This window comes from Planctomycetota bacterium, assembly GCA_039182125.1.
Lineage (GTDB): Bacteria > Planctomycetota > Phycisphaerae > Tepidisphaerales > Tepidisphaeraceae > JBCDCH01.
In genome coordinates, this window is record JBCDCH010000028.1 from 1 (window position 1) to 46,341 (window position 46,341).

The 46,341-nt window shown below is 63.9% G+C and carries 38 protein-coding genes; 23 read left to right on the forward strand and 15 right to left on the reverse strand.

Going from position 1 to position 46,341, the window contains the following annotated elements; translation table 11 throughout:
• Positions 1-1,046, reverse strand: a 1,046-nt coding sequence (locus tag AAGD32_09190; protein ID MEM8874421.1) for a pentapeptide repeat-containing protein, incomplete at its 3' end; no start/stop codon positions are given.
• A gap of 297 nt (positions 1,047-1,343) precedes the next feature.
• On the reverse strand, positions 1,344-2,642 hold the full coding sequence (locus AAGD32_09195; protein ID MEM8874422.1) for a class II aldolase/adducin family protein: 1,299 nt from the start codon (positions 2,640-2,642) through the stop codon (positions 1,344-1,346).
• Positions 2,643-2,917: 275 nt separating this feature from the next.
• Between AAGD32_09195 and AAGD32_09200 the strand changes: the two genes are divergently transcribed.
• Positions 2,918-3,442 (forward strand): PEP-CTERM sorting domain-containing protein, encoded by a 525-nt coding sequence (locus tag AAGD32_09200; GenBank protein ID MEM8874423.1) that lies wholly within the window; start codon positions 2,918-2,920, stop codon positions 3,440-3,442.
• 129 nt (positions 3,443-3,571) lie between these two features.
• On the opposite strand, the gene AAGD32_09205 is transcribed toward AAGD32_09200, so the two are convergent.
• Positions 3,572-4,612, reverse strand: a complete 1,041-nt coding sequence (locus AAGD32_09205) for a redoxin family protein (GenBank protein ID MEM8874424.1) — start codon at positions 4,610-4,612, stop codon at positions 3,572-3,574.
• Between the two features lie 180 nt (positions 4,613-4,792).
• On the opposite strand from AAGD32_09205, the gene AAGD32_09210 reads away from it, so the two are divergent.
• From AAGD32_09210 to AAGD32_09225, 4 genes are all read left to right on the forward strand, one after another.
• Positions 4,793-5,239, forward strand: coding sequence for a hypothetical protein (locus AAGD32_09210; protein ID MEM8874425.1), 447 nt, complete (start codon positions 4,793-4,795; stop codon positions 5,237-5,239).
• An 18-nt stretch (positions 5,240-5,257) separates the two neighbouring features.
• Positions 5,258-5,656: a hypothetical protein gene (locus tag AAGD32_09215; protein MEM8874426.1), complete on the forward strand. Its 399-nt coding sequence runs from the start codon at positions 5,258-5,260 to the stop codon at positions 5,654-5,656.
• The gene (locus AAGD32_09220; GenBank protein ID MEM8874427.1) at positions 5,629-6,012 is read left to right on the forward strand and encodes a hypothetical protein; all 384 of its coding nucleotides are present in this window, start codon (positions 5,629-5,631) and stop codon (positions 6,010-6,012) included. Before AAGD32_09215 ends, AAGD32_09220 begins: the two co-directional genes overlap by 28 nt.
• 67 nt (positions 6,013-6,079) lie before the next feature.
• Positions 6,080-6,673: a hypothetical protein gene (locus AAGD32_09225; GenBank protein ID MEM8874428.1), complete on the forward strand. Its 594-nt coding sequence runs from the start codon at positions 6,080-6,082 to the stop codon at positions 6,671-6,673.
• Between the two features lie 47 nt (positions 6,674-6,720).
• Here the strand turns inward: AAGD32_09225 and pdxH are convergent, their stop codons facing one another.
• Positions 6,721-7,317, reverse strand: coding sequence for a pyridoxamine 5'-phosphate oxidase (gene pdxH / locus AAGD32_09230; protein MEM8874429.1), 597 nt, complete (start codon positions 7,315-7,317; stop codon positions 6,721-6,723).
• Positions 7,318-7,384: 67 nt separating this feature from the next.
• Between pdxH and AAGD32_09235 the strand changes: the two genes are divergently transcribed.
• Both AAGD32_09235 and AAGD32_09240 read left to right on the forward strand, forming a co-directional pair.
• Complete coding sequence (locus AAGD32_09235) at positions 7,385-8,989, forward strand: glycosyl hydrolase (GenBank protein MEM8874430.1); 1,605 nt, start codon at positions 7,385-7,387, stop codon at positions 8,987-8,989.
• Positions 8,990-9,089: 100 nt separating this feature from the next.
• Positions 9,090-9,686, forward strand: coding sequence for a transposase (locus AAGD32_09240; protein ID MEM8874431.1), 597 nt, complete (start codon positions 9,090-9,092; stop codon positions 9,684-9,686).
• A 96-nt stretch (positions 9,687-9,782) separates the two neighbouring features.
• Here AAGD32_09240 and glyA read toward each other — a convergent pair whose 3' ends face one another.
• Positions 9,783-11,087: a serine hydroxymethyltransferase gene (gene glyA, locus AAGD32_09245; protein MEM8874432.1), complete on the reverse strand. Its 1,305-nt coding sequence runs from the start codon at positions 11,085-11,087 to the stop codon at positions 9,783-9,785.
• Positions 11,088-11,154: 67 nt separating this feature from the next.
• Between glyA and AAGD32_09250 the strand changes: the two genes are divergently transcribed.
• From AAGD32_09250 to AAGD32_09275, 6 genes are all read left to right on the forward strand, one after another.
• Positions 11,155-11,814: a hypothetical protein gene (locus tag AAGD32_09250; protein ID MEM8874433.1), complete on the forward strand. Its 660-nt coding sequence runs from the start codon at positions 11,155-11,157 to the stop codon at positions 11,812-11,814.
• Between the two features lie 42 nt (positions 11,815-11,856).
• Entirely contained in the window at positions 11,857-12,597 is a 741-nt protein-coding gene (locus tag AAGD32_09255) for a prepilin-type N-terminal cleavage/methylation domain-containing protein (protein MEM8874434.1), read from the forward strand.
• Positions 12,598-13,140: 543 nt separating this feature from the next.
• On the forward strand, positions 13,141-14,010 hold the full coding sequence (locus tag AAGD32_09260) for a PEP-CTERM sorting domain-containing protein (protein ID MEM8874435.1): 870 nt from the start codon (positions 13,141-13,143) through the stop codon (positions 14,008-14,010).
• 176 nt (positions 14,011-14,186) lie between these two features.
• Positions 14,187-14,636, forward strand: coding sequence for a hypothetical protein (locus tag AAGD32_09265; protein MEM8874436.1), 450 nt, complete (start codon positions 14,187-14,189; stop codon positions 14,634-14,636).
• A 291-nt stretch (positions 14,637-14,927) separates the two neighbouring features.
• Positions 14,928-17,303 carry a polysaccharide biosynthesis tyrosine autokinase gene (locus AAGD32_09270; protein ID MEM8874437.1) on the forward strand — a complete coding sequence of 792 codons (2,376 nt, stop codon included), beginning with the start codon at positions 14,928-14,930 and terminating at the stop codon, positions 17,301-17,303.
• A 28-nt stretch (positions 17,304-17,331) separates the two neighbouring features.
• Positions 17,332-19,911 (forward strand): O-antigen ligase family protein, encoded by a 2,580-nt coding sequence (locus tag AAGD32_09275; GenBank protein MEM8874438.1) that lies wholly within the window; start codon positions 17,332-17,334, stop codon positions 19,909-19,911.
• On the opposite strand, the gene AAGD32_09280 is transcribed toward AAGD32_09275, so the two are convergent.
• Positions 19,912-21,327, reverse strand: coding sequence for a hypothetical protein (locus tag AAGD32_09280; protein MEM8874439.1), 1,416 nt, complete (start codon positions 21,325-21,327; stop codon positions 19,912-19,914).
• A 173-nt stretch (positions 21,328-21,500) separates the two neighbouring features.
• Here AAGD32_09280 and AAGD32_09285 point away from each other — a divergent pair, with 173 nt between their 5' ends.
• Positions 21,501-22,097 carry a hypothetical protein gene (locus tag AAGD32_09285; GenBank protein MEM8874440.1) on the forward strand — a complete coding sequence of 199 codons (597 nt, stop codon included), beginning with the start codon at positions 21,501-21,503 and terminating at the stop codon, positions 22,095-22,097.
• Positions 22,098-22,116: 19 nt separating this feature from the next.
• Here AAGD32_09285 and AAGD32_09290 read toward each other — a convergent pair whose 3' ends face one another.
• The 5 genes from AAGD32_09290 to AAGD32_09310 all read right to left on the reverse strand — a co-directional run bounded on the left by AAGD32_09290 (position 22,117) and on the right by AAGD32_09310 (position 28,019).
• A complete protein-coding gene (locus AAGD32_09290) occupies positions 22,117-22,770 on the reverse strand; it encodes an HD domain-containing protein (protein MEM8874441.1) in 654 nt (217 codons plus the stop codon).
• A gap of 141 nt (positions 22,771-22,911) precedes the next feature.
• Complete coding sequence (locus AAGD32_09295; GenBank protein ID MEM8874442.1) at positions 22,912-25,419, reverse strand: glycoside hydrolase family 2 protein; 2,508 nt, start codon at positions 25,417-25,419, stop codon at positions 22,912-22,914.
• A 47-nt stretch (positions 25,420-25,466) separates the two neighbouring features.
• Positions 25,467-26,390 carry a hypothetical protein gene (locus AAGD32_09300; protein ID MEM8874443.1) on the reverse strand — a complete coding sequence of 308 codons (924 nt, stop codon included), beginning with the start codon at positions 26,388-26,390 and terminating at the stop codon, positions 25,467-25,469.
• Between the two features lie 32 nt (positions 26,391-26,422).
• The gene (locus AAGD32_09305) at positions 26,423-27,259 is read right to left on the reverse strand and encodes an alpha/beta hydrolase (protein ID MEM8874444.1); all 837 of its coding nucleotides are present in this window, start codon (positions 27,257-27,259) and stop codon (positions 26,423-26,425) included.
• 7 nt (positions 27,260-27,266) lie between these two features.
• Positions 27,267-28,019, reverse strand: coding sequence for an alpha/beta hydrolase family protein (locus AAGD32_09310; GenBank protein ID MEM8874445.1), 753 nt, complete (start codon positions 28,017-28,019; stop codon positions 27,267-27,269).
• A gap of 40 nt (positions 28,020-28,059) precedes the next feature.
• Between AAGD32_09310 and AAGD32_09315 the strand changes: the two genes are divergently transcribed.
• The 5 genes from AAGD32_09315 (at position 28,060) to AAGD32_09335 (ending at position 34,216) form a co-directional block, all read left to right on the forward strand.
• Positions 28,060-29,037: an NAD-dependent epimerase/dehydratase family protein gene (locus AAGD32_09315; protein ID MEM8874446.1), complete on the forward strand. Its 978-nt coding sequence runs from the start codon at positions 28,060-28,062 to the stop codon at positions 29,035-29,037.
• 148 nt (positions 29,038-29,185) lie between these two features.
• Complete coding sequence (locus AAGD32_09320) at positions 29,186-30,484, forward strand: MraY family glycosyltransferase (protein MEM8874447.1); 1,299 nt, start codon at positions 29,186-29,188, stop codon at positions 30,482-30,484.
• A gap of 284 nt (positions 30,485-30,768) precedes the next feature.
• The gene (locus AAGD32_09325) at positions 30,769-32,142 is read left to right on the forward strand and encodes a UDP-glucose/GDP-mannose dehydrogenase family protein (protein MEM8874448.1); all 1,374 of its coding nucleotides are present in this window, start codon (positions 30,769-30,771) and stop codon (positions 32,140-32,142) included.
• 40 nt (positions 32,143-32,182) lie between these two features.
• Complete coding sequence (locus tag AAGD32_09330) at positions 32,183-33,091, forward strand: serine hydrolase domain-containing protein (protein ID MEM8874449.1); 909 nt, start codon at positions 32,183-32,185, stop codon at positions 33,089-33,091.
• 108 nt (positions 33,092-33,199) lie between these two features.
• Entirely contained in the window at positions 33,200-34,216 is a 1,017-nt protein-coding gene (locus AAGD32_09335; GenBank protein MEM8874450.1) for an endonuclease/exonuclease/phosphatase family protein, read from the forward strand.
• Between the two features lie 4 nt (positions 34,217-34,220).
• On the opposite strand, the gene AAGD32_09340 is transcribed toward AAGD32_09335, so the two are convergent.
• Complete coding sequence (locus AAGD32_09340) at positions 34,221-34,607, reverse strand: PEGA domain-containing protein (protein ID MEM8874451.1); 387 nt, start codon at positions 34,605-34,607, stop codon at positions 34,221-34,223.
• A gap of 23 nt (positions 34,608-34,630) precedes the next feature.
• Positions 34,631-35,605 carry a phosphotransferase gene (locus AAGD32_09345; protein ID MEM8874452.1) on the reverse strand — a complete coding sequence of 325 codons (975 nt, stop codon included), beginning with the start codon at positions 35,603-35,605 and terminating at the stop codon, positions 34,631-34,633.
• A 55-nt stretch (positions 35,606-35,660) separates the two neighbouring features.
• Between AAGD32_09345 and AAGD32_09350 the strand changes: the two genes are divergently transcribed.
• A complete protein-coding gene (locus tag AAGD32_09350) occupies positions 35,661-36,848 on the forward strand; it encodes a metallophosphoesterase (protein ID MEM8874453.1) in 1,188 nt (395 codons plus the stop codon).
• Between the two features lie 57 nt (positions 36,849-36,905).
• Here the strand turns inward: AAGD32_09350 and AAGD32_09355 are convergent, their stop codons facing one another.
• Positions 36,906-39,428 carry an alpha-amylase family glycosyl hydrolase gene (locus tag AAGD32_09355; GenBank protein MEM8874454.1) on the reverse strand — a complete coding sequence of 841 codons (2,523 nt, stop codon included), beginning with the start codon at positions 39,426-39,428 and terminating at the stop codon, positions 36,906-36,908.
• A 77-nt stretch (positions 39,429-39,505) separates the two neighbouring features.
• The gene (locus tag AAGD32_09360; GenBank protein MEM8874455.1) at positions 39,506-40,594 is read right to left on the reverse strand and encodes a LacI family DNA-binding transcriptional regulator; all 1,089 of its coding nucleotides are present in this window, start codon (positions 40,592-40,594) and stop codon (positions 39,506-39,508) included.
• A gap of 429 nt (positions 40,595-41,023) precedes the next feature.
• Between AAGD32_09360 and AAGD32_09365 the strand changes: the two genes are divergently transcribed.
• From AAGD32_09365 to AAGD32_09375, 3 genes are all read left to right on the forward strand, one after another.
• Positions 41,024-41,764, forward strand: a complete 741-nt coding sequence (locus AAGD32_09365; GenBank protein MEM8874456.1) for a PEP-CTERM sorting domain-containing protein — start codon at positions 41,024-41,026, stop codon at positions 41,762-41,764.
• Between the two features lie 176 nt (positions 41,765-41,940).
• Positions 41,941-45,117 carry a hypothetical protein gene (locus tag AAGD32_09370; protein MEM8874457.1) on the forward strand — a complete coding sequence of 1,059 codons (3,177 nt, stop codon included), beginning with the start codon at positions 41,941-41,943 and terminating at the stop codon, positions 45,115-45,117.
• Positions 45,118-45,153: 36 nt separating this feature from the next.
• Positions 45,154-46,191 (forward strand): prepilin-type N-terminal cleavage/methylation domain-containing protein, encoded by a 1,038-nt coding sequence (locus AAGD32_09375; protein ID MEM8874458.1) that lies wholly within the window; start codon positions 45,154-45,156, stop codon positions 46,189-46,191.
• Positions 46,192-46,341 lie beyond the last annotated feature (150 nt).

Consider the following 46,341-nt stretch of genomic DNA (forward strand, 5'->3'; position numbering starts at 1 on the left):
CGGAAGAAGACCGACCCGCTGATGTCGGCGGCGTTCATGTTGACGGCCATCGAGCCTGGCTTGGCAAGGACGGTGGCGTTGTCGAAGGCGACTTGCCCGCCGACCTTGGCCCGCAGGTTAACGTATCCGGTGAGGTGGGTGCCATTGCGGAAGAAGACGGACTTGCCTACGTCGGCGCGGCCCATGTCGACGGCCCTTGATCCCGGCTCGGCGATGACGGTGGCATTGTCGAAGTTGACATGCCCGCCGACCTTGGCCCGCAGGTCGACGTATCCGGTGAGGTGGGTGCCGTTCTGAAAGAATACCGTCCCACCGACGTCGGCGGCGTCCATGTTGACCGCCTTCGAGCCCTTGCCGGCGTCCACAACCGCACCACTAAACGTGACACTCATGCCGACTTTCGCTCGGAAGTCGGCGGATCCGGTCAGCTTGGTCGGGCGGCCGTCGATCTCGAACAGCAGCAGGTCACGGCGGATGTCGGCGCCGCGCATCTGCACCGCGACGCCGATCATGAAGTTGCCGAGGTGTTGCAGCAGGCCCGGGGCGGCATCGGGGGGTAGGTCGATGTCGGACCGTTTCTTGATCGTCGCCGTCGCGTGGAGGCCGTCGAGGCGGACTTCGTCTTCGCACGTCAGGCTGGTCAGGTCGATGCCGACGTGGCTGGTGCTGCAGGCGAGATTGAGGCGGCCGGTGACGTGGAGGCGGCGGAAGTCGAGGAACTTGTACACCTTGTCCTCGAACTCGCAGGACCGCAGGCGGCAGTTGCCGTCGATGCGGGCGTCGCGCAGCACCAGGCCCTGCTCGAACGTGCAGGCGTCGACGTTCAGCGAGGCGTCGAAGCGGCTTTCAGCAAGGTCGACCCGGCCGGTGAACGTGATGTTGGCCAACTCGACCGTGACCGGGAACCGTCGCCCGGCCAGGTCGACTGCGTCGTCCACGGCAAAGCCGCCCGGTTGCAGGGCCACCAGCCGGACGATCGTGCGTCCGGCGTTCTTGGCCTTGTCGGCTTCATCGATGAGAAACTGCCCCCAGTCCGATCCATTCATCCGTCACGTCCCCGGTGTTACCCAGCGTTCTACCCGCGGACGTCGGTGACGACCAACAAAAATCCCGTTTCGCAACGCTTTGAGCGGTTGCAAATTGAAGCCGGCGATTGTCGTGCGTGACGCGTCCACAGTCACCGGGGCTTGCCGGTGTTCGACATCGACGCTTCGACTCGGCCGGCGCGGTACTCGGCAAGCGTGCCCTTCAGTTCCCCGATGAGCATCGGCTCGTCGGCGTGGCTGATCGCTTTCTGCTGCAGTTCGATCGTCTTCTCGACGTTGCCCTTCCCCCGGGTCTGATCAGAAAAACGCCGCCTTCAACTCCTCGATTGCCGTATCGTTCATCGGGCTGACCTCGCCGAGCGGGCGGCTGTTGATGATCGCTTCGGCGGTGGTTTCCAGGACTTCCAGGCAATCGAACGCGCTGAGCATGTCCTTGCCGACCGCGAGGACGCCGTCGTTTTCGAGCAGGGCCACGGGCGCGTCGAGGCCGACCGTTTCGGCGACGGTGTCGTGGTCGTGCGTCGCCTGTGCATAGGTCAGACGTTGCACGTCGCGGAGGAAGACGTAGCTCTCGGGGATGATGCGTGAGTCGAGGTGCTCGCCCGCGATGGCGAAGGCGGTGGCGTTGACGCTGTTGGCGTTGATGATCGCGCGGACGCCCGGGTGTTTGCGGTAGATCGCCGCGTGGAGTTTCGTAGCGCGGCTGGGGGTCTTGCCGGCTTCGGCCTTGTCGCCGTCGATGAGCACCGGGTCGGCCACGTTCATCGTGAGCCGGTCGGCGTTGCTCGGCGTGATGACGAACCGGTCGTGGTTGCCGTCGCCGTCGAGCCGGGCCGAGAGCGAGCCTTCGGTGCTGATGAGCAGGCGTTGCTGGTAGCCGCGATGGCAGAAGTCCACGACCTGTTGGCGGGCGTCCTTTTCGTGGACCGTCGCCGGGCCGGGGTCGAACTCGGCCAGCGGCTGCGGGGCGGTCGCACGCTCGGCGATCTGGGCGTCGGTCAGGTAGGTCACCGGCCCGAGATGCCCGGCCTTGATGAGCGTCTTGGCGGTGAACTCGAACGTTTCGAACCGGCCGAACGCCTCAGCAAGCGAGGTGCCGCCGACGACCACGCCATGGTTTTCGAGGACGACCGCGTCGTGGCCGTCGGCGAAGGTGTTGGCGATCACGTCGCCGAGCGCCTTGGAGCCGGGCAGTGCGTACGGCGCGAAGCCCGGCTTGCCGCAAGTGTACCAGCTCTTCGCGAACAGCCGCGTGTCCGGCACCTGTTTGCTCACGCTGAAGGCGACGAGCGCGACGGGGTGCGCGTGGACGATCGCCCGCAGGTCGGGCCGGGCCTGGTAGATCGCCTTGTGGAACGGCAGCTCGCTCGACGGTGGGTGCGGGCCGTGGGCCTGACCATCGCTATCGACGCGGATCATGTCGTCGCGGCGGAGGTTGCCCTTGTCGACGCGGGCCGGGGTGATCCAGATGTCGCCGTTGGTGTCGCGGACGCTGATGTTGCCGCCGGACGTGGTGGTCATGCGGTAGCGGTAGATGCGTTGCATGGTGCGCATCAGCGCGTCGCGCGGGTGGAGCAGTTCGCGTGCGAAAGTCATATAGGCAACATAGCCGCCGCCAAAAGTGAGGCGTTTGGCGACGTGCGACAGTTGGACATGGCTGAGCTTCCGTCGTGAAAACCGACTCGAGCGCTCGCGGTTTCTTCGTGCGCCATGTGAAGGTAAGTCGCATTTAAATAGATACTTATGTCAATGTTGTCGTCGAACTTAATCAAATTCAAACCGTTATGCGCGCGTTCGTTCGCTAGCTTCAAAGCGGAGGTCGAGGGACGTCCTCGGCACACGTTTGTACGAGTTTTGGAGAAACGAGAAACATGAAGAAGAACGCGATTTTCTGCGCGGCGGCCATGCTCGCCTGCGCCGGGGTGTCTTACGGCCAAACGATCCTGACAGTTAACGTGAGCGATCCCTCGGCGGTCGTGTTTGCCGCCACGGGCGAACCTGCCGCACTGGATGTGACTGATGCGGTCGTGTCGCTGACGTTGCTGGACTTTGAGACTGGCGCCGGCTTCGATTCACTGGGCGGTCCCGGGCTCTCGGCTGACGGTGCTGACCCGTTCGCCTTCGGAATCAATGGTGGCACGATGTCTTATGTGCTTGGCAGTAGCGCACCGCCGACGGCTAACTACTCCACCACGTCTCCCGCGTTGACCGGGTCGGCTATCGCCGATTTGTCTGACACGGGTTTCCCTGCGGTCGGTACGGTTGCCGACATTCAGATCGCCGTGAGTGGTGAAGGTTTTGTCGTCGATCAGTACGCGGTTGTCGTTCCAGAGCCGACCAGCGCGTTGGCGCTGTTTGGTACCGCAGGCCTGCTCGGAATCCGACGTCGGCGTTAGCCGAGCCGGACGAAACTCACACAATGCACAGAAGCAATATCCCCCGTCGCATGATTCATGCGACGGGGGATATGTTCGTTACTCAGCCTGCATCCGCTAAGCCGCTTGATGCGGACCGGAGCGCGTTGTTTACTGGCCTGCACGGTACTCGTCGAGCGACTTCTTCAGTTCGGCCATCAGGGCGGGTTCGTCGTTGACCTCGATGGCTTTCTGCTGAAACTCGATCGCTTTGTCGGTGTGGCCCATGCGGTAGTGAACGCGGGCGACGTTGTCGAGAATGCCGGCGTCGCCGTGGTTGGTCAACTCGTTGGCCTTCTCGGCAGCGGTCAGGGCGACGTCGAAGTCCGGGTTCTTGAACAGGCTGTCGGGCGCGACCATGGTCCACGCGACTTCGTTGAGCACCTGCGGATCGTCGGAGCTGTCGGCCAAACCGGCGGCGATGACGTTGGCCTCGGCTTCGCGATTGTTCTCGGCGAGCAGCGCCATCTTGAACACGCCGATCCGCGGTGCCATGTCGGGCGAGAGCACTTCGAGTTCGGCGAAGTGGGCGAGGGCGCCGTCGATGTCACCGGCCTGCAATGCCTGGCCGATCTCTTGGTTCAGAGCGTCCAACTGCTCGGCCTTGGCGGCTTCGGCGGCGGCGTCGAAGTTGCCGGCGACGATCTTTTCCAGCGGGCCGTCCATCGCCATCGGGTGACCGATCCACGCGACGATGCCTTGCTGGTCGATGATGATCGAGCAGGGGATGCCGTTCTGACCGGCGGCGCGGAGCCAGGTCGTGGCCATCGCGCCCTCCGGGTCGGCCGACTTGTCGTCGAGCGCAACGCGGTAATCCATCTCGTCGCCCATGCGTTGCACGAACGGTGCCGGTGCGCTGTCGTCCTGTTCCCAGACGTTCTGGCCGATCATGACGACATCGTCGCCGTAGTGCTGCTGAAGTTTGGTCACATGCGGAATGGCCTGGATGCACGGCCCGCACCACGTCGCCCAGAACTCTAGGACGTACACGGTGCCTTCCTCGAACTCGGTGACGGGCTCGCCCTTGAGATACTCACCCTGCTGCAACGGCGGCGCGGGATCGCCGACTTTGAGGGTGACTGCTTGAGCGAATGCCGTGATCGCCAACGCGAACGTAAGAAGGACCGCGAGAAAGGTGATGTAAGTTTTCATTATGGCTCCGGTGTGGGTCGGTGTGACGCTACCAGATAGCGTGTCGGTGCACGACCGAAAATCTCCGGCATCGTCGCCTAACTGCCCGACGTCGGTCAGCGCGGTGTCCTCGGCATCAACCCTGCAACGAGCTCGCGGAAGCTAACCGTGTCCGTTTTTCCAGTTAGCCCATGTTCGATTTTGTCCTACCTGTTCGGGGGATTGACGACTGTAAGGCCGGTAAAGATGACTCATGGTATGATGCAAGGACTCGAAGCACTCGAAAATCGCCGTCTTCTCACCGCCGCCGCCATTCTCGTTGAAGCCGCCGATGCGGTTGTCACCGAGGGTGAGGTGATCGAGATCGAAATCACACGCACGGGAGACTTGAACGAAGCCCTCACCCTTGAGGTGGACTTTGACGGCACGGCCACGCCCGGCCAAGATACGCAGATCCCCAGTGGAACTGTGTCATTCGCACCCGGCGAGGATTCGACGACTTACTCGCTCGCCTCATTGCCCGATGACGTCACCGAGGGTGATGGGGAAGGGGAGCAGCTTGTGGCTCGTGTCGGTGAACGCGTGGACGCCGAAACCCTTGTGTATAAAGGCGAAACCACCGTGAAGATCGAGGATTTGGTCGCTTAGCCGGGTGATGATGCGGGTGTGACACCGATTCCCGCAGGGCCGGCTGATGGCGGTCCGATTGATCCGGGCGGAGCAGGCATCGACAATGCCCAAGCGTTCAGAGAGCGCACGCGCCAACGCTTGATCCATGAGGAAGGTTTAGGGCATGAAGCCTACGGGGACACCAAGGGCAATGCGACGATCGGCATTGGTCATCACTTCAATGACAGAAGCCACCAAACCTTGGAAGACGTGACGGGCAATCCTTACACCGATTACCTGCCCCCACTCAAGCGGACGACGACGGAAATCTCATTCTCGATGAAGACGGTGACCCCATTTACGACTGGAGTGTTGACCCGGAACGCACCCTTACACAAGACCAGATCGAGGAGTTATTCTCGCGTGACTTGCAGCTTCACATCGATCGTGCGCTAGCAGCCGTGCCGAACTTGGCTAATCTGCTGGCGGGCGTGCAAGAGGCTGTCGTCGATTTTGTCTTTAACAACGGCAGTATGGCGAACTTCCCGAGCATGGCCGCCGCATTGCGTGACGGAAGACTACGCGATGCGGCTTGGCAGATGAGCCATCGCAACGGTGATCGTGACTCGGAGAAATCAAGGTACTTCCAGTACTTTGAAGGTGAAAAGGATGAGAATGGCAACTGGACCCGCCGTCCGAACGATCGTGCCCGCGATAATGTCGCAGCCTTGAACGAGGCGGCGACCGCCAACGGTGAACCCCCGAAGTGGGGCTACTGGAACGATGTCGATGACCAAGACCCACAGGGTTAGGATCGGCGGGAATTAACATAGCACTTAACGGCCCGGCCGCCATCTGATCCGAGCGAGGAACCATCGCATGATCGCTATCTGCGCGTTTTTGTTGTTCTCGGTGGCACCAGTCGATCACGACGGCAAAGACCAACGCGCCGCGTTGGTCGAAGACGTTTTGGACGATTTCATCATCGACGACGAGCCGATTCACCCGATGGTCATCGAGCCTTTCATGCCCACTATGAAGGGTGGGGCACCGAAGGTGTTGAGCGTATCGCTCGATACGTCACTGCACCTCACATCATGGCTGGACGAGCCCGTGTCTGATTCAATGCGGCCGGCTTACTTGATTTACAGCCAGACGAGCGATTTGGAACGACTAACCATCTGGTACGACCACATTGGAGTGCTTTCAGACAACCGCGTCGTCTTGCGGGCAGCCATCAATCACGGTGGCACAATGACCATCGTCAAGACACTTATCCTGCGCGTTGTGACCGTCGAGGCCATCGTCGAAGGCGATGGTCCCGAGGTGATCGTTGCCTTGGAAAAGGTGCTGCCGCTCGACCATTTCGGTTCCAGTGTCGAGATTGCCGGCGACGTCGTCACGGTCACTCGGCCGAGCGAGGGGGCGGGTTCTGTCACATCGACATACGACCTTTCGCGCAGCGAGAAGTAATGACGGTCGTTTTAACCGGTGTTGAAAAGAACGCAGGCATGTCCCGTTCACGGCTGCAAAAGACCCATTTCCCAGCCCTCGTCGGTCTTGGTGAAGCGTTCGCGGTGGTGGATGCGGTACTCGCCATCGTGCCAGATTTCGACTTCGTCGGCGAGGATGCGGTAGCCGCCCCAGTGCGGGGGGCGGGGGATCTGTTTGACGCCTTCGAACCGCCGGGTCTGTTCGGCGACGGCGTCGAGCAGGGTCTGTCGGTTCTCGAGCGGGCGGGATTGGTCGGAGGCCCACGCACCGATCTGGCTGCCGCGCGGCCGGGTGGCGAAGTACGCATCGTTCTCCGCGTCGAGCAGGGGTTCGACCGGGCCGGCGAGTTGGACCTGCTTGAGCGTGTGGTGCCAGTAGACGCATAACACCGCACGCGGGTTGGCCGCGAGGTCGAGCGACTTGGCCGATTGCTTGTTGGTGAAGAACGTCACCGCGTCGGGCGTGACATCCTTGACCAGGACCGTCCGCGCCCACGGTCGGCCGTCGGCATCGACGGTGCAGAGCGTCACGGCGTTTTCGAGAATGCCGCCGATTTTCGCGGCGTCGGCCATCAACTCGGCGAATCGTTCGAGCGGATTCATGGGCCAAGCGTAACGACTCATCGGTCGATTACCCTGCGACAACCACGACCGCCACGACCATGCGTGGCCGCGCTATCGTCATTGCCGCATGTACACCGACTTCGGCTTTCTTCGCAAAAACGTCGGCGACGTCGACGTGCTGTACCACGACGGCCAGTACCACCTCTTCCATCTGGTCCTGCCCAACCACGACTTCATCGCCCACGCCGTCTCCGAGGATGCGTTCAACTGGCGGCGGGTCGACAACGCGCTGTTCATCGGCAATCCGGGCGCGTGGGACGACGACATGCTCTGGACCATGCACGTGAGCATCGACCCGGTCTGCTTTGGCACCGACACGCTCCGTTGGCGGATGTTCTACACCGGGCTCTCGCGCCGCGACCATGGTTACGTCCAACGCGTCGGGCTTGCGGTGAGCGAGGACCTGCATCACTGGGAAAAGGTGCCGGTGAACTGGCCGCCCGACGAACGCCGCAACGGTGGTAGCGCGGCCGATGCCGACAGTTGCTTTCCGCTGTGCGCGCAAGAGCCGTATTATGAGGATTCGTTGGACGAAGGTCGCCGTTGGGTGAGCTGGCGTGACCCGTTTTTCTTTTCGGATGCGGGCAAGAGCTATTTGCTGACATCGGCGCGGGTGCCGGACGGCCCGGTGATCCGCCGGGGATGCGTGGGGCTGAGCGAGGAGGTCGAGCCGGGCCGGTTCGAGCTTCGACCACCGTTGTACCACCCGCGGATCTACGACGACGTCGAGGTGCCGGGCCTGGTCAAGATCGAGGACCGGTACTACTTGATCGGCAGCATCCGCGAAGACGTGAAAGTGCGTTACTGGTACGCCGACTCGCTCGAAGGTCCGTGGCGGAACTTCTTCGACAACGTGCTGCTGCCGCAGGGCAACTACGCAGCGCGAGTCGGTTACGACGACAAGGGCCCGCTCGTGTGGAACTTCTTCACCGTTGGCAGCGACCGATTGCGGGCCCGCAACCTGATGCCACCGCCCAAGCGGTTGACCGTCGCCGAAGACGGCCGGCTCAAGCTCGCGCCCTACGAGGGGTTCGACAAGCAGGTGCGGCAGACGATGACGTGTCACGAGCTCACGCCGTTCGAACCGCTCGTCGACAATCCACACGCGTGTGCCACCCTCGATGACGGCTACGCGACCTTCGACTCCGACGGTGGTTTCGAGGCGTTCCTGCTGAGCGAAACCGTCGACTGCTTCCGTCTCAAGGCCAAGCTCCATCTTGAAGGTCGCGGCAAGTGTGGGTTCATCTTCCGCACCAACCCCGATACGTCCAATGGCTACCACCTCTCGCTCGACCTGATCAAAGGCGTTGCACAGCTTCGCGCGTGGGGCGCTTACGAGGGGGGGACCGACGAGAACGCGTTTCGCTTCGAAACGTTGCAGGCCGGCTATTGGCTCAGCGACGCCGGCGGGCCGTGGGAGGTCGAGTTGCTCGCGTTCGGGAGCTACATCGAGTTCAGCGTCAACGGGTACGTCCTGCTGACGCTCGCGGATGACACCTACACCCGCGGCCGGGTGGGTTTGTACGTGGAGACGGCGCTACTCCGGGCCGAAGGACTCACCGTCGAAAAGCTCCAAAGCCCGCGCCGCCCGACCGACATGCTCACCAACCAGCACAGCCCCATCCCCGCCCCGGGCACCGGCATCGGCAGCAACGCCGGCGTGTCGGCGTGAGCACGGGCGGCTGCGCCGCACCGCTACACAGTTTCTTCAGCGATGAGAATGTTTGCGTAGCGGTGCGACGAAGTCGCCCGTGTGCGGTACGTTCCGCTGCATGGTCATCGCGTACCACCTGATCCTCACGGCGTACGGCTTCTGGTTGCCGAACGACCCACGCGGATCGTGGTCGACGTTCGTGCGATCGTTTGCGCTGTACCGCGCGGGTGGCCCGGCGACGAAGACCGAGACGCCGCGCTCTGTCGCGAACGTCAAGCATGACCGCGCCGCCCGAGAACTTGCGAAGACCGCGTTGAAATACCCGCCGGTCACTTTCAACGGCGAGCAGGCCCGCGAAGTCATGCGTGGCATCGGCGATTACGTCGAGAAGAACCGTCGCCCCGTCCACGCCGCGGCGGTGATGCCGGATCATGTGCATTTGTTGGCGGGGTGTTGCGAGCACGATGTCGAGACCGTCGCGGATCAACTCAAGGAACGGGCGACGACGTTTCTCAATCGTGCGGGGATCAATCCGATGAAGCCGTTCGCAAATCGCCGCGGTCGTATCCCGACACCATGGGCGCGGGGGCAATGGGTCGTTTATCTGAATGACGTCGACGACATCGACCGAGTCACGGGGTACATCGAATCAAACCCGGTTAAAGCGGGCCACAAACCGCAGCGGTATTCGTGGATCGTGCCCTTCACCGAATGACCCAGGTGCGACTTTGTCGCGTCCGCTAAACGATGATTGCGATATGCAGTCGATCGTTTAGCGGACGCGACGAAGTCGCCCGTGTGCGTGTCCGTGTCAGTGCGGCATCGCGAAGCCGCTTGCGAAGTCGGCGACTTCTTCGCGGATGGTGGCGAGCTTGGCGTCGTCGCCTCCGCTGCGGAGGGCGGCGTCGATGAAGTCGGCGACGGTGGCGAAGTCGTCCTCGACGAGGCCGCGCGTGGTGAGGGCGGGGGTGCCGATGCGGATGCCGCTGGTTTGGAACGGCGATCGCGTTTCGTTGGGCACGGTGTTCATGTTGGCGATGATGCCGGCATCTTCGAGCCAACCGGCCGCGACCTTGCCGGTGAGTTCGGCGTCGGTGGCGCGCAGGTCGATCAGCAGCAGATGGTTGTCGGTGCCACCGCTGGCGAGCTTGTAGCCCTTGCCGACAAGTTCCGTCGCGAGCCGCTTGGCGTTGGCGACGACTTGGGCGGCGTAGTCCTTGAACTCCGGCCGAAGTGCCTCGCCGAACGCGACGGCCTTCGCCGCGATGACGTGCATGAGCGGCCCGCCCTGGCTACCGGGGAACACCGCCCGGTTGAAGCTCTTGGCCAACTCTTCGTCGTTCGTCAGGATCAACCCGCCACGCGCCCCACGCAGCGTCTTGTGCGTCGTCGTCGTCACCACATGGCAATGCGGGAACGGCGACGGATGCGCCCCGCCGGCAACCAGCCCCGCGATGTGTGCGATGTCCGCCCACAGGATCGCCCCGTGCCGATCGGCAATCTCGCGGAACTTCGCGAAGTCGATCACCCGCGGATACGCCGAGTAACCACACATCAGCACCTTCGGCTTGTGCTCGGCGCAGACCGCTTCGACCGTGTCGTAATCGATGTGCCCGAAGTCCGGCTTCGACTCATCCAGCACCAGGTCATAGGTGACCGGGTTGAGCCACTTGCCGGAGATGTTCACCGGCGAGCCGTGCGTGAGGTGCCCGCCCTTGGAGAGGTCGATCGCGGCGAAGGTGTCGTGCGGCTCGAGCAGGGCGAGCTGCACGGCGATGTTGGCCGAGGCCCCCGAGTGCGGTTGGACATTGGCAAAGCCGCAACCGAAGAGCTCCTTTGCCCGCTCGATCGCGAGGTTCTCGACGGTGTCGTAGTGCTCGCAGCCGGAGTAGTACCGTTTGCCGGGGTAGCCCTCGCAGTACTTGTTGGTCAGGCACGACCCCTGTGCGGCCATCACGGCGGGCGAGGCGTGGTTTTCGCTGGCGATCATCTCCAGCGTGGACGCCTGCCGGTCCTGCTCGGCCTCGATCAGGCGGGCGATCTCGGGGTCCGCGGCGGCAACGGTATCGATGCCGGCTTGGAGGGCGGTCGTGAGCGGCGTGTCGGCGAGCGTCATGGTCAATGATCGTATCGCGCGAAATAATCCGGGACAGCCGGGCGTTTCACTTGTTGGAGACCTCGTCATGAATCAATCGGACATCAAGTTTGCCGCCCCGAGCCCGGAAAAGAAGGCCCGCCAACGTCGTAACGCCATCGCCGGAGCCGCGGTGGCGGTGCTGGTCGTGGGGGCGGCGGCGTGGGCGTTTTGGCCGACGCCGGATGTGCCGACCGTGGCCAAGGACCGTGACGAGTTCCGCGAACTGCCCAAGGAAGAACGCCGGGCCGCGATTGAGGAGCTGGGCGAGACCGTTCCCGAGCGGATGGAAAAGATCCGCGAGATCGAGGATCCGCAAGCCCGTCGGGCCGCCGTGCGGAACATGTTTCGCGAGGAGATGCAAAAGCGTCAGGATGCCTACTTCGCCGCCCCGCCCGAGGAGCGGGAATCGGTGCTCGACGCCCAGCTCGACGAGTTTTTGGAGATGCGCGAAGAGCGCCAGCGTCGTCGGGAAGAGGCGCAGGCCAACGGCGAAGCCCGGCCCGAGCGGGGGCCGGGCGAACGCGGTGAGCGGGATCGTGCCCGTGAAGGCGGTCGGCGTGGCGGCGGGGCAAACAACCCGGCGGCTCGCGCCCAACGGGCCGAATACATGGCCGCCATGCGTCAACGGGCTCAGGAACGCGGTATCGAAATGCCCGGCCGGGGCGGTTTCGGCGGGCGCCGCGGCGGCCCGGGCGGTGGCCGGTAGCTTGGCCGCGAGACTCCAGATTCCCTCACCAACGGACACCCCATGTCTTCCTTGACGAAACGCCAACGTGGGTTCTCGCTCGTCGAACTGCTGGTCGTGATCGGCATCATCGCGCTGCTGATCTCGATCTTGCTGCCGACGCTCAGCAATGTTCGTCGGTCCGCACGCCAGGTCGCTTGTGCGGCCCAACTGCGTGACATCGGGCTCGCTTTCGTCATGTATCTCGAAGACGGCGATCAACGCGTGCCTCGGGTCAACCCGTTGCCGAGCTACGGTCGGGAGGCGGGCACACCGATCAATGCCTACCCCAGCATTTACGAGGTGCTAGCCCCGTACACGGCCGGTTATCTGAACCAAGACGACACGCTCCTGCAGTCCGGCGAGGTCTGGCGGTGTCCGGCCGACTTCATCACGGAACAGGTCGATCCCGATCTGATCCCCACCGATGTCGAGACCTATTTCGAGCGTGAGGGTGGCAGTTATGCCTACAACGAGTTTCTCAACGCTTTTTCGCAGGACGACGACGGCACGCACCGACGCTGGCAAATGGCCCTCGCGGACATCGAAAAGCGTCGCAACCGTCCGCCGTCGGAACTGCGGCTGATGAACGATTTCGAGACGTTCCACGCCGATCGGTCGTTCCTGGTCGACCTGATCTCGGGCACCAGCGTGAACGAGAACCCCGAAGCGACCCGGCGGGGGGCCAACATTCTCTTTGCCGACTGGCATGTGGACAACGAACGGCCGCAGCGTCGGTCGGGTCCGGCGGGCAGTTCCGGATGAATTTTCTCGGCTGAGCGAAAAATCACTTTGACGCTGCTCGTAGCAGTCGGTAGGTTTTGGCTGGAGAGCGGCAGGAAAGCCGTTCCGGAGAGAATTTCGGAGAGACGACGCCGGCGATCCAGCCGGGCCCCATGACATCAAACCCGTTTGCTTCTCGGTGATCGTGATTCACGTTTCACATGAGAGACCGCGACCCCGCTTACGGGTCGGCAATCGGGATTCGATGCGTGTGGGCCTGACAGGATCGCCGGCGTTGCGTTGTTACGCAGGTCCGAAGGGCCTGGAAAGTCACGCCGGTAAGGCCGGGGTGGCAACGGAGAGGCGGTGCGGTGCGACGTACGCATCGTTCCGGGGCTAACGGGAATGGTCGGCCGAGAGGCCGTTTCGCTCCCGGGGTCCGAATGAGAAAACGAGTTCGGGCAAGCCGGTGTGTCAAATGTCGGTCCGATGCCCGGGGTGATTCCGCCCCTGAGGGGGGCAACATTCGTTCGACGACGAGTTTCGATGAGGCTTGCCGGGCGAGAGGGTTCGAAAATGATCAACATGACCAAAATCGCCGCCGCAGCGGCCGCAGTGACACTTTCCATAGGTTCCGCCGCCTCCGCCCAAGTCATTTATGACTCCGAGGGTTTCGAGGCACCGGACTTCGTGTTCGGCAACGTCGTCGGTCAGACCGGCGGTTCGCCCGACGCGACCTGGGTCGAATCCGTCGCCGGCGTTCCGCCGACGGCCGTCGTTCAGGGCAGTGTCTTCCGGGAAGGCTCGCAGGCCCTGCAACTCGACCGCAACGGTGATGGCAGCGGTCTTTTCGGCCCCAGCGGCATTTCCGTGCCGATCACCGACCCGTCCAACACCCAACGCTTCGTCGGGATGACTTGGGACATGACCGTCGAGGACGTCGGTGACGGCCTCACCGGCCCGTTCTTCGGTGCCTCGCTCGCCGTGAGCCTTGGCGGCGCGCCCACCACGATCAGCTTCGGCGTCGATGCGTCCGACCCGTTCGGGAGCGGCACGGGCGAAGTCGGTTACTTCTTCGCCGGCGGGAACTTCGTCGCCATCACCGGTAGCGATGGCTTGGCCATCGAAGTGCCGCTGAGCGACAGCGACTGGTTCACCTACACCATCCGCATCGACGCGGATGCCGGTGCGACAGGTACCGTGACGTTTTTGCTGGGCGATGGCGTCGCGACGCCGTTGGCGTCGGGCCCGGTTGCACTGCCGGACGAACTGACCCTGCTGACGACCGGCGTGGTGACCACCAGCGACATCATCGGCGGTCCTGACGGCGACGATCAGATCGGGACGGCGTTCTACGACGCGTTCTCGATCGAAATCGAGGCCATTCCCGAGCCCACCAGCATGGCTTTGCTGGGCACCCTCGGGCTGGGTTTGATCCGCCGTCGTCGCGTTTGAGCGGCGTTTCGTCGCGGGGTCGATCGGTGGAAACGCGAAAAATCTGGATTTTTTCCATATCTCCAGCGTCGACAACGCGATACTCTGCGTATCCACGGAAGGATTTCACAGTCCCATCATCGCCATATCGGCGGAGATGATCGTTGCCGGGGGGAGTCCACGGCAAGGCAACCCGTTTGGAACTTATTGCGGCCCAGGCGTTTGAGGAGGCGACCGGCCGGGAAGAAAACAACATGTACGACGAAACATCTAACTCAACGCGTACTTACGCCAAGTCCACGGCTTGGGTGTGGTTGAGTGCCCCGGCGGTCGCCGTGGTTGCAGGGCTGGGCATCGCCTCGTTCGGTACCACCGATATCGACCGCCCCGCAGACTCCGCGTTCCTCGAAGCGGTCAACGGAGACACCAGTTTTGACCCATACGCCTTGGAGCGTGTGGCCATCGACGTAACGGCCGAAGACAAAGTTGGTTTCGGTGGCGGCTCGGCGACGTCCGGCGGCGATGCCGCAGGCTTGTTCGCACCGGTCGGCGGTGGCGGGATTTTCCTCCCGCCGTTCTCCGAGCGATTCCCGCGCCCGCGAAGCCCGTTCGCTCCGCCGCTCCCCGGGACCGGTCCGTTCGGCTAATGAGTGGGTCCGACCAACGGACGCCATGCAACGAACTCTTCGAACCGGTCGCCCGAGGCGGTCGGTTCGTTTTGTGTTAAGACCGCGTAAGTATTGCGCGTCGCTCATTTGTGCCAGTTTCTATTGCGTCATTGGCGTTTGGCTGTCATGGTGAATGTCGCCAACGCCCGGCCTAAAACTCCGTAGCTCCATGCACCGAGCTTCCGATCTGCCCAGCACCATGCGGTGCGTCGCGATCAAGCTCGGACAACACCTCTGTAACAACCACGTATTGATCTGGAAGTAATGGCGATGACTGAAAATGGTGCTTCCCACCACGACGGTGGCGACGACGTAACGGCCGTCTCCAGCTCGGCGATTCGGCAACTCGGTGGCCGCGCCGAGACGGTGCCCGTCCGCACCCGACGCGGCGGATCGCTCGACGATCCGTCGGCCCGTTACGCGGGTCACGACTTCGTTTACAGCCAGCCGACCGACAACGACGGCGGACCCCAGATCAACATCGTCGCCATGCTCTGGCGTCGTCGCTGGATCATTCTGCTTTGCCTGTTGCTCGGCGTCGGCGGGTCGGTCTGGTACCTGAGCCAAGCGCAGACGATTTACCGTTCCACGGCCACCGTGCAGGTGTCTCCGATCACGCCGCGTCTGGTCGGCGAGGGGATCGGCGGCGCGAGCAGCCGGAACTACCTCAACACCGAGGTGATGGTGATGCAGTCGTCGTCGATGCTGCAGGCCGTGATCCGCAAGCCGGGGCTTCTCGAAGGGCCGTCGATCAAGTCGACCGAGACCCCTGCTGCGACCGTCGCGGGCATGCTGACCGTCGAACCCGACGACAAGTCCGACGCGATCTTCATCATCGCCGAAGGCACCGATAAGAACGACACGCAGGACGTCGCCAACGCGCTGCTCGAAGCCTACCTCCAGGAAAGTCGGGTCGGTGCGCAGAGCAAGTCCGAGGAGTTCCAGAAGATCCTCGGCGATGCCATCGCGGCGAGTGACCAGGAGTTGGAGGAGATTCACCAGCGCAAGATCGAGATGAGCCGAAAGGTCGGCACGCTCGACAGCGAAGCGGGCAACATCCTTGTCAGCCAACTCGCGACGCTCGAAATCGAGATCAACGAAGCGTTCACGCAACTGCTCGATCTCGAAGTGCTGCTCACGCAGATCGAGCAGGCCGGTGAGGATCAGGGGTTGCTGCGGGCACTGCTGCCGATCGCCGACACGCGGAACGATGACCTCTGGGGTTCGCTGCGGACACTCGAACGCGAACGTCAACTGCTTTCGCTACGGCTCGGCGAGAAGAACAAGCAGGTCGAACAACTCGACACCCGAATCGGACTGCTCCGCAACGAACTCGAAGGCATCGATCAGTCGGCGATGGAGAATGCGATCCGCGCGTTGCAAGTTCGGTACGAAGGTGCCAAGGCACGTTACGAGTCGTTGCAAACCGCTTACGACGAACGTCTGACCGACGCGTTCGATGCGAACGAGGAGCGTGCCGAGTACCAACGACTCCTTGCCAAGGAACGCCGCGAGAACGCCGAGCAAGACATCCTTCTTTCGCGCTTGCAGGACATCGATGTCAACGCCGAAGTCAGCGGCATGAACATCAAGCCGATCGAGCTTGCCGGCAAGGGCGTCGCGGTGGCTCCGGTCAAGCCCCAAGTTCTGGCGATGGGCCTGGTGTTGGGCACCATGCTCGGGATGGGTTTGGCGTTCCTGCTCGAATGGGCGGACCCGCGGATTCGGGATGCCGAGGAGATTCAGCAGCTGCTCGATGTCTCGGTCCTCGGTGCGGTGCCGGCGCTCGACAAGCGCAGCGGCCACCACGAGAAAGCCCTGCACGTTTCTCATCAGCCCACCACCGAGGCGTCCGAAGCGTTCCGCGACATTCGCACCGTCGTGTTCTTCGAGCTCGGCCTGAGCAGTCCCGGCACTCGCGTTGAGCGGGCCGACGGGCCGCGTGCGTTGCCGGGCGTCGTCAACGGCCAGGTGATCTTGGTGACCAGCCCGCTCAGCGGTGACGGCAAGACGACGACCGCGTGCAATCTCGCCGCCGCCATCGCCGACAGCGGCCGGAAGACCATCCTCCTTGATGCCGACTGCCGCCGTCCGAGCGTGTGTCGCTACCTCGAGGTGGATGCCAGCCAGGGTTTGACCAACGTCCTCGGCGTCGAGTCGCCCGATCTGTCGCTCGACAAGGCGATCCAGAACACGTCGGTCGCCAACCTTGACGTGTTGCCGTGTGGCCCGGTGCCCGACCGACCGGCGGAAATGCTCAACGGTGCCGACTTCTGCGAAACGATGGAAACGCTCCGCGAGAAGTACGACGTGATCGTCGTTGATTCGCCGCCGGTGTTGCCGGTCACCGATGCACGGGTGCTTTCCGACAAGGCCGACGCGACGATCCTCGTGCTCCGCGCCGGGACCAGCACGCGCCGCTCGGCTCAACACGCGGTTGACTCGCTGTTGCGTGTGAACGCCCGACTCGCCGGCGTGGTCGTCAACGGCGTGCCGGTCAAGAAGAAAGCTTTCGGCGGCTACAGCAAGGGGAACTATGGCTACGACTACCGTCACAGCTACAAGTCCGATCGGCCCGATCGAAACAACGGCTCGGCGAACGGTGCGTCGCGCGGCGGTGACAAGCTCCTCGCCGATGATGCTTAACGGCGATGTCGCTCGCCGCTGATCCGTGATGTTACTGCGATCCCACATCATCGGCGTTCAGCCACGCACCGGGGGCGAACTGACGGCCGAGTCGGCCCTGGCCGCACTTGTGGTGGCCGGGCCGCTGATGTTCGGCGCGACCGAGGCATGGAGCTTTCAGATACTGCTCTCCCTCGCCGGCGTCGCGTTCCTGGGTGCATGCGTTGACCTGGCCTTGCACCGTGACAAGCCGATGCGTTGGTCGTGGTCGTTCGTGCCGATCGTGGCGTTCCTTGCTTTGATCGTGGTGCAACTCGTGCCGCTGCCCGCGGGATTGGTCGGCACGATCGCGCCGCAGGTGGCGACATTCTGGCAGGCGGCCGGCGTTGACGGCGCGATCACGCTGAGCGTCTACCCGTTCGAAACGCAGCGTCAGCTTTGGCTGATGCTGGTCGTCGCCGCCGTGTTCTTCACGGTCGTGCAGACCCACCGCCGGCCCGAGCAGGTGCAGTTGTTGCTCATGGCGATCGTCATCGGCGGCGGGCTCGCGGTGGCACTCGCTCTCGGACAGAACATCGTCGGCAGCCGTGTTGCATGGGGCATCTCGCCCAACGGCACGACGGTCAGCGCGCAATACCTCCACCCGTTCAGCGGGCCTTTCCTCAACCACAGCCACTTCTCGCAGCTCGCGAACCTGACCATCGGTGCGTGTTTCGCGCTGCTGTTGGTCCAGCTCAACGAGATACTGGACGGCGGGTCGCGCCGGGTCTGGACGCGCGTGAGCGACATCGTTCGGCACCCGCAACTGCGCCTGGGACGGGTGGTGACGGTGGTTGCCCTCGCGTCGGCGGTGGCCATCGTTTTGTCGTTGAGCCGGGGCGGCGTGCTGAGCATGGCCGTCGCGCTGGGCGTGACGGTGTGTGCCTTGGCGTTGAGCAGTCGCCGTCGCGGGGCCGGCACGTTCGCGACGCTTTTCGGCATCGTGGTGCTCGTGTTGTTGCTCGGCCTCGGGGTCGATGTCGCGGCCCAACGCCTCAGCACCTTGCGTGATTTTCAGGAAGCCTCGGGCGGCCGGATGCAGATCGTCATGGACGTGATCGCGGCCGTGCGCGGGTTCCCCGTGACCGGGGCCGGACTGGGCAGTTTCGGCGTCGCGTATCCGGCCTTCGACTCCACCGGCTCGGCCGCCGTTGCGACACACGCGGAAAACGAATACGCACAACTGTTGTTCGAGACCGGGCTGATCGGCGTCGGCTGCCTGCTGGCATTCGTGGCGTTTCTCTTGGTTGCCGCGTGGCATTGCGTGTCGTCGGTCGCCAAGTTCCGCGACGCGCCGATCATCCGCTATGCGGCCTACGGGATTGGTTACGGGCTCATCGCGGTGGCCGTTCATTCGCTCAGTGATTTCGGCCAGCACGTCCCGGGCATCGCGGTCGTCACCGCGTCGATGGCCGGCTTGCTCGTGGCGCTGCCCAAAGTCCGCCGCAGTGAAAAGTACGGCGTACGGCGTGACGCGAAGCTGGTTATTCCCGTCCGGTGGGCGGCGTTGCTTGTGGGCGTGGGTGTCGTCGGCTGGATGTGGTGGGGCATCGAACAGGATCGTCGGGCGCGTGCGATCCTGGAAAAGGCCACGATGCTGTACGTCGCGGACCTCGACGCCGAGGAGCCGCTCGTGGCGGACCGCGCATACGCCGCCCTGATTCTCGCCGGCGAGAAAGCCCGGGCGACCACCCCGGGCGACGCGCAGCTTGCGTTCCGGCTCGCGAGGTTGCGGTATGACGCACTCCGCCGAACGGTGACCGACGCGGGTCTGGCGAACCATGCCGACACCCTCGGCCGGATCGCGACGGACCTGCGGGCAGCCCACCGGTTGGCCCCGACGTACGGCCCGCCTTTGGCCGTGGCCGGTGGGATCGAGCGGTTCATCCTGAACGACGAAGCCGGCGGTGACGCGATCCGTCGCGCCCGTGAACTGACCGCCTACGACGCGGAGACGCATTTCGTCGACGCACGACTGACGTTGTTCGAGGGGGACGAACAGGCGGCGCTCGAACGGTTCGACCGGGCCGTGGCGCTCGAGCCGGGACGCCGGCCTGATGTGATCGACGTCATGGTCAGCGCTGGCGAGTTGGAGTTTGCCTATCGCTACGCCGAAGGCGACGGCTCGTTGCTCGAACACCTTGCGCGTCGGCTCGAAGCACAAGACGAAGTCTCGGCCGCATCGCTGGAACTCGTTCGCCGTGCGCGGCTCGAGGCGTTGGCGCTGCTGCGGGCCGAGGTGTCCAGCGGCAACGCGTCGGGCCGAAAGCTGCTGCAGTTGGCCGAGGTGGAATGGACCGCCGGCGATCACTCCGCCGCGCTGGATCTCATGTCACGGGCCGTCTCCCGCGAGCCGACCAACGCCCGTTGGCGCATGCGCTATGCGACGATGCTCTTCGAGCAAGGGCGGTACGACAACGCGGTGGAACAGTTGAAGCTCCTGTTGCGGTTTAAGCCCGACGACCGGCGTGCGGCCGACTTGCTGGAAGAAGCCAATCGTGCCCTGATCCTGCAAAAGGCCGATGCCCGGCGCGAGCGCCGGGAGGCCGAGAACGCACCGTCGACCGGGGACGAACCCGCGAGCGACTGATTACCCTGTGCCCCAGAACCTGCCGGTGACGCCGAAGCCGAACGCGGCGGCCAGCCCCAGCGGCAGGAACACGAAGTCCGCACACGAGAAAATTTCGCCCACGGTCATGCTCGTGGCGGCAAGCTCCTCCACCTTGTTGTTGCGTTGCAGCGACTCGACCTCGGCCTCGATCTCCACGTCGTAAACGGCGCTGCGGTACTTGTCGTACAAGTCGAACTGTTCTTCGCCGGTTAGTGCGGCGAGTTCGACCTTGGCGTCTTCGGTCAGGGCGGTGAGTTGCTCGTAGGTGCTGTTGTCGTACGCCTCGGGATCACCGCCGGCTTCGACGAGTTTGGCTTCGGCGTGCAGGCGCACCAGATCGTCGAAACGTTCCTGCTCACGCTCTTCCCGTGTCGCTTCCAGCACCTGCTCGTCGGTCATCGCGTCGAGCTCTTCCTGGGCGCGCTTCTCGTAAATCTTGATGACGCGGTCGCGGAAGCTGGGCGCTTCCTCTTGCTGCCGGGCCATCGCTGCGTCGAGGATGATTTGCTGGGCGACACGTAAGTCCCGGCGATCTTCGAGCGCTTCAAGCTCCTCGTCGGTGATGTTCATCGCCTGCTTGCGTGAGTGTCGCCGTCGGCCATCGACTTGGTCGGGGCCGGCATACAGGTACTCTTCGAACGAGCCGAACATCTCGATGGTCATTTGTTCGACCACGTCCTCGCGTCGCCAGTCCATTTTCATGTCCTCGACCTTCACCTGTTCGCCGAACTCTTGTTCGACGATGGCCGCCTGACGTTCGTCGGCGTTGGGCAGGATGATGACGGTGGTGATGAGGAACTTGGCGGTGGCCATGCCGACGAGCGCGATGAGGGTCGCGACGAAGGCGGTGTTGTTGTTGCCACGGACCGCGCCGAAGGCCATGCCGAGTCCTGCGAGCAGGCCGACGGCCAGCGCCATCGCGCCCACGGGGATCGGCGACCCCGGCGGCAGGCTCGCCTTGATCGCGTACCACAGGCCAACGGTACCCGCGGTGAGTACCGCGGCGATGAGTGCGCCCTTGGCCAGCGCGGGCGGCTCGTCGTGTTCGACGTGGCGTTTGCCGGTGAGGCCGATGCCGACCGCGCCGGACGCGTCGTAGCCGCCGATCTTGTTGCCGCCACCCTTGCCACCTTTCTTTTTGGCGCGAGGTGCCGCGGCACGAGGCGCGGCGACCGGTGCCGCGGGGGCGACCGGCGGGGGCGGCGGACTCGACAGGGCCGGGATGTCATCGTCGTCCTCGGCGAACGCGTACATGTCGTCATCGTCCGGCGGCGCGGGCAGTTCGAGCTTGAACATCTCGCCGCACGGGCACTTGGCGGATTTGCCCAGTTTGCTCGGCGGGACCTTGAACGATCGGTTGCAGGCCGGGCAGAAGACTTCAACTTTGTCGGACATCGAAAAACCCCTTCGCGGTTGGTTCGGGTACGGGACGTGCAGGATGCGGCAGCCGTTCGCTTTGTGCAAGCGCTCCGGGTATTCCCTGTTTAGGGGATAGTGACCGGGCAGACACATCACCCGTGCGGTACATCTTCGTTGGTGAGGCGCGCGTGAGTCGTTACGATCCGACCATGCTCGCCGAGGCAGGGATGCCCAACTTCATCGACCAAAACACGGCCGTGGCCATCGTCGGGGTCGGGGCCGCCGTCTTCGGTTATCTCTACCTGCGTGGTGCCGCCAAGCGCAAGCCCAAACGCAGCGATCCGCTCGACGATCTGGCCGGCAAAAAGTCGTTGGCCCAGCAGCGCAACCTCGAGCGTGACATGCAGCAGCTTCTGCTCGAGCTGACCGACATGACGCGGCAGATGAACGCTCAGATCGACACCAAGGCGGCCAAACTCGAGACGCTTATTCAGGACGCCGAGCAGGCCGAGCAGCGGCTCCGCGCGGCGCTGGGCGAAAGCGGTCAGATCGACACGCCGGTGCAGCCGCTCACGGCCGATCAGTTCCCTGAGCCCCGCAGGCAGGCTACTGCGGCCAATGGGGCGACCAACGGGGACCGGACGGCGATGAACAACATCGAACTGCCCGACGCGAAGAGTCCGCTTGCTCGTCACGACGAGGTTTACCGGCTCGCCGACGAGGGCGTGAGCGTCGACGACATTGCGCAGCGGACGAGCCGGCCACGCGGAGAGATCGACCTGATCCTCGCGCTTCGCCGGACGTGAGTTGACTTACGTGAGCCATTTACGCGGCCATGGCGAGGCGAGCGGCCAGATGGACCTCGACCTCGATCCGGATGCCAAGCGTGTCACGGAGCAGTGCGAACTTCTTGCGTCCGAGTCCGAGTTTGCGGAGGTGGCGGTTGGGCTCGGTGGCGTACACGTGTACCACGACGGCGGTCCGGCGTTTCTCGAAGATCAGCGTCGGCGGCTCGCACTTGCGGCAATCCAACGCGTCGGCGGCCCGGAGCATGCCCAGCAATAGGCGTGTCGTGCGGCGGCTGGCGCGGTCGTCGAGCAAAGGGTCGTCGGTCGGTACCTTGCCGCGGTGACGGCGGGTGAGATACGCGAGCATCTTCCGCTCGGCGCGGTCGATGGGCAGCGTCGTGTCCTCGGCGATCATGTCGGCACCGTGGACCTCGTGGCCGTCGTCGGCGATGCACCGGCCCACATCGTGCAGCCATGCCGCACGCCGCAACGTCCGGCGGGCGTCGGCGTCCAGCTTGTGCAGCGGGGCGAGTAGTTCGAACAAACGATCCGCATGCGCGGCAACGCGGTCTTCGTGGCCGAGCCTCACGATCCGACGTTCACACCAACCACGAATCACGCGATCGTCCGCCGAGAGAATCGGCGTGGTCGCGTGTTCGAGTTTGAGGTTGGTCGCGTCCGAGCGGGTCATGTCGGTTGTACGTCCGTACTTCTACGTAAGTCGGACAAAAATACATGCGAGTTCGTTAAGGCCGTGCGAAGATTTTGATGCACAGGGATGTATCGGACTTTAACGCAGCTCGAGAGTAGGACGCAAGGTTTGATCGACGGTTCACGCCCAGTCGTTCCAACAGCGGAGCACCGGCTTGCGGATCGCGGCTTCGGTGGCGGGGACGTTGAGCTTGAACCGCATCGACTCGCCCGGCAGCAATGTACCGAGTTGCTGGTCGGCCTCGGCGTTGGGGTCGAGCCGGTCGGCGAAGAGGCATGTTTCGTAGAGCAGCGTCTTGGCTTTGACCGTGACGACGTTGCCGTCGGTCCATGCTTCGAACACGGGCTTGGGGAAGTCGACCTGAGCGGGGCGCTGAAAGAGGAACGTCGCCCGGGCCGCGCCGGCACCGTCGACGACGATGATCTCCTTGGACGGGTCGGCGGGCTTGTCGAGCTTGCCGTCGGCGAGCCGGAGTCGGCCGACGCTTTGCGGCGGAATGGCAATGTTCGCGGTGATGGACACCCACTCGCGACCGTCGAGGCCCAGGCGGCGGATCGTGATCTCGCCGGTCCAGGTTTCGTTGGTGTCATTGCACAGGGCCAGCTGCAACGGCTCGCCCGGCTTCCAGTCGGCGGCGTTGGCCAGGTCGGCCGGCTGGACGGTGAATATCCTCGGCGCGAAGAAGTTGTGGGTCGCGTACCAGAGCAGCTTCTTTCCGCCGGACGAGTCGAGGGCCGCCCAACTAATCACCGGCCAGCAGTCGTTCCACTGCCAATAGACCGCGCCCATGCAGTGTGGTCGGATGGCCCGCCAGTACTCGACGCCCTCGCCGACGCCACGGGCCTGAAAGATCTGCGCGGCGTAGTGCCAGGTATCGAAGTCCACCGTTTGCGGATCGACGCCCCACAGTTCGCGGAGGTGCTTGTTGATGCGGACCGCGGTGCCTTTGCCGGCTTTTTGGTGGTGCTCGAGGATCGGGCTGTTCACGTCGAGCGCGTCGGCCGGCAGGGCGCTGGCGAGGGTGGCGTAGTTCGCCGGGCCCTGCTGGCCGAACTCATTGACGAAGCGTGCGCGGCGGCGTTTGTACTCGACCGGGGAGTAGTCGCCCGTCCAGATATGCACGGTGCCGTGATCGTTGGACTGGGCACGCACGTCGCGTGTCTTGCTGAACGGGCTGCCCGGCGTGTAGCTACGCGTCGGGTCGAGCGCGAGCATGAGCTTGGGCAGCAGGTCGAAGTAATAGCCGGCACCCCAGGTGCGCTTCTCGGCGACGTCCTTCCATTCCATGCCCTGGTTCGTCCACTCCTCGGAACCCCAGATGTTTTCGTTGCAACCGTTCCAGTGGATCAGCGACGCGTGGCGGGCGAGGTCGCGGAGCTGGAAGACGGCTTCGCTCTCGACCTGCGTGCGGTAGGGTTCTTCCTCCGGGTACATCGCACACGCGAACATGAAGTCCTGCGCGACCATGATCCCGAGCTCGTCGCAGAGGTCGTAGAAGTCGTGTGATGCGTAAAGCCCGCCGCCCCAGACGCGGATCATGTTCACATGCGCGTCGACCGCGGCGGTCAGGCTCTGCCGTAGTTGGTCCTTGGTTACGCGGACGGGGAAACAGTCGTCGGGGATCCAGTTGGCACCCTTGCAGAAAATCTCGCGGCCGTTGATGACCCATGCGAACCGCGAGCCGGTCTCGTCTTCGGATTGGTCGAGGCGGACTGAGCGGATGCCGACACGGCAGGCGAAGTCGTCGAGCGGGTCGCCGGCGGCGGTGGTGAGTTCGACGTGCAGGTCGTAGAGCGGCTGATCGCCCTGGCCGGCGGGCCACCAAAGGAGGGGGTTGGTGACTTCGAGCGGGATGCCGATCTGGATGTCGGTGCCGAGCACCTCACGGTCGGCGATGGTGTTGCCGTCCGGGTCGATGAGCGTTGCGCGTGCCATGACCGCGCCGCGGCCGGCCTTGCGGATGTCGCACAGCACGTCGACCTTGGCCGACGTGTCGGACACGTCCATGACCATGGGCCGCACGAACTCGATGCGTGCCTCGTCCCAGGCGAGGATGTCCACCGCTCCCTCGACACCGCAGGTCATCAGCACCGGGCCCCAGTCCCAGCCCATGTTGCACGACATCTTGCGCAGGAAGTTGTGCGGGTGCTGGACCGGGTGACCGCCGTAGCCGGCGTGCGGAAGGGTGCCGTAGGTTTGCTCGTTTTCTTCGGCGGCGGTGAGCGGGCTGCGGAAAGCGATGACCAGTTCGTTACCCGCCGGTCGGACGTGGTCCTTGATGTCGAAGGTGTGCGCGTGGTGTTGGTTGGCGACGTCGCCGAGGTGTTGGCCGTTGAGCGTGACCGACGCGACGGTGTCGAGCATCTCGAAGCGCAGTTCGATCCGCTGCTTGCCAAGCGTCTTCGGGTCGAGATCGAACCGGCACGCATAGGTCCAATCGCAGCGGTTGATCCATTGGACCAGCTTTTCGTTGTCGCCGAAGTACGGATCGGGGATGAGTTCGTGACGGAGCAGGTCGAGGTGAACGCAGCCGGGAACTTCCGCGTCGATCGTCCCGATGGGCGCGGGCGGTTCGCCGGCGGCCAGCGTCAAGGTCCAATCGAATACGGTGAGGTCCGTGGTGAGCATCGGGCGAGGATAGCCGATCGGCCCGCGCTTGCCCGAGGCCGGGCGGTTCAACGGCCGGCGGTATCCCAGCGGACGTCGCTGGTCCGGCGGGCGAAGATTTCGCTCCGGGTATCGCCGAACCGCGGGTCACCGACGTCTTCACCCTCGTACGACTGTTCGAAGATCGACACCTCGCGCCAGGCGGTGCCGCCGTCGAGCGGGACGAACAGCGTGTATCGAATTTCGATCTGGCCCGAGTAGTTTCGTGGCTGGCCACGATGGCGGACGTTGTCGGCCCAGAGCAGCATGCGGACCACGGCGACCTTCTGCCGGGCGTGATCAGGGTCACCGTCGATCTCGGCGAACGTCGCTTCGCCACCGACGTCCTGGAAGCCGACGACGTAGCCGATCTCGGTGAGTCGTTGCCGCCAGGCGACAAGGTTGACCGTCCATCGATCACCCAACTCAGCACCCTCCGGCCAAGCGGCGATGTCGGTCAGTGTCGGTGCGTCCGGCGAGTTGGGTCCGAGCAGCGCGGACAAGTCCATGCGATCCGCCCCCATCAGTATCGCGCCGTTGGGGAGCGTGTAGTGCGGCGCACGCTCTCCCCAAGTGCCGTAAATCTCCGTCTCGGACGGGACCAGTGATTCGACACTCTGCGACTCGAGCAAGCGGTTCGCGTTATCGACGGTCAACTCGAACTGCGCGGGCTGACCGTTGTCGAGCATCAACATCGGCTTGTACATCCCCTCGATCGAAAGCTCGTAGCGATTGGAGCGGGTGGCGACTTGCTCTTCGTTGATGAACCGTGCCCGCCTGAACGCCACCGTGCTGGTCGCCTCGACATGGATCGGGCGATCCAGTTCGAACGGCACCGTCAACCGGTCCGGTGCGAACACCGGAGTATCGGCCTGCGTTGTTGCTGGGGACGCCCCGACTTCCATCGGCTGAGCGATGGCAACCACCCCGGCGAGCATCAGCGCTGCGATCATCGGCGGATCGTATCACAACGCCCTTTCGCCTGTCATTGTTCGCCGGTATCGGCGGTGACCGAATGACACCAATCGGCGATGTCGTCCCACATGGCCGCGCCGCCGACCTGGAACAGGTCGTTGTGCCCGGCGCCGTCGATCGGCACATGCGTCACCACGCCGCCTGCGGCGTCCGCAAGATCCAGGCTCATCGAGTACGGGATCAGCTCGTCGTCGGTGCCATGCACGATGTACATCGGTACTTCGATGTCCGGCAGCCGCGCGAGGTTGTCGTAGTCGTCGAGTACGAGTATCGGCGGGATGATCTTGATCGCTCGCACGGCCATCGACCGCATCGACGTGAACGTGCTCATCGTGACCAGGCCGGCGACCGGATGTTTCTCGGCGACATGCACCGCGCTACCGCCGCCGAGCGAGACCCCCAGCGCGACGATCTTGTTTGGGTCGACGCCCTCGCGACTGGCGACGAGTGTGTAGAGCTGGCTCGCGGCACCGAAGGCGTTGGCTTCGGACATGCTCCCGCTCGACATCCCGTAGCCCGGATACTCCATGACGGCGACGTTCATGCCACGGTCGCGCATGCCTTCGCCGAAGGGCAGAAAGTTCTTCAGCGAGTCGCCGTTGCCGTAGAACATGATCAGTGTCGGCGCGTCGGCTCGGTCGGCGGGCAGAAACGCGGCGACGGCGTCGCCGAGATCGATCAACTCCAGCCCCGCCCGTTCGCTGACGACCGCACGCGGGTCCCCCTGGGTCATGCGGCCCGGGTACATGAGTGTCCGCTGAAACGAGAACAGCAGCACCAACACGACGCCATACGCCAGCAAGATCAATCGGCCCACCTTCCAGACTCGTCGGGTTGCGGTGTTCATGTGATACCTACGACCGCGGATCGACGCCGAGCGCGCGGGCATGGAACGCCAGTGCCGCGGGCAGGTGCGTGTCCCAGTAGGTCCAGCCGTGAGTGCCGGTCGAGGTTTCGTATTCGTGGTCGACGCCGAGCGTTTGCAGGTGGGCGTGGAATGTCTGATTGTGCTTGTAGAGGAAGTCCTCGGTGCCGCAGTCGATGCGCAAGGCGGGCATGGGGTCGGCGTGTCGTGCGAGGTGCTGTAGGTCGTGGTCGGTGCCGCGCGGGTCTTCGCCGAAGATGCGTTGGAACGCGGCGTCGGTGAGGTTGGTCGGTTCCTTGTGTTGGTGACTGCCGATCATCAGTGCGCCCGAGTGTGAGTGTGCCGAGATGTATCGGTCGGGCCGCCCCAAGGCGAGCCGCAGCGCGCCGTACCCACCCATGGACAAGCCGCCGACGCACCGCCCGCAGCGGTCGCTGCGGACCGGCAGGGTGCTTTCGATGAACGCGGGCAACGCGTCGGCGAAGTGCGCGAAGTAGTCTTCGCCCTGAACCTGCGTGGTGTAGAAGCTGTCCTCACCGTCGGGCATCACGATGCAGATCGGCCATCGCTCCGCGTGGTGTAGCGCCCTACCTTTGAGCGCCCATGCGGTGTGGTCGTCGTGCATGCCGTGCAACAGGTACAGGACCGGCCAAGGCTTGGGCGTGTCGTCCGGGAGGATCACCGTCATCGGCACCGACCGCCGCAGGACGGGCGAAGTCCAGTTGATCGTTGCGTGAGCCACGCACCCACCATAGCGGCCGTGACCGGTACCATGCGTTCGGATGTCCAAGCACTATCTCATCACCGGCGGGGCAGGGTTCATCGGTTCGCACCTGGCCGAGCGGCTGCTGGGCGACGGACATCGCGTGACGGTGCTCGACGACTTTTCGACCGGCCGTAGCGAGAACCTCGACGTCGCCCGTGCCACCTACGGCACCGCGCTGCGGATCATCCGCGACACGGTCGAAAACGAGACGACCGTCGCCATGGCGATGAACGGCGTTGATGCGGTGTTTCACCTCGCGTCGGCGGTGGGGGTGCAACTCATCCTCGACGAGCCGGTCCGCACGATCCGCACCATCATCCGCGGCACCGAGGTCGTGCTCGATCACGCCCACCGGTTCGGACTTCCGACGCTCGTGACCAGCTCGTCGGAGGTCTACGGCAAGGGCAGCCAGATCCCGTTCAGCGAGGACGACGACATCGTCATGGGCCCGACCGCGCACGCGCGATGGTGCTACGCCTATGCCAAGGGCATCGACGAGTTTCTGAGCATCGCGTATCACAAACAGTTCGGCTTACCGGCAACAACGGTGCGGTTGTTCAACACGGTCGGCCCGCGGCAGATCGGGCGGTACGGCATGGTGATCCCACGGTTCGTCGAGGCCGCGAAGTCCGGCCGGCCGCTGACCGTCTACGGCGACGGCACACAGACGCGGTGCTTCTGCCACGTGCTCGATGTGGTCGACGCGCTGGTGAAGCTCATCGACCACCCCGACGCCGCCGGCCGCGTGTTCAACCTCGGCTCCGATCAGGAGATCAGCATCGCCGATCTCGCGGCAGCCATCGTCAAGCAACTCGGGTCCGATAGTGCGGTCGAGCATGTGTCGTACGAGAAGGCCTACGGCCAACAGTTCGACGACCTCCCGCGTCGCGTGCCCGACCTGAGCCGGTTGCGTGGGCTGATCGGTTTCGAGCCGACGCGCGATCTCTCGACGATCATCGCGGATGTGGCCATGGCCGGGTCGTCGGTCGGCTGAAAACTCGCTTACGCTGGCCGGACGCCCATCCGATGCAAACGTACGTGCAACTATCGTCCGTGTCGGTCGTCGGGTACGGTCCGGCCCCGGGGAGACGCGCATTGGTCAACGCATTCGAACCTTCATGGCCCCGGTAATCGCGACATCCATGCAGCCGACGTTTGTCGATCCGCCCGCTCAGGACAACCTGACCACCGTGATCGGCGTCGACGGATCGGCCCGCGTCGATCCGCCGTGGGGCACCGGTCCGCTCGATGTCGAACGGGTGCTTTCGCCATACGTGTTCGTCTTCTACGCCGCGTTTCTGCTGGCGTTGTTCTTCACCCCGCTTATGCGGCGGGTGGCGATTCACTTCGGCATCATCGACCAGCCGGACAAGGCCCGGAAGATCCACAAGGCACCGGTGGCGTACCTCGGCGGATTGGCGGTGTTCGTAGGCTGGGTCGGCGGCATGGCGATGAGCCGGCTGACCAATATTCATGATGACCCGGGCATCGGGCCGTACCACTTGGTGGTGCCGCCATCGATCATTCTCGGGGCGGTGCTGGTGGTGGTGCTGGGCTTGTGGGACGACGTGTTCGGCCTTTCGCCGCGGACGAAGATCATCGGTCAGGTCGCGGCGGCGGTCGGACTGGTCCTCAGCGGTACCGGTACTGATATCACGGCCCCGATTGTTGAGAACGTAGCGGTGCGGCTCGACGTGTTTCTCGGCATCGCCTTTTCGGCAGGCACGCTCGAGGCCATCGTCTATGCCACGAGCGTGGCGCTGGTCATCGCGATCATCGTGTTCTGCTGTAACGCTTCGAACCTGATGGACGGCCTCGATGGCCTCTGCGGCGGGGTGACGGCGATCATCGCACTGGGGTTTGTCATTCTCGCGGTCACCGTCGCCCTTGGCGGCCGGACCGGTACCGGGGATGTGCAGGACTACGGCATCCGCGTGATCGTCGCGCTGGCCTTACTCGGGGCGGTGCTCGGGTTCGTGCCGTTCAACTTCAACCCGGCGAGTATCTTCATGGGTGATGCCGGCTCGCTGCTGCTGGGCTTCCTGTGCGGCTTGATGATCGTGCTGCTGGGCGAGGTGGAGCTGAAATGGCTGCTGGCGGCGAGTGTCATGTTCGCGTTGCCAGTGCTGGACACGGCGTTGGCGTTCGCGCGGCGGTACGTGAACAAGCGGCCGTTGTTCTCCGCGGACCGGGGGCACTTTCATCACCAACTTGTTGCCCGCGGCCTCACCGTCAAGCAGGCCGTTCTTACGGCATACGCACTGGCGGTCTTTTTCGTGATCTGCGGCGTGCTGATCGTGTTCATGCGGACGCGGTTCGCGGTGGCGTTTTACATGGTTTTGTTCGGGTTCCTGATCGTGACGGCGTACAAGATCGGGATGATCCACGAGCGGTCGTCTTCGGAGCCGGAGCATGAACCGGAGCCCGAAACGGCCGCGTGAACCGCGGCAACGTCGCCGGTCGGCCGATTGGGCCGCTTGGCGCGATCGTTCGGTCGCGGCGTGGGGATGACGCGGATTGATCCGAAGAAAAGCGTGGACCGGCCGCATCGGTCAGGTATTCTCTGCCTTCCAAGGCGCGGGCGAAAGTCGGTCAAACGACCCGCCGATCGGGCCGATGTGTCTAGCATGGCGCCGTCCACAATCGTGGTCGACGCTCCGTCACTACCCACTCACCCTCCCTCACGAGTCACAGCCTCAAGGGTCACAGCCTCAAGGGTCACAGCATGAATATCACGGTCATTGGTTGCGGTTACGTCGGTCTGGTCACGGGCACCTGCCTCGCGTCGATCGGCCACAACGTCATCGGCGTCGAGATGATGCCGGAGAAGCTCGCCAAGCTCAAAGCCGGCGAGTGCCCGATCTTCGAGCCGGGCCTGGCGGAACTGATGACCGAGAACATGAAAGCCGGTCGCCTGAAGTTCACCGAGGACATGAAGGAAGCCTGCGCCGAGGCCGAGGTCGTGTACCTCGCGGTCGGCACGCCGCCCAAGCCCGACGGCACCGTCGACATGTCCTTCCTCGAGAACGCCGGCAAGCAGGTCTGCGACGCGCTGCCGCCCAAGAAGGATCTGCCCACCGTCATCATCGTCAAGTCGACCGTTCCCGCCGGTACCAACCGCAAGCTGGCCAACTTCCTCGCCGACAACTCCGACGCCTACGTCCACGTCGTCTCGAACCCGGAGTTCCTCAAGGAAGGCACCGCCGTCCAGGACTTCCTGCGGCCCGACCGCGTCGTCGTCGGCACCGATTCGCCGGACGCCGCCGACGTCGTGCGGCAGGTCTATGACCCGATCCTGCGTGAGCAGATCAAGGCCGGTAACGTCGACTGCTGGTTCAGCATGAACTGGGAGTCGGCCGAGCTGACCAAGTACGCGGCCAACACGATGCTCGCGGCCCGCATCTCGTTCATGAACGAGCTGACCATCCTCTGCGAGCACTACGGCGCTGACATCGAAGCGATCCGCAAAGGCATGGGCTCCGACAAGCGCGTGGGCCCGGCGTTCCTGCGGGCCGGCTGCGGGTACGGCGGCTCGTGCTTCCCCAAGGATGTCGCCGCGATGGAGCACATCTCCAAGGCCGCTGGCTACGACAACAAGTTCGTCACCGCCATCCTCGCGATCAACGCTTACCAGAAGAAGCGCTTCGCCGAGAAGGTGATCGAGAAGCTCGGCAAGCCGGCCAAGGGCGCGACGGTTGCCGTGTGGGGGCTGGCGTTCAAGGCCGACACCGACGACATCCGCGAGTCCGCCGCGATCGACGTGATCCAGCACCTGCTCGACAACGGCGTCCACGTCAAAGCCACCGACCCCAAGGGCATGGACCACATGCAGAAGGTCTTCGGCGAGAAGGTCGAGTGGTGCATCGACCCGGTCCGCGCCGCCGAGGGTGCCGACGCGGTGGCGATCTGCACCGACTGGCTGCTGTATGAGACGCTCGACTACGGCAAAATCAAGAACGTCATGAACCAGCCGGTTCTGTTCGACGGCCGCAACTGCCTGCACCGTTCGGAGATGAAGCGTCATGGCTTCCGCTACTACCCGATGGGTCGCCCGTCGGTCGAGGAGCCGGCCTCGCACCCCGAAGCCGTCAACGCGTAAGGCCTGGTCACTTCAGTGACCAGGGCGGTACGGTGTCGATGTGAACATCCCCGCCGCCCTCGACAACCTGCACCCGTCCATCGCCCCCGACACGGTCACGATCGTCGTCGGGGGTGAGTTGATTCACGCAGGCCCCTGCGCCGATGAGCGGTTCAACATCATGTCGGTGACCAAGGCCGCGACCTGCACGGTCGCAGGCCACCTTGTCACACAGGGCAAATGCACGCTCGACGATCCGGTCGCCAAGTGGATCGACGGCTTCGACGACCGCTACCCGGCGGTCACGCTCCGCCACCTGCTCACGATGACCAGCGGCTACAACGCCAAGGGCGGCACCTACGGCGTCGACGAGTGCAGCGACGGCGCGATCGACTTCCTCGACGCGGCCGACCCCGTCTTCGACCCCGGCACGATGTGGCACTACCACGACGACGCGCTGCGGCTTCTCACGGTCGCATTGCCCAACATCGGCGGCGAGTCGTTGGACGCAATGCTGCGCAAGATCGTGCCGACGTTCACCGATTTCGAGTGGATCGACTACCACGGCAACGGCCGGGGCAACGACGCCGGCAGTGGCATCCTGACATCCGCGAGAGCGTTGTCCGACTTCGGTCGGTACTGGTGTGCCGGCGCTTCGGGCGTCGACCCTGTCTTTGTCGCGGACGCAACCAGACCGCAATCCGCCCACCTACCCGAGTACCGCGGTCCGCTCTATCGCGGCCTCGGCGGATCCGACGGCGGGGCGGCCATGGGCTACCTCTGGCGCTCCAACTCCAATGGCTGTTTTCCCGCGCTTCCGCCCGACGCCTTCTGGATCAGCGGCTGGAACCACAACCGACTCTTCGTCGTGCCGAGCAAACAGCTGGTCGTCACCCGAACCGGCGCGGATGGTTACATCGACAACACGATCGGAAAGTGGGACGCGTTCTTTGCCGCGCTGCTGAACTGAGCAGCGCGAGACCGAGCGAACATGTGCATTCGGTTCGGATGAGATTAAAAGTGTCGCGGCGGTATTGTCGGCGGTGGTCGTCGCGGTGTCGATGGATACCCTGGCCGCATGTGTACCTCCCAACGGCTCGTCGTTCTAAGCGTTCTCGGCCTCTCGACCTTCGGGGCCACGGCCTCGGCCAACTTCCTTGTTGACGGCGGGCCGCGCGATCCCGGATCGCTGCGGATCGCCAATTGGAACGTTTGGCAAAGCAGCATCCTCCCGGACGAGAACGAGGAACGTGCCGAGGCGTTCGGGCGTGTGGTTCAGGCCGTCGACGCGGACATCTGGTTCCTTCAGGAACTCCATGTGTCATCGTCGGTGTTGGACTTCCATTTCTCGACCCGCTTCGCGCCCGACAGTGGACCGTGGTATGTCCACAGTCACGGTGGCGAGGCGATCGTGAGCCGGTACCCGCTGTCGTTCCTCCAGGACAATCCCGAGCCCGACGCGGGTCGGTCGCTACCGATGGCCTTGGTGGATCTTCCGGATGACCACTTTGGTTTCGACCTGTACGCGGGGTCAGCCCATTTCCGTTGTTGCGGCGGGACGGGCAACGACCCGGATCGCCAGCGTGAGGCCGACGCGTTGGTCGGCTGGCTGCGCGACGTGAACCTGCCGGGCGAGTACGCCACGCTGATCGCTGGCGACCTCAACCTCGTCGGTGGCCAGGGCCCGCTCGAGACGCTGCTCACCGGCGACATTGTCAACGAAGACATCTACGGCCCCGACGCCGCGCCCGACGCCGACGGCACCGCGCTGGTCAACCTCGACCCGACCCACAACGACGACCCCGACGGCCCGACGTGGACGTTCCAGAACAGCAACGGCCAGTCACGCCTGGACTACATCGTCTACGGCGATTCGCTGCTGACGGCGACCGATTCGCTCGTGCTCAACAGCACGGAGCTGAGTTTCTTCGAGCGTGAGGCTTTGGGTCTGCTCCCCGGTGACACGGTGCTGAACCTCGAAACCGGCCGGTTCGATCACCTGCCGCTCGTCGCCGACTTCACGGCGATTCCCGAGCCGAGCCTGTTGGGCGTGTTGTTGCCCGCCGGGTTGCTGATGCGTCGCCGCGGCCGGTAGCGGCTCACTCCGGCAACATTTCGCGGGCCGCCTCGGCACGGGTGAGCAGCGCGTCGTTTCCGCCCATGGCCTGACTCGGCTCGAGTTCGACATGCACCGTCTTCTTGTCTTGCAGCCGCACCGGTGAGAGTTCCGCCGCGAGATCGAACGGAATCCACTGCCACCACGGCGCGACGAGCCATTTGTCGAACTTCTCGGTCTCGAAGCCGTCCTTGCGGACCGCGATTTCGAACTTGCCGTAGTAGACGAAGTCCTTGGTCATGGGCGTTCGGCCGGCTTCCTCGCCGTTGAGGTACACCAACGCACCGCTCGGCTCGGAGGTGACCGTCATCGTTCGCTGAACGCCACCACAGCCGACCACCAACATGAGCAAGAGGACAGTCCAACGCATGCCGCCAGCGTAGCGTCGCGCGGTCATCGGCCCAAACGCTGAGCTCGCCGAACATGCCCGGCGTGGCGACGCAGCCAGTCTTGGTGCTTGCCGACGTGATGGAGGTTGTCGACCGCGTCGGGCCGGGCTTTGAACGCCACGGCGTCGTACTCGATCGCCTCGCACAGCCAATCCAGCGGCGCGAGATGGGCATGCCAACGGACACGATCGTGCAGGCCGTCGTCAATGAATCCGCCGGCGTCGGCGTAGGTTCGCAGTGCGGTCGCGGTGAACTCATCGCCGAAGAAGTACTGGCCGATGACGAAATCCGACGCGGGGTCGCCCATGCGGGCGTCGGTGAAGTCGATCATTCCCACGGCCCGCCCGTCGGCGTCGAAGATGAAATGCTCCGTGCTGCAGTCGCCGTGGATGAACCGCTGTTGCGGCGTGGGCTCGGGCGGCTCGACGGCGTTGGCGAAGTAAGGCTCCCACAGGTCAACGATGTCCGCGGGGATGAGTTCGCGCAGCAGGCTGCGCTTTTGGTCGAATGCCGATAACGCGTCTTTCGGGGTTGCACGGTCGGTCGTCACGTCCTCGGGGATGACGGCGCGCTCGATGCCGTGCAACTCGGCAAGCGTGCGGCCCAGCACCGGTGCGAAAGCCTGCGTGTCGACGGTCGTTTCGTCGTACCCGGATTCACCGGCGATGTGTTGATAACCGAGAAAGGGATAGGGGAAGGCCGCCGTTGGCCGACCGACGTGCGTCACGACCGGCGTGGCGAGGGTGACGGCTTGGTTGATGAGTCGAAGCAGCTTGCGTTCGCGTTCGACAAACGGCACCACATTCGCTCTTCGCGGGAACCGAAACACATGGCCGCCGTACTGATAAGCATCGTGGTCCCACCCGCTACCCAGCAGCACCGGCGTTGCATGTGGTAGATCTTCGAACTGCTCCAATGTCGCGGAGACCTTTTCCGTGTTTAACGGACGGTCGGCGGCGAGCGGTGGTTGATCGGACATCGGCCGACGTTACGAACCTGCCCCACAAGTCGCCTGCTTTACAAACTCCAACACCATGTGGTTCATCTTTGTCATTCTCGGCCTGATCTTGTTGCTCGACGGAATCTGGTGGTATGCCGCCGATCGGTTGGTCGTCCGCACGGGCCGGGGCAAGTATCGCTGGCTCATCGCGGCATTTGCGTTGATGCAGTTCGGGCTGATTGGCTACATCATGGCCGCTCGGTTCACCGGCTTGCCGGAGGTCACGTTCATCACCGGGTTGGCGTTGATCTGGCACCTGATCGTGCTGCCGGCGACGATGATCATCTACACGCTCACGGTGCCGGTCGGGCTGCGGGTGTTCGCGCCGCGTGAGGACAAGCCGGACTTGGGTCGGCGTGCGTTTCTGGGCGCACTCGCGGCGACGCCGCCGGCGGTTGCGTTGGTCGCGGCGGGGGTCGGTTCGGTGCAGACGAACCACTTCCGCGTCCGCCGGCTCGATGTGCCGCTGGCCGGACTGCCCGACGAACTCGACGGGGCGGTCATTGCCCACGTCTCCGACACGCACGTCGGTACGTTCACCAACGGCTCGGTCCTGCGTGACATGACCGATGCGGTCAACTCACTCGATGCCGACGTGGTCGTGCACACCGGTGATCTGATCAACCACGACCCGGCCGACGTCCCCGCCGCCTGCGAAATGCTGAACGCCATGCGGGCCAAGCATGGCGTTTACCTCGTCGAGGGCAATCACGACCTGTTCGACGGGCGTCGAGTGTTTCGCAGGGCGGTCGAACAGGCGGGGACGGATCTGGTCAACAACGAAGCACGGCGTTTGCGGATCAACGGCGTCGACGTGGACCTGCTGGGTCTGCGTTGGGGAGGCGTGCCCGGGACCACCGGCGAGCCGGGCGGGCGCTCGGCTCAGCGGTCCGAGGCCGCCATCGGCCAGTCGCTTACGCAGCTGCTCACCAAGTACCCGCTGCGCGACGGGGCATTTCCGATCCTGTTGGCCCACCACCCGCACACGCTGGACTTCGCCGCCGAGGCGGGGATTCCGTTGACACTCGCCGGTCACACCCACGGGGGCCAACTCATGCTCCCCGGCGGCATCGGCTTCGGCCCGGCGATGTACAAGTACTGGTCGGGTCTGTACCACAAGGGTGACGCGGCGACGGTGATTTCCAACGGCACCGGCAACTGGTTCCCCGTCCGCACCTTCGCCCCCGCCGAGATCATCGCGGTAACACTGCGGGGAGCATGAAGTGACATGAGACAACGCCCACGCCTGAAGGCGTGGGCGTCCATTCGTGAGATGGGTTTACTGACTTACGAGGATCGCCGTGCCGTAGGCCGGTAGGGTGCCGGTCATTTGGCCGTCGGTGTCGTAGCGCTCGGTGATGCCGAGCTCGGGGCGCTGCCCGTCGGTGAGGATCAGCGTCGCTTTCGTGTAGTCGGCGTAGGTGCCCGGCTCGACATCGATCGTCAGCTTCTGCGGTTGGTCGCTGCGGTTGATGACAACGTACACGGTCTGCCCGTCGGTGCCGCGCTTCATCACAAGCACGTCACGCTCATCGTCGGTCATCGGGAACGAGACGTCGCCGACACGCAGGGCTTCGACACTGTTGCGGATGGCAATGGCGTGTTGGTAGTGGCGGAAGATGTCCTCGTTGAAGCCGACCCTGTCACCGTCATACGGACCCTTGTCCGGCCAGGGGAACGGCTGGCGGTTGCTCGGGTCATCGGGCGACCACATGCCGGCCTCGTCGCCGTAGTACGTCATCGGCGCGCCGACGAAGCTGTGTTGGAAGAGGACCAGTTGCTTGAAGCGGTTCCATTCCTCGGCCGTCGGGGCGCGGTCGCTGTAGGGCGGGTCGAACGTCGCGGCGTTGTCCTGCGGGCGGTTGGCCCCGTCGTACGGACGGTCGGGGTTGACGAACATCGACGCGAGGCGGTCCGTGTCGTGGCTGCCCATCAGGTTCTGTTGCGCGTAGGCGATGGGACGCGGGTACGCCTCGACGACGTTCATCAGCGCCGCTGCGTACTCACTCGGCGAGATCGCGGTGGACTGGTCGACGAAGAAGTCCTGCGTCGGCATGCTGAACTGGTAGTTCATCACCGCGTCGAACTGATCGCCTTTGAGCCAGGGCTGGGCGAAGGACCAGATCTCGCCGGTGATGTACGCGTCGGGGTTGAGGCCCTTGACGTGTTTGCGCCAGTCGATCCAGAACGGGTGGGGGATGTCCTGGGGCACGTCGAGCCGCCAGCCGTCGATGCCGTCGGACGGATCGCCGTCGCCGTTGGGATCCATCCAGCGGGTGGTGATGTCGAAGATGTGTTGGCGAGGCCCGGGGTGCAGGCCGAGCGTTTCGTCCTTGGCGAAGGCGGGCAGGTGGCCGTTGGGCTGGTCCCAGGCGTTCCACTGGATGCCGCCGTCCTTGCCGTGGACTTGGTAGGGGTCGTCCATCTCGCGCCAGTTGGCCGGGTCGCCCCAGTCGGTGATGTCGAACCACTCGGCGTACGGCGAGTTCTGCCCGTTGGCCAGCACGTCCTGGAAGAACGGATGCGCCCGGCCGACGTGGTTGAACACGCCGTCGATGATGACGCGCATGTCGTTGGCCTTGGCTTCTTTGAGGAACGCGAGGAAGACCTTGTCGCTCTCGGAGAACTCCCAGGTCGCAGGGTCGTCGGTCGAGCCTTCGATGTTGGGCGGGTACTTGGCGTAGTCGGTGACGATGCCGAAGTTGTCGTCGACATGGCGGAAGTCCGCCGTGTCGTACTTGTGCATCGACTCACCCTCGAAGATGGGGTTCAGGTAGATGGCGTTGACGCCGAGGGATTTGAGGTAGGGGAGCTTTTCCTGCAGGCCCTGGAGGTCGCCGCCGTAGCGTCGGTCCCAGACGTCGCCGGTGCCGGTGTAGAAGTTGTCGCTGTCGGCCGAGGGCGGCGTCTCGCCGGGGAGCACGTCCCACCAGTCGCTGTTCCACGGGACCAGCAGTTCGTAGGGGTACTTGCCGGGGTCGTTGTCGGGATTGCCGTTGCGGAAGCGCTCAGCGAAGACCTGGTACCAGACGGCGTGGTGGGGCCACTCGGGGACGTCGAAAGCAAGAAGATCCTTCGAGAACGCTAGGCCGATCATGTTCCGCGCTGGATCGATCTCCTGAACCTCGCCCTGCGTGACCATCCACTCGCTTCCGCTGTCTGCTAGTACAAAGTGGTACTGTGCGACATCCTTTGCTGCTTCCTCAAGATTCAGAACTACGGTCCCGGTGAAGATGTCATAGCCGTCCTCGTTGCCTGCATGCTGAAGCTCACTCGTGGCACCCATACCTAGCATTGGTTTCACAAATACGGCATCCACGTCACCCTGCTGCGTACGGATCGAGACGCGTAGCTCGTTTGCGTCCAACTGCACCGCATCCTTCACCGGATCATGCCTGACGTACTCCGCGTTGATCTTCCCATCCTCCACCGGCGGGGCCTTGCGGATGTCGGGGCCGACGATGACGCCGCTGTTCTGGCCGCCGAAGTTGTCGCCGACACGTAGCTCGGCGTCGTCGGTCGGGTCGGTGATCCAGTTGCCGTCAACGACGAACTTGTAGTGGTGCGTGCCGTCGGGTAGTTCGATCGTGGCGGTCCAGACGCCGTCGCCGTCGTCGTCGGTCATGTCGGTGACGCCGGCGTTCCAGCCGTTGAAGCTGCCGGCGAGGTTCACGTCACGCGGGGCGTCCGCCATGGTGTTGGCGTCGAACTTGAAGGTGACGGTGTTGTCCTCGACGACCGCCTCGGCAAGGGCGATCGAAGGGCAAGCGAGAACGGCGGCGGCGATGATGGCGCGGGTCATGGGGTCTCCTCAAGGATTTTTGGCGTTCGGCCTGGTCACTTAAGTGACCAGGCCCGGCATCCAATCAAGTTCTGTTGTCATTTAGCCGCCATCGCCGTCGACTCTCGCACGATCAGGTGCGTGTCGAGAACGTCGGCGACAGGCTTGTCTTTGCCTTTGACTTTTTCGAGCAATCGACGGCAACTGGTGACGCCGACGTCGTAAAGCGGCAGGCGGATGGTCGTCAGGGCCGGGTTGACGAACGCGGCATGCCGCAGGTCGTCGAAACCGACCACGCTGATTTCGTCGGGCACCTTGATGCCCTTGTGGTTCAGGTGGGCCATCGCCCCCATGGCCATCTTGTCGTTCATGGCCAGCAGGGCGGTGAAATGCGTGTCGGACTTCATGAGTTGACGGGCAGCGGCCGCGCCGCCTTCCTCGGTGTAGTGACCGTCGGCGATCCACTCGTCGGTCGGCTCGACGCCGAGCTTGATCAGGGCGTTGTGCCAGGTGTTCTGGATCTCCCACGCCGTGGAAATGTCCGGTGCCGCCGAGATCAGGCCGATGTTGCGATGGCCGAGTTGGGTGAGGTAGTTCAGGGCCTGTTGCGCGCCGCCGGCGTAGTCGCAAACGACATGATCGCAGTCGATGTAGTTGTTGCCCTCGCCATCGGCCCGCAGGCGGTTGTTCACGACGACGGCCGGGCAGTTGATCTGTTGTAAGTCCGAGAGGTACGCCTGGCTGTCGGAGGTACCCAGCAAGAGCATGCCATCGACGTAGCGGCGTTCGAAAAGCTCGACGTGCTTGTTGGCCTTGATGTAGTCGGGTTTGGCCTGTTCGAGCAGAACCTTCCAGCCGAGGCGTTGGGCCGTGTCGGAGATGCCCGAGAGCAACTCTCCGAAATACGCATCGGCAAACGCGTGTCGCAGGGCCGGCAGGAGGATGGCGAGGACGTGGGTGTGTTTACCGGAGAGTGATTGGGCGAGCCGGTTCGGCTGGTAGCCGAGCTTTTTCATGACCTGCCGGACGCGTGTCTGGGTGGCCCGAGAGATGCGGGGGTTCTCGTTGAGGACCATGGAAACCGTCGCGACGGAGACGTCGGCCTCACGGGCGACGTCGCGGAGCGAAACCTGACGCGGCCGGCGTGGTTTGGCAGTGTTGACCGATAAAACGTCAGCTTGAGCCATGGCGGTTGGTGGCGAGGGAAGCGGGCGGGCGACGGTGCGCCAGTTTGGATGCGCAAACACACCGGCCCGTTCGGTACCGGCAGGAAGGTGAACTAGTTTAACACATCATCGAACAACGGTAAAGCCCACGGTTTCGATCGGCCGATGAAGTCCGTTCCGCGCCGATAGGCAGGGTGCCGGCTCGGCTGATGAATTAATGGGCACTGTCGCGAATCAAGGAAATTCCTGCCCAGCCTCTACGCAAAATGCGTTGACAGGCCCTGGGATGGTGGTAGGATCACGGAATCGCATGCCCGTTGTGGGTATGTTGCCGTGGCCGATTGGATCCGTCGCGGAATGATGAAACGGTTTACAACATGCCGCCGCAAGGTGTTCAAGGGCCAAATGTCAATGGGGCACGCGACGGCAAACTTTCGGGAGAAACTTACCATGCGTACACGCAATCTTGCACTCGCAGCAGCGGCTGCTTTGATCGCCACGCCGGCGGTTGCATCGGCCGCTTCGTTCGCAGGCAATGGCAACACCGGCTTCGGCGGTGCTATCGGCACGAACACGCTCAACATCACCGACGACGGCACCAACGCGACCATCTCGCTCGACAGCCCGTTCGCCGGCAACGTTCTTGTCCTCTACCTGGACAACACCGCTGGCGGCTTGGCCGACACCGCGCTGCTGGATGACACCGATGACGGTGGTCGTACGGCCACCAGCGGATTCAACGACAACGATCCGGCACTGCCTGACGACGACACCCGCACTCTGGCCACATTCGCGCCCGGCTTCGGGGCCGACACGTCCGTCGTGATCGGCGAGTTCGGCTTGGTCATTTTCGACCTGATCGAGAATCCCGGCGATGGCGGACTGCCGTTCGTGTTCTTCGTTGATGACGATGCGAACGACTTTGTGTTCGAAGTGCCGTTGGCCGATCTGGGGATCGCCCCGGGCGGTTCTTTCGACTTTGTCGGTTCGTTGATCAGCGAAACCGCGTTCCGGTCGGACGAAACGATCGGTGCGGCCGACTTCGTGCTCGACGCGGATCCGAACCCCGGTTTTACCGGCTCGGTCACGTTCACAGAGTCGCTGACCTACACCAGTACCGTGATCCCCGAGCCGGCGAGCCTTGGCTTGCTGAGTGTCGCGGGTCTCGGCCTGCTGCGTCGTCGTAAGTAAACGACGGCGGCAACGACCGTTCGCGGTCATGGTTCCCCCCTGCCATGACGCGAGCAGGCCCCGGCGGAGGCATCCGTCTTCGTCGGGGTCGCAGCTTTGGAACAACTCGGCCGGTCATCGTGAATGATGACCGGCTGATTTACAGGATTGCCTGTTTGAGGAGTAGCTTCGACGTGTTGAACCGAACTTCATCCCGATCGGCCATCAGTGCCGCCGTGTTCGCGATGGGCGCCATCGCCTCCGCGCAGGATACGTCGGCTCCGGCGATCCTGCAGATCTTCGACGCGTCGTGGACGACGATCGAGGACCGCTCGGTCGATGCCTGGGCGGCCGGATACGGCAGCGTGTGGATGCCGCCGCCGGGCCGGGCCGAAACCGGCGGTTTCTCCGTTGGCTATGACGTGTACGACCGGTTCAACCTCGGCAACCCGGACGATCGAACGCTCTACGGCACCGAGTCGGAACTCCGCGCCGCCATCGGCACTTGGCAGCGTTTCGGCGCGCAGACGTACGCCGACCTGATCTGGAATCACAACGGCTTCTCCGACCGCTTCGATAGCGAGTTCGTCGCCTCGGGCGGCTATCCGGGTTTCGTCTTTCAGGGCGAGGGCGGCACCGGCGGTGACTTCCACACGTTCGTCGACAGCGTCTTTACCGAACGCATCAGCGGGCTGATCGACATCGATCACAGCTCGAACATTCAGTTTGTCCGTAATCCCGTGCCGGGGTTCAACAACGTGCCGGCTGGGACGACGCCGTACTTCGGCCTGCTCGCCGACCAGCCGACCGAGGCCAACCGCCGGTTTTACACCGACCTCGACGGCCCCGGCCGGACGTACTTCGATCCGACGACCAACGAGACTTTTACGGTCCATGATTTTAACCGTTTCACCGGAGATGAAACCACGGATTGGGCCACCGGCGATCCGGTCGAGGAGAACGCGCTCGGTTACCTGATGCGCAATGCCCAGTGGATGATTCAGGACGTCGGCTTCGACGGCTTCCGCCTCGATGCGGTCAAGCACGTCGAGCCGTGGGTGTTCAACTACCTCGACCGCGCCGTCTACGAGGCCAACCCCCGCCTGCTGCTCGACGGGTCGATCAACCACGTCTTCAGTTTCGGCGAGGCGTTCGAAGGCAACGCGGGCATCATCCAGCAGTACATCCGCAAGGACCTGGTCGACGGCTCCAACAGTGTCGGCGGCAACCGCGACGCGCTCGACTTCCCGCTGCACTTCGCCCTCAAGGCCAACCTCACCGGCAACGGCTTCGGCAACGATTGGCGGAACATCCTCAACGCGTCGCAGGACCTCAACGATGACGGGCTCAACAACGGCAGCCAAGGCGTTTCCTTCGACGCGTCGCATGACGAAAACGGCGCTTTCCTCGGCAATGTGGCCAACGCCTACCTGCTGATGCGGCCGGGCAATCATGTCACCTATTTCAACGCCGAGGAGTTCGGCCCCAACCGCGATTTCCCGAAAGACGGCCGCGGCGATGCGCTCGGCGGGCTTTACGGTGACACCATCACCACGCTCGTCGGCATCCGCAACACCCACGGTCGCGGCAACTTTCTCCCGCACCTCGTCGAGCAAAATCAACTGATCTACGAACGCGAGAAGTCCGCGTTGGTCGTGCTCTCGAGCCGAACCGACGAAGGCTTTGATGAGCGCACGGTCAGCACCACGTTCGAGCCGGGAACCTACCTGATCGAACTCACCGGCAAGGCCGCGCTCGACGCCGACATCCCTGAACTCGTTCAGGTCGATGGCAATGGCAATGTCGACCTCCGCGTTCAGCGGGCCAATGGCGGCGATGGCTACCTTGTCTATGGACTTGCCACCCCGCAGGGCGAACTTTCGCTGTCCAATGTCGACTTCATCCTCGAAGGCGGCACGCCCACCGCGGCGACCAACGGCACCACCCGGCTCACCGATCTCCACGTCGTTTCGGCCGACACCTTCCAGGTCCAACTGCAAACCGAGGAAGTCAACCTGCTCGGTCAGTTCCGCGATCCCGATGCCGACGGGGATAGTGCGCTGCTCAAGCTCAACGGTGGCCTCGACGCCAACGGCAACGGCCGCGTCGACTTCGTCCAGCCCGGCTCGGTCGCTTACGGCTTCGAGCTGTTCACCGACAAATCCTCCCCGCTCGCCCTTGGCGGCGATGGCGAGTTCCTCCAGACCGTCGACACGACGCAACTGCCCGAGGGCGTCAACTTCGTCGAGGTCATCGCTTTCCGCCAACGTGATGACGGTGGTCCGCCGGTCTACTCGTCGTTCAAGAAAGCCCTGTACGTCGACCGCCTCGCTCCCGAGGTCGAGTTCGACGAGGCGGTGTCGTTCAACGGCGCGACCGAAGGCGAGCGTGATCTGCTCGTCAAGTCGACCGACCAGACCGCCAACAGCGTTCACGTCTTCGTCAACTTGCCCGCGAGCCTCACCGACGAGCAGATCCTTTCGTTCGTCAATGGAAGCAACCGCGCCGAGCAGATCGACCGTGACATCTTCAAGTACTACACCGACGGCCTGATCGATGGCAACCACGCACTCACGACCGTGACGTTCGAGGTTACCGGCAACGTCGGCATTCAGCGTCTCGCCGGCGTGTACATCGACGGCATTGGCGCCGGGCTCGGTGATGTGAACGCCGACGGCGTGTTCGACACCACCGACGTCATCGGTGCCGGCGGCTTTGAGCAGTTCCTGTACGCCCGTGACACGCAGTTCAATGCCGCCGCCGACATCGACGGCGACGGCCGCGTGACCAGCGCCGACCTGTTCGCGCTCGAAGCCATCTACATGGACGAGCTTTCCGTGGACGCCGCCGCCGAGGCTCGCGCCGCGGAGCTTCGCCGTGGCAACGTCAACCAGTTCGGCTCCACCGACGCTTTCGACATCGACGACCTGCGTGCCAACTTCGGCACCGCCGACGGCTCGCTCGACGATTGGTACTACGACCTCTCCGGCGACGGCGTCATCGACACCGCCGACGTCGATCTCATCGTCGAAGAGGTTTTCGAGACCGCCTACGGCGACACGAACCTTGACGGCTTCGTCGATGTTGATGACTTCCTGATCCTGATCGAAAACTGGCAGGAAGAGGGCGGCTGGGCCGACGGCGATTCCAACGGCTCGGGCGTCGTCGATAAGCCCGACCTGTTCATCATCAATGCCAACTATGGCTTCGGTTACGACGAACCGCTCGAACCCGTCGAGGTTTTGATCGACGGCCAACCGTACCGGCTGGGCGTGAACGTGCCCGAGCCTTCCACCGTGCTAACACTTGCCGCTGCCGCGTGTCTGATGTTGACGCGTACCCGCCGGTCGAAGGACCGACCCGAGGTGGCGTGACCCCTACCCAATTTTTCTCTCGTGAGGAGACCTCCCATGCGGAACCCCAAACTGCGAACCCACCGCAAAACCGCCTTTACGCTCGTCGAACTCCTGGTCGTCATCGGCATCATCGCCCTGCTGATCAGCATCCTGCTGCCCAGTCTGCAACGAGCCCGACAGTCCGCACAGGATGTCAAGTGCCTGAGTAACCAACGGCAGCTTGCTCTTGCCGGCAACCTCATGCAGGCCGAGCTTGGTCGTGTCCAGACCGTCAGCGACAAAGATGTCGTGATGAGCGGCAACGCCCTCAAGAGCGGCAAGCGCGGCATCCTCACCGACCGCCTCGGCACCGACGTGGTGCCGCTGGACTGGATCAGCGCCTTCGGTGAGTACGTCGGCCGCGCCAACACCGACAGCGGCCGCTACGAAGGCAACAGCGACGGCAGCGAAGTGTTCGTCTGCCCGCGCGACAAGTGGGCAACCCAAGAGCCGGTCGGCTACTACCCCGGAAACAACTTCGTCAACACGTTCGGCTCGGGCACCGGCGTCGAAACGGACTATGCCAAGGCGTCCTACGGCATCAACATCGACATCGCCGCCGACGTCAACCCCGACTCGGGCAATGGTGAGTACAACGCTGGCGGCACCATGGGTGTCTTTGGCGGTCCTGGGAACAACCCTGGCGGAGGTGGCGCTCCCGGCGACCTCGGGCAGCCGGCCAATGGCAACCTGACCAAGGTCCGCAGCGGCTCCGAGACGCTTTTCTTCGCCGATGCCGGCAACCGCCCGTTTATCGGCGTCTCCACCCTCGACCGCGTCGACATCCTCGCCTACACGACCAACTACATGGTCTTCAACGGCGCTACGGATGAGGACCAGCAGCTCTGGGGAACCCTCGGCGGCATCTTGCAGACGCCTTGGCTCCGTGGCCGCATCCCGACCGATCGCCACTACAACGATGTCGAGCTTGATGAGATTCCCAGTCCTGACACCGAGGGTGAGGGCGGCGGTATTCAGATCACCTTTGTCGATGGCCACGCCGAGAAAGTCACACGCGGCGAGTTCGATCGGGTCAAAGTCACGCCTTGGTAATCTCAAGCAAGGCAAAATCCTCGCTTAAACCTAACGACCCGCGTCAGCCATGACGCGGGTCGTTTGCTTCGCAGTGGACAAGGTTGTCGAAGCAACGCAGTTCAACTGTTTTCAATGCCCGAAGTATCCCACGTCTGGCACCTCCGCCGC

What these genes read in the sequence shown, in the direction of transcription:
- AAGD32_09200 (MEM8874423.1), top strand. Translation starts at nt 2,918, where the DNA reads ATGAAGAAGAACGCGATTTTCTGCGCGGCGGCCATGCTCGCCTGCGCC.
- AAGD32_09315 (MEM8874446.1), top strand. Translation starts at nt 28,060, where the DNA reads ATGTCCAAGCACTATCTCATCACCGGCGGGGCAGGGTTCATCGGTTCG.
- pdxH (MEM8874429.1), bottom strand. Translation starts at nt 7,317, where the DNA reads ATGAGTCGTTACGCTTGGCCCATGAATCCGCTCGAACGATTCGCCGAG.
- AAGD32_09305 (MEM8874444.1), bottom strand. Translation starts at nt 27,259, where the DNA reads ATGAACACCGCAACCCGACGAGTCTGGAAGGTGGGCCGATTGATCTTG.
- AAGD32_09355 (MEM8874454.1), bottom strand. Translation starts at nt 39,428, where the DNA reads ATGACCCGCGCCATCATCGCCGCCGCCGTTCTCGCTTGCCCTTCGATC.
- AAGD32_09235 (MEM8874430.1), top strand. Translation starts at nt 7,385, where the DNA reads ATGTACACCGACTTCGGCTTTCTTCGCAAAAACGTCGGCGACGTCGAC.
- AAGD32_09250 (MEM8874433.1), top strand. Translation starts at nt 11,155, where the DNA reads ATGAATCAATCGGACATCAAGTTTGCCGCCCCGAGCCCGGAAAAGAAG.
- AAGD32_09290 (MEM8874441.1), bottom strand. Translation starts at nt 22,770, where the DNA reads ATGACCCGCTCGGACGCGACCAACCTCAAACTCGAACACGCGACCACG.
- AAGD32_09260 (MEM8874435.1), top strand. Translation starts at nt 13,141, where the DNA reads ATGACCAAAATCGCCGCCGCAGCGGCCGCAGTGACACTTTCCATAGGT.
- AAGD32_09285 (MEM8874440.1), top strand. Translation starts at nt 21,501, where the DNA reads ATGCTCGCCGAGGCAGGGATGCCCAACTTCATCGACCAAAACACGGCC.
- AAGD32_09340 (MEM8874451.1), bottom strand. Translation starts at nt 34,607, where the DNA reads ATGCGTTGGACTGTCCTCTTGCTCATGTTGGTGGTCGGCTGTGGTGGC.
- AAGD32_09335 (MEM8874450.1), top strand. Translation starts at nt 33,200, where the DNA reads ATGTGTACCTCCCAACGGCTCGTCGTTCTAAGCGTTCTCGGCCTCTCG.
- AAGD32_09255 (MEM8874434.1), top strand. Translation starts at nt 11,857, where the DNA reads ATGTCTTCCTTGACGAAACGCCAACGTGGGTTCTCGCTCGTCGAACTG.
- AAGD32_09325 (MEM8874448.1), top strand. Translation starts at nt 30,769, where the DNA reads ATGAATATCACGGTCATTGGTTGCGGTTACGTCGGTCTGGTCACGGGC.
- AAGD32_09270 (MEM8874437.1), top strand. Translation starts at nt 14,928, where the DNA reads ATGACTGAAAATGGTGCTTCCCACCACGACGGTGGCGACGACGTAACG.
- AAGD32_09320 (MEM8874447.1), top strand. Translation starts at nt 29,186, where the DNA reads ATGCAGCCGACGTTTGTCGATCCGCCCGCTCAGGACAACCTGACCACC.
- AAGD32_09225 (MEM8874428.1), top strand. Translation starts at nt 6,080, where the DNA reads ATGATCGCTATCTGCGCGTTTTTGTTGTTCTCGGTGGCACCAGTCGAT.
- AAGD32_09275 (MEM8874438.1), top strand. Translation starts at nt 17,332, where the DNA reads ATGTTACTGCGATCCCACATCATCGGCGTTCAGCCACGCACCGGGGGC.
- AAGD32_09300 (MEM8874443.1), bottom strand. Translation starts at nt 26,390, where the DNA reads ATGATCGCAGCGCTGATGCTCGCCGGGGTGGTTGCCATCGCTCAGCCG.
- AAGD32_09360 (MEM8874455.1), bottom strand. Translation starts at nt 40,594, where the DNA reads ATGGCTCAAGCTGACGTTTTATCGGTCAACACTGCCAAACCACGCCGG.
- AAGD32_09280 (MEM8874439.1), bottom strand. Translation starts at nt 21,327, where the DNA reads ATGTCCGACAAAGTTGAAGTCTTCTGCCCGGCCTGCAACCGATCGTTC.
- AAGD32_09240 (MEM8874431.1), top strand. Translation starts at nt 9,090, where the DNA reads ATGGTCATCGCGTACCACCTGATCCTCACGGCGTACGGCTTCTGGTTG.
- AAGD32_09205 (MEM8874424.1), bottom strand. Translation starts at nt 4,612, where the DNA reads ATGAAAACTTACATCACCTTTCTCGCGGTCCTTCTTACGTTCGCGTTG.
- AAGD32_09295 (MEM8874442.1), bottom strand. Translation starts at nt 25,419, where the DNA reads ATGCTCACCACGGACCTCACCGTATTCGATTGGACCTTGACGCTGGCC.
- AAGD32_09350 (MEM8874453.1), top strand. Translation starts at nt 35,661, where the DNA reads ATGTGGTTCATCTTTGTCATTCTCGGCCTGATCTTGTTGCTCGACGGA.
- AAGD32_09195 (MEM8874422.1), bottom strand. Translation starts at nt 2,642, where the DNA reads ATGACTTTCGCACGCGAACTGCTCCACCCGCGCGACGCGCTGATGCGC.
- AAGD32_09345 (MEM8874452.1), bottom strand. Translation starts at nt 35,605, where the DNA reads ATGTCCGATCAACCACCGCTCGCCGCCGACCGTCCGTTAAACACGGAA.
- glyA (MEM8874432.1), bottom strand. Translation starts at nt 11,087, where the DNA reads ATGACGCTCGCCGACACGCCGCTCACGACCGCCCTCCAAGCCGGCATC.
- AAGD32_09375 (MEM8874458.1), top strand. Translation starts at nt 45,154, where the DNA reads ATGCGGAACCCCAAACTGCGAACCCACCGCAAAACCGCCTTTACGCTC.
- AAGD32_09365 (MEM8874456.1), top strand. Translation starts at nt 41,024, where the DNA reads ATGCGTACACGCAATCTTGCACTCGCAGCAGCGGCTGCTTTGATCGCC.